The organism is Arthrobacter arnarulunnguaqae (assembly GCF_051262515.1).
GTDB lineage: Bacteria > Actinomycetota > Actinomycetes > Actinomycetales > Micrococcaceae > Arthrobacter_N.
The window spans coordinates 170,632-228,302 of record NZ_JBIMER010000003.1; the positions used below are offsets into that span (position 1 = coordinate 170,632).

The window sequence follows — 57,671 nt, forward strand, 5'->3', positions numbered from 1 at the left end:
CTTCATCGACGACCAGGACGCCGGCGCGCCGGAGTTCCTGGCTCTGCGCAAGAAGGGCGAAGATCACCCGATCGAGTCCACCGGCCGTGAACTGCGCAAGCTCTTCTCGTGGGTCAAGAGCAGCGACGACTACACCGACGGCGTCACGGCCCGCTAGGTCCGGAACACCAACAGGCGACGGCGCCCGCCCAGGCTTCAAGCCCGGGCGGGCGCCGTCATATATGTCGTGGGTCCAGCCCCGCCGAAGGCGTAACATCCGGCGGCCGATCCGGCCGCCCGCCCGGCCGGAAGATAATCTTGGGTTCGGGCCCGCAACCCGGTCCGCGCAATCCCGCCCCACAGCCCCCCCCTTCACAGCAAAGGTGCCACCTCCGTGTCAGTGAACAAACCCGTCGTCCTCATCGCCGAAGAACTCTCTCCAGCCACCGTCGAGGCACTGGGACCGGACTTCGAGATCCGGCAGGCGGACGGCTCCGACCGGACCCAACTGCTCTCGGCAATCGCCGACGTCGATGCGATCCTTGTCCGCTCGGCAACGAAGGTCGACGCCGAGGCCATCGCGGCCGCCCCGAAGCTGAAGGTCATCGCGCGCGCCGGCGTCGGGTTGGACAACGTCGACATCAAGGCCGCGACGCAGGCCGGCGTGATGGTCGTCAACGCGCCGACGTCGAACATCATCTCCGCCGCCGAGCTGACGGTCGGCCACATCGTCTCCCTGGCCCGCCGCATCCCCGCCGCGAACGCGTCGCTGAAGGGCGGGGCCTGGAAGCGCGCCGCCTACACCGGCGTCGAACTGTTCGAGAAGACCGCCGGCATCATCGGCCTGGGCCGCATCGGCGCACTCGTCGCGGCCCGCCTACAGGGCTTCGGCATGGACGTCGTCGCCTACGACCCCTACGTCACCAGCGCCCGCGCGCAGCAGATGGGCGTCCGCCTGCTGGACCTCGACGAGCTGCTGGCCACGTCCGACTTCATCACCATCCACATGCCCAAGACGCCGGAGACGGTCGGCATGCTCGGGACCGAGGCGTTCGCCAAGATGAAGGACAGCGCCTACGTCGTGAACGTGGCCCGCGGCGGCCTCGTCGACGAGGCCGCGCTGTACACGGCGCTCAAGGAGGGCACCATCGCCGGCGCCGGCATCGACGTGTTCGTCAGCGAGCCAAGCACCGATCTTCCGTTCTTCGAGTTCGAGAACGTCACGGTCACCCCGCACCTCGGGGCCTCCACCGACGAGGCGCAGGAGAAGGCCGGTGTCTCCGTCGCCAAGTCCGTCCGGCTCGCGCTGAACGGGGAACTGGTCCCGGACGCGGTCAACGTCGCCGGCGGTGTGATCGACGAGAGCGTCCGCCCCGGCATCCCCCTGATCGAGAAGCTCGGGCGCATCTTCACCGCCCTCACGGAGGACTCGCTCACGGCGCTGGACATCGAGGTCGCCGGGGAGATCGCCTCGCTGGACGTCAAGGCCCTGGAGCTCGCCGCGCTGAAGGGCGTCTTCACCGACGTCGTCTCGGAGCAGGTCTCCTACGTCAACGCGCCGGTGCTCGCCGAACAGCGCGGGGTGACCGCCCGCCTGATCACCACGGCGGATTCGCCGGAGTACCGGAACCTGCTGACCCTCAAGGGCGCGCTGTCGGACGGCACGCAGCTCTCCGTCGCGGGCACGCTCACCGGACCGAAACAGATCGAGAAGCTCGTGGGGATCAACGGCTACGAGCTGGAGATCCCGATCGCCGAGCACCTGATCGTCCTGGTCTACCCGGACCGCCCGGGCGTCATTGGCTCGCTCGGCACGGCGTTCGGCACCCACGGCATCAACATCGCGGCCATGCAGGTGGCCCGCAAGGAGGAGGGCGGCCCGGCTCTGGCCGTCCTCGCCGTCGACTCCGCGTTGCCCGCCGGCGTGCTGGACGAGGTGCGCGCCTCCATCGGCGCCACGGTCGCCCGCGAGGCCAACCTCGCCGACTGATAACGGCACCGCGCGGTACGACGGCGGCGGGCGGCTTCACATCGAGGCCGTCCGCCGTCGTCGTACGGTAGATTTCTCGGGTGACTTCGACCCAGGACCAAACCCCGTTTTACATCACCACCGCGATCTCCTACCCCAACGGCGTGCCGCACCTCGGCCACGCGTACGAGGTGGTCGCGACCGACGCCATGGCCCGGTTCAAGCGACTCGACGGCTACGACGTGTTCTTCATGACCGGCACCGACGAGCACGGCCAGAAGATGCTCCAGACCGCCGAACGCGAAGGCATCACGCCGCGCGAGCTGGCGCAGCGCAACTCGGACGCCTTCCAGTCGATGAACGACGAGCTGGGCATCAGCTACGACCGGTTCATCCGCACCACCGACGCCGACCACTACGAGGCCGCGCAGGCGATCTGGAAGCGCATGGAGGCCAACGGGGACATCTACCTGGACAAGTACTCCGGCTGGTATTCCGTCCGCGACGAGGCGTTCCACAACGAGGAGGACACCGAGGTCCGCGACGACGGCGTCCGCTACGCCAAGGACACGGACACCGAGGTCACCTGGACCGAGGAGGAGTCGTACTTCTTCCGCCTGTCCGCCTATCGGGACAAGCTGCTGGACCTGTACCGCGAGCGGCCCGAGTTCGGAGCGCCGCAGTCGCGGTTCAACGAGGTGATCCGTTTCGTGGAGCGCGGGCTGGACGACCTGTCCATCTCGCGGACCACGTTCGACTGGGGCGTGCCCGTTCCCGGGAACAAGGACCACGTCATGTACGTGTGGGTGGACGCGTTGACCAACTACCTCACCGGCGTCGGCTTCCCGGACACGTCCTCCGCCGCGTTTCGGAAGTACTGGCCCGCGGACGTCCACGTGATCGGCAAGGACATCTCCCGCTTCCACGCGATCTACTGGCCGGCATTCCTGCTGTCCGCCGGGGTCGAACTGCCCCGGCGCGTGATGATCCACGGGTTCCTGAACAACAACGGCGTCAAGATGTCGAAGTCCCTGGGCAACGTGGTCCGTCCGGGCGATTGGATCGAGACGTACGGCCTGGACCAGCTGCGCTTCTTCCTGCTTCGCGAGGTGCCCTTCGGGGCGGACGGCGCGTACAGCCACGAGGCCATCGTGGGGCGCATGAACTCGGACCTCGCGAACAACCTGGGGAACCTTGCCCAGCGTTCGCTGTCCATGGTGGGCAAGAACTGCGGGGCCGAGGTGCCCGTGCCCGGGGCGTTCACGGCCGAGGACGAGGCCGTGTTGGCCGCCGCCGACGCGCTGCTCGCGGCGTCGCGCGACGCTTACTCCCGCCAGGAGTTCAGCCGCTCGCTCGAAGCCATCTGGACCGTGCTGGGGGACACCAACGCGTACTTCGCCGAACAACAGCCGTGGGTTCTGCGCAAGACCGACGCCGAACGCATGGGCACGGTGCTCTACGTGACGCTCGAGGTGCTGCGGAAGGTGGCCCTCCTGGTGCAGCCCGTGATGCCGGTTTCCGCCGGCGCGGTGCTCGATGCGCTGGGACAGCCGGAGGGTTCCGCGCGCTCCTTCGCCGCGTTCGGCTCTCGGATCGAGTCCGGGACGGCGCTGCCGGCGCCCACCCCGGTGTTCCCGAAGTACGAGGACCCCGCCGCGTAGCCTCAGCCGGCGTTAAACGCCAGATGCGGCCGGGATCCCCTTGAAACCAAGGTGGAATCCCGGCCGCATCGTGCGTTCGGGCCCGGTGGAACCGGGCGGATTGGTTACCTGTCCTGCGCCGTGCCCGGAGAGTGCGTGCCGGCGTCGGACGTCGTCGGTGAATCGCTGTCCTCCGGCTGTACCGCGAACGGCGCCGTTGCGGGAACCGCGATGGACCCGCGGACCGGGCCGATCCGGCGCTGCCGCAACGGGTCGCGTCGCAGATCCACGTAGAGGGATACGCACAGCCCGACGATGATGAGCACGAAAGGCGTCGCCGCGAGGATCGTGAAGGTCTGCAGCGCCTGCAGCCCGCCCACGTAGAGCAGGACGGCGGCGACCGTGCCGGACAGGAGAGCCCAGAGGATCACCAGCGGCTTCCACGGTTCCTGCCGGCCGCGCGAGGAGAGAGTGGCCAGCACCAGTGCTCCGGAATCGGCGCTACTGATGAAGAAGATCGCCGTCAGGAGCATGACCAGTATCGCGGCACCGATGAAGAACGGGTACTGCTGCAGCACGGCGAAGAAGCCGGCGGCCTCGTTCCCCGTGCCCGCGATGTCGTTCCCGCCGAGTTGCTGCTGGATGCCGGCGCCGCCGAAGACGGTGAACCACACGACGCTGACGGCCGAGGGGACCAGCAGCACGCTGAGGACGAATTCCCGGATGGTTCGCCCCCGGGAGATCTTCGCGATGAAGGTGCCGACGAACGGCGTCCAGGAGATCCACCAGGCCCAATAGAAGATGGTCCAGCTGGCCAACCACTCTGATCCGCCGAAGACGCCCGAGTTGAAGCTCAGCGGAACGAGCTCCGAGAGGTAGTTGCCGATGGAGGACGGCAACAGATCCAGGATGAAGACGGTCGGGCCGACGATGAATACGAAGACCAGCAGGACGAACGCGAGCACCATGTTCGTGTTGCTGAGCCACTTGATGCCGCGCGAGACGCCGCTGGCGGCCGAGAGGACCACGCCCACGCTCAGCACGCAGATGATGATGATCGGTGCGGCGGTGCCTGGGTCGTCGGAGAACTCGCCCGTCCGCAGCAGGGCAAGACCCGCGGCGATCTGGAGTGCGCCGAGGCCCAGCGAGGTGGCCGAGCCGAATTTGGTGCAGATGATCGCCAGGATGTCGATGGGCTTGCCCCAGCCCCGGTCTTCGATGCGCTCCCGGCCGAAGATGGCCTGGAAGGGCGAGCTCATGAGGTTGCCGCGTCCCATGCGATAGGTGGAGTAGGCCAGGGCCAGTCCCACCACCGAATAGATCGCCCAGGGGTGTAGCGCCCAGTGGAACAGCGTGTAGGCCATCGCGGAGTCCGCCGCCGTGGCCGAGCCGGCGGCCGCGTCGACGAAGGGCGGGGGAGAGGCGAGGTGGGTGACGGGTTCGTAGACGCCGAAGAACATCAGGCCGATGCCCATGCCGGCGCTGAACATCATGGCGATCCAGGAGAGCGTGGAGAACTCGGCTGTCTCGTTGTCCTTGGACAGTGGGATGTTGGCGTAGCGTCCGAACGCGAGGACCAGCGCGAACACGACGAAGCCGGTGGCTCCGAGGATGAACAGCCAGCCGAAGTTGCCGGTCACCCAGCCCAGAGCCGCGCTCACGGCCTCGCCAATGCCCTCGGTGAAGAACACACCGAGAAGGCAGACCGCGACGATGATGCCGAACGAGACGCCAAAGACGGTCTTGTCCACGGTGGCCCATCCGCGTTCGGGCGGATCGGCCGACGGTATCTCCTCCGAGGGGAGGTAGTCGGGGGTTTTATCTTTCATGCGCTCCACGCTACCCCGACACCAGCGGCAGGCGTTCCGTATAGTGGCAGGAATGAGTGACAGCTTCGATCCCATGAGCGCAAACAATCCGGCAGACGAGCACCGCGGAGACACGGGGACCATCGTCCTCGGCGGCCACGGGGAGGTGGCCAAGTACGACGTTCGGGCGGTCGCCATTGCGGAGTGTGACGCGGCGAACGCGGCCATCGCGGTGGCGATGGCCGCCGGAGGCCTACCGGGAGAGATCGTGGCGATGCTCCTGAGCACTCAAAACGACCTTTTCGACGTCGATGCCGACCTCGCGGTCCCGGTGAACGTCCCCGAGGTAAGGCCGGTCCGTATCTCGGAGGACCACGTGGAGCGGCTGGACCGCGCGATCGAGCACTACAGGGAGCAGGCGCAGGACCTGGATGGTCTGGTGTTGCCCGGCGGCACGGTCGCCTCCGCGCTCCTGTTCCAGGCCCGTGCCACCGTTCGCCGGGCCGAGCGTGCCGTGTGGGCGGCCGTGGACCAGTACCCGGAGACTGTCAATGCGGAAACGGGCCGGTATCTCAACCACCTGTCCACTCTGCTCTTCACGATTGCCCGCGGCGCGAACGCGGAGCATGGCGACGTCGTGTGGGTTCCGGGATGGTCCGTGGCGCCGGCCACGGACGAGCAGTAGGCGCGCCGGTAGGGGGCGGACTGGACTATTATTGACTGCCATGACCATTCGCTCCAGGGACCTGCGCCGGTATGCGCAGGCCGGCCACCACAGGTTCGATTCCCTGGAGGCGTTCACCGCGGCACCCATCAAGCCCGGCGTTAGCTCGGTTCTGATCAATAACCGCTGGCTGGACCTGCGCTTCGAGGACCGCGGTTCGGACACAACGCTGGTTTACTTCCACGCCGCGCTGCCGGCAACATGGGGCACCTACCCCTTCTTCGGGGGCAGCGGACTATTCAAGGGGGTCAGCGCCAACTACCTGGCCTTAAGCGATCCGCTCATCGGCGCCCGTGAATCTTTGGCGACGGGCTGGTTTGCCGGTTCCCGGCGTCTCGGGTCTCAGGCGGTCCTGCCGAAAGTGATCGATCACGCCGCAGAGACCGGGGGAGGGCATCGACTGGTGTTCTTCGGCGCCTCGGCCGGGGGCTTCGCCGCCCTCTACTACAGTGCCAGGTTCGCCGGCTCGGTGGCCGTCGTCGTCAACCCGGTGACTGATATAAAGCAGCCGGAGCAAATCTTTCCGCTCTATTCCGCGGCCGCTTGGGAAGGGCTTGACGAAGCCGGAATACTGCGGCGCATCGAATCGAGTGTTGTGGATCTCTATGCCCGTGGCACTTCCAATACCGTAATTTATCTGCAAAACCTTCAGGACCCCACATACGTGTGGGGGCACCTGCGCCCTTTTCTGATCAGCAATCCGGGACGAAGCAACATTCATCTACGGCTGGGCACTTGGGACCGGGGTCACGTGGTGCCACCTAAAGAGGTCATGCGTGAGGCAGTTGACCTTTTGCTCGAAGCGGACTCCGACTGTGGCGGCGGGCTCGACCCGAAGCTATACCGGCGGAGTCCTACGGCCGAGTATCTTTTGGCTGAACTGAGTGGAGCACAGGCATGAGGAACATCCTGATCTACGGTGGCTGCGTGACCCGCGATTGCTATGCGTATCTCCAAGACGACTATAGGATTTTGAGGTACGTCGCACGCCAGTCGCTGATCAGCGCCGGACACGCCCCGGTGGATATAGCGCCCGAGCAGTCTCGGTTGGACTCGAAATTCCAGAACGACCAGTTGCGCGGAGACATCGAATCCAGTTTCTTACCTGTGTTGCGCTCCCAGGCGGAGTCGGCGGATGCGATCATTTTGGATCTCGTCGTGGAGCGTCTGGGAGTCAGGAAACACGGGGACGGATTCATCACTCAGTCCAACGAACTGTCCAAGAGCGGCGCGGCGGCGTTGATGAATTCAAATGACGAGGTGGTCCGGTTCGCCACGCCGCGCCACTTTCGACTGTGGCAGTATTCCGCACGGCGCCTCGTGCAGACGTTGCGCCGCCGGGACGCTTTGGTGCGCACGGTCCTTTTCGATACGCCGTGGGCCTCGGAGAGCAACAGCGGTGTGGTCGTGCCGGGATACCGGGACCGGTCCTCGACGGAGATGAATGCTCTATACAGTCCGTATTACGCCTATCTTGAAGAACTCGGCATGCGAGTGGAACGTTTTCCGGAGGACGTCGTGGTGGCCGATGACGCGCACCGGTGGGGTGTGGCCCCTTACCACTACGTTCCGGCTGCCTATGAGTGGATGGCAGACGTGATCCGCAGTATCCCGCCGCGTCGGGGTTGAATTCCGCGGTTGTGTTGCCTTAGAAGTCCTTGAAATGCAGAGCCGCTGAGGCGGCACGTCTCTCCATGGTGTGTGCGTCGCGTATGGCGCTCCGCGGCGTCTCGAACATCGGCTCCGTACGGGTGGTGGCAGCGGTCCCAAGCGGTCGCAGATCCTTGAGCCGAGCCAATGCGACCTCCGTGTCGATTGGCCAGAATTTGGAAGGGATCCCGATGTGGCCAGGACCGATTTCCCGTCGTATAACCGCAATCCGTCCCCCTAGCGCCCGGTTCCCCTGCGATTTACCGCCGAGTTCCTCGAGCATGGGCGTGAGGTGGCTACGCGTGTGCCGCACATCGCCTGTGTTGTGTACGTAGTGGATCAGATTTCCGCGGTTCCATGATGGTGAATTGTAGAGATCGACCACCCGGAACCGTTGGGAATAGCCGTCCATGACGTCGTCGTAAGACATGCCGGGCCAAGCCGTACGAAGGGTCTGACGTATGGGATCCAGCAGTCCGTACCGGAGGATATCGGTTTGCGGAATCCTGGGTACGGCTACGGCGTGGGAAAAGCGCGCCGCAAATCTCATGCTGGTGAAACCGCCACCCGAGGAACCTTCAGTCACGACATATTCGCTCCTGGTGGTAGCCAGAAGCGTGCGAACGATCGCTTCCATCCAGTCATCGGGATTCACTCCGGGTGTGCCCAGATACCAGGACAGGCGATTGGCGGGGTTGAGCGTCAGCGTTGGGTCGGAGAATAGGACATAGGGTGAACCGGACATCCGAGAGCTACGCACAGGGGAGAAATAGTAGCGGCTCGTGTTGGAAGCCCCCTTGGCAGCATGGAATCCGACCCGCAAATCCTGCTGTGCGCCCGGAATGGAATTGACGAGAAACGCAAGTTCCATCCCATCGCCGATGTGCAACAGATAAATCCGCTCCGGGTCCTCCGGCGCGGGGCGGAAATCCTCCAATCGGGCCAGCTGTACCACCGGAACACAGTAGATGGGGTCGGTGTCCAGTATCTGTTGCATGGTGTTCGTCTCCGTCGCTGGCCAACCGCCCCGTCAGTCGGGTCCCTCAGTAAAGTGGCGACTTAGCGGCCCACCGGGGATCAGTGCGGAGTCGTCCCCCAATCGTACTGTCTGGGTAGGGCCAGACTGGGGCTGCACTGGGCGAGAGGACATTCCCATCGATTGGACTCGAAAACCATGTGACCAATATGTGAGACGGATTGCCCGCCATCTGGACAACCGCTTAATGTAGACGGATGAGCGCAACCATCGACCTGGCCGTTATCCCCGGGGACGGAATCGGCCCCGAAGTCATCGCCGAGGCCGTGAAGGTTCTCCGGCGTGCGACCCGTGACGAAACCGTCACCCTGCTTATGACCAACTACAGCCTGGGCGCGACCCACTGGCTCGAGACGGGCGAGACCCTTACCGACGAAACGCTCGTCTCCCTCCGCCAGCACGATGCGATCCTCTTCGGTGCGGTCGGGGCGGCCCCGGGGGACACGCGCATCCCGTCTGGGTTGATCGAGCGCGAGATGCTGCTCAAGCTTCGGTTCTCGTTGGACCACTACGTTAACCTTCGCCCCTCGCGGATCTATCCGGGTGTGCCCAGCCCGCTCGCGCACGCCGGCGACGTTGACTTCGTCGTCGTCCGCGAGGGAACCGAGGGACCCTACGTCGGGAACGGCGGTGCACTGCGCGTCGGAACCCCCCACGAAATCGCCACCGAGGTATCCGTCAACACGGCTCACGGTGTGGAGCGAGTGGTGCGGGACGCGTTCACGCGGGCATCGGCACGTGAACGAAAGCACGTGACCCTGGTCCACAAGCACAACGTCCTCGTCCACGCCGGACACTTGTGGCGCCGCACGGTCGAGGCCGTTGCGGCCGAGTTCCCGGACGTCCGGCACGACTACATGCACGTGGACGCCGCCACCATCCACATGGTCACCGATCCCGCGCGCTTCGACGTGATTGTCACCGACAACCTCTTCGGCGACATCCTCACCGACCTGGCCGGTGCCATCACCGGCGGCATCGGACTGGCCGCATCCGGAAACCTGAACATGGATCGGACGGCGCCGTCCATGTTCGAACCCGTGCACGGCTCCGCGCCGGACATCGCTGGCCAGCAGAAGGCGGATCCGACCGCGGCGATCCTGTCGGTCGCGCTCTTGCTCGAACATGTCGGCTTTCCATCGGCGGCGCGGCGCGTCGAGGCCGCTGTGGAGGCGGACATCTCCTCGCGCGCCGAGCTCTCCGACATCCGGACGACCGCCGAGATCGGCGATGCAATAGCAGCGGCCTTGTCATAAGCTGGGGAGGCTCCCGCGGGGGCCCGCGGTGGAGTGCGAAGGGCACGCCACCGGCCGAATGTCGAAGAGGAAGTGCGCCAGCGCCATGGAATTCTCCCAGCAGCTCTCCACCAACCCGAAGAGCGCGGATCAGCGCGCCGAGATCCTGGCGAACCCCGGATTCGGCGACCATTTCACGGACCACACCGCCGTCGTCGATTGGACGTGGACGTCCGAAGACGGCGGACGGTGGCACGACGCGCGCATCGAGCCGTACGGACCCATCGCCATGGACCCAGCCGCCGCCGTTCTGCACTACGGTCAGGAGATTTTCGAGGGACTCAAGGCGTACCGCCACGCGGACGGCTCAGTGTGGACTTTCCGCCCCGAAGAGAACGCGGCCCGGTTCAACAAGTCCGCCGTGCGTCTGGCGCTGCCGGAGTTGCCGGAGGAGGCGTTCGTCGACTCCCTTCGCCAACTGGTGTCGACCGACCAGGCCTGGGTCCCCACCGGGGACGGCGAGGCACTCTACCTGCGTCCCTTCATGATCGCCACGGAGGCGTTCCTCGGTGTGCGGCCGGCCAGGGAGGTGTCTTACCGCGTGATCGCCTCCCCGGCGGGGAACTACTTCGGCGGGGAGTTGAAGCCCGTGTCCATCTGGCTATCCACGAACTACGCCCGCGCCGGCCGCGGTGGCACCGGCGAGGCGAAGTGCGGCGGCAACTATGCAGCGTCCCTCGCCGCCCAGATCGAGGCCGAGGCCCACGGCTGCAAGCAGGTCCTGTTCCTGGATCCCTTCAACGACAACGCGGTCGAGGAGCTCGGCGGCATGAACGTGTTCTTCGTCTTCAAGGACGGGACCCTGGTGACGCCGGCCCTCAACGGCACCATCCTCCGCGGAGTTACCCGCTCATCGGTGCTCCAGCTGGCTCGCGACCGCGGAATGCGAGTGGAGGAACGCAAGATCACCCTCGAGGAGTGGCGTCAAGCGGTCGACGACGGATCGCTGGCCGAGGTGTTCGCCTGCGGCACCGCCGCCGTCATTACTCCGATCGGCGAGTTGAAGACGGCCGAGAGTTCCATCGTCTCGCCCGCGGCCGGCCCTGACTCGGTCAGCATGCACATCCGCGCGCAACTGCTGGGCATCCAGACCGGTGCGGTGGAAGACACCCACGGCTGGCTGACCCGGCTGGCCTAGGCCCATGCGCATCCTGGTCACCGGCGGCGCCGGCTACATCGGGTCTCACACCGTTCTTCAGTTGCTCGAGGCGGGCCACGAGGTGCATGTCCTCGACAACCTCAGCAATTCTTCGCCGGAGGCGCTCCGGCGAGTAGCGGAGCTCGCCGGCCGTGCGGCGAGGCTACACCGCGTGGACCTGCTGGATGCGGAAGGCACACGAATGGCGCTGCGGACGGCCGACCCGGAGGCCGTGATCCACTTCGCCGGACTGAAGGCCGTGGGCGAGTCGTCGGAGAAACCGCTCTGGTACTACCGGAACAATGTCGTGGGCACGCTGAACCTGTTGGAGGCCATGGAGTCCCAGGGCGTACGCACGCTGGTCTTCAGCTCCTCGGCGACGGTGTATGGGGAGGCCGGTGGCGTGGTCCAGTACGACGAGGACCTGCCGCTGGCCGCCATGAACCCCTACGGGCGCACCAAGATGCACATCGAACAGATGCTGGACGATTTGGCGGCGTCGGACGCGCGGTGGGCTGTCGCGAAGCTTCGGTACTTCAACCCCGTCGGTGCCCACGAATCGGGACGCATCGGCGAGGACCCGCAGGGCGTTCCGAACAACCTGATGCCATATGTGGCACAGGTTGCCGTGGGCCGGCGCGAACGGCTCGACGTGTTCGGTGACGACTATCCCACCGCGGACGGCACCGGCGTGCGGGACTACATCCACGTCGTCGATCTGGCCACGGGCCACCTCACCGCGTTGGAATACCTCGTGGCCAACGGTGGTCTTCACGCGTGGAACCTGGGCAGCGGATCGGGATCCTCGGTACTCGAAGTGGTCCACGCCTTCGGGCGTGCCTCCGGGCGGGACATCCCGTACCGGATCGTTGAACGCCGCCCCGGCGACCTCCCGGCCTATTGGGCGGATCCGACGCTGGCCCGCGTGGAACTGGGATGGAAGTCCGAGCGCGGCCTGGAGGACATGGTGGTCGACGTCTGGCGGTGGCAGTCGGAAAACCCGGAGGGTTACCCGGCCGAACCCAATGATGAGGACGACGCCGCCTCCGACTAGGCTGGAGGGCATGCGTATTGCTCGATTTGTAGTTGACGGTGATCCCCTCTATGGCGTGGTTGAAGGCGACGAAGTGGCGGTGATTGCGGGGGATCCGTTCTTCCAGGGCGTGAAGCCCACCGGCGTGCGACACCCGCTGGACGACGTCCGCCTCCTGGCACCGATCATTCCGCGGTCCAAGGTCGTCGGGTTCGGCCGGACCTATGCGGACCACGCCCGCGAACTGGGCAACGAGGTGCCGGTCACCCCGCTGATGTTCCTCAAGCCGAACACCTCGGTGGCGGGTCCGGGCGATCCGATCACCCTCCCCGCCTTCTCGGAAGAGGTTTCCTATGAAGCCGAACTCGCAGTCGTGATCGGGCGCATCTGCAAGGACGTGCCCGCCGACAAGGTGGCTGACGTGGTCTTCGGCTACACCTGCGCCAACGATCTCACGGCCCGCGATGTCCAGAAGACGGACAACCAGTGGGCTCGAGCGAAGGGCTGGGACGGCTCCTGCCCGCTCGGACCGTGGATCGAGACCGATCTGGACGTCGACGACGTGCGGATCGTTGGTCGTCTCGATGGCGAGACCGTCCAAGACGGCAGCACCAGAAACATGGTCTGGAGCGTCGCCGACCTCGTTGCCTACGCGTCCCAGGCCTTCACGCTGCTCCCGGGCGACGTGATCCTCACCGGCACGCCGGCCGGCGTGGGACTGATCCGGGAGGGGCAGCGCTTCGAGGTGGAGATCGAGGGGATCGGTACGCTGTCCAACCCAGTGCGCAGCTAACGACGGTGTATGGACAGCGCAGCGTTGGCCGGGTGTTTTCCGGTGCCCTTCGGCAGGCGGCGAAAAACAGGGCGGCCCGTCCCACCTGGCAGAAGCGATTGGGTCACCTGTGGGCACTCGCACTGGTCCTCGGGGTCTCCGCGCGCGTCAGCCACCGACTCGGAGGGCCAGAATGGCTGACGGCAGTCCTGATTGTGACGGCCGTCGCATTGGCCGTCACTCTGCTGGTGCGACGCGTCGCTGCGGAAATGCGCGCATGGAGGCGCCGGTAGCCGCGTACTAGACTCGTGACCACCATGATTGACGTATCCCAGATCCCCACTGTCACCCCGGAAACGCCCGTCCGCGTGCGTTTCTGTCCGTCCCCGACCGGCACTCCGCACGTTGGACTGATCCGCACGGCCCTCTTCAACTGGGCCTACGCACGCCACACCGGCGGCAAGCTCATCTTCCGCATCGAGGACACGGACGCCCAGCGCGACAGCGAGGAGAGCTACGATCAGCTCTTGGAGGCACTGGACTGGCTCGGGATCGACTGGGACGAGGGCGTGAACGTCGGTGGTCCCCACGAGCCATACCGTCAGTCGCAACGCTCGGATCGCTACGACGAGGTGATCACCAAGCTGAAGGACGCCGGACACCTTTACGAGTCCTTCTCTAACCCGGACGAGGTCGAAGCGCGCCACAAGGCAGCCGGCCGCGACCCCAAACTGGGCTACGACAACCACGACCGCACGCTCACGCCGGATGAGGCCGCCGCGTTCCGCGCGGAGGGTCGGGAGCCGGTCCTCCGCGTCCGCATGCCGGACGAGGACACGACCTTCACCGACCTGGTGCGCGGCGAGATCACGTTCAAGGCCGGCTCTGTCCCGGACTTCGTGGTGGTCCGCGCCAATGGCAAGCCGCTTTACACGCTCGTGAATCCGGTCGACGATGCGCTCATGGGCATCACGCACGTGCTGCGAGGCGAGGACCTCCTCTCGTCCACGCCCCGGCAGATCGCCCTGTACCGGGCGCTGATCGATGTTGGCGTGGCTCAGTACATGCCGCTCTTCGGCCACCTTCCATACGTCATGGGCCAGGGCAACAAAAAGTTGTCCAAGCGCGACCCCGAGTCGAGCCTGTTCCTGCACCGCGACCGCGGCTTCATCCCCGAGGGGTTGCTCAACTACCTGTCGCTGCTCGGCTGGAGCATGTCGGCCGACGAGGACATCTTCACCCGAGACCAGCTGGTCGAGGCGTTCGACATCCACAGCGTCCTTTCCAACCCGGCCAAGTTCGACCTCAAGAAGGCCGAAGCCATCAACGGATCTCACGTGCGGCTTCTTGATCCGACCGACTTCCGCGATCGACTCGTTCCGTACCTGCGCCACGCGAAGCTCGTGGGGGAGGCCCTGACGGAGCGGCAGAATGAGATCCTGACGGAGGCGGCTCCTTTGGTTCAGGAACGCATCGCCCTCTTGGGCGAGGCACCGGACATGCTTGAGTTCCTGTTCCGTACGGACGACGACGTCGTCGTGGCCCAGGACGCGCTAAAGGGACTTCCCGGCAATACCGACGAGGTGCTCGACGCCGGCATTGCCGCCCTCGAGGAATTGGGTGACTGGACCGCCGAAAGCATCCAGTCGGCGCTCCGTGAGGCACTGATCGAAGGCATGGGCATCAAGCCGCGGCTGGCTTTCGGTCCCATCAGGACGGGAGTCTCGGGGAAGCGCATATCGCCGCCGCTGTTTGAGTCCATGGTGATCCTGGGCAAGGAGTCATCGCTCGTGCGTCTGCGGGCCTTCCGCCAGGACATCGACTCGCTCTGACACATCGAGGTGCGTCCCGCCAGCTGGCGGGGAGCACCCCTTGCCGACGGTACCTTCGATTTTGGAATTGGGACGAGGGTCGGGTAAAGTAATTACTCGTGCTGAGGCGCCGGGAACTGCTTGAACAAGGTAGCAAACCGGAGGCTGAAGTCCATTGGGATATGGTGTAATTGGCAACACATCGGTTTCTGGTACCGACATTCTAGGTTCGAGTCCTGGTATCCCAGCGCTACGGTTTCCGCGGTTCCCGCGGGAAACGGCCTGACCGAAGTAGTTGTTTTCGGTCAGCTACGGCCCCATCGTATAGCGGCCTAGTACGCTGCCCTCTCACGGCGGTAACGCGGGTTCGAATCCCGCTGGGGTCACGGTTCGCAAGAACTACAGGCGGCATCAGCCTTCAAGTGATGCAGGCTATGCGGCCCCATCGTATAGCGGCCTAGTACGCTGCCCTCTCACGGCGGTAACGCGGGTTCGAATCCCGCTGGGGTCACCGTTACAAACAATGTCCTCGGCTTCTGCCGGGGACATTGTCGTTTAATCCTCAGGACGAGGGAAGAATCGTTGTCACCCGGGGTTTGCAAGGCCCATCTAGAGCGGGACCTTTTCCCGCGCGGCGATGAACGCTGTTTCCGCCCATCTTCTCGGGCCCCGACCTCGATTGGTCCCTTCAGCGTGCCCATTCTGTAGCGCCGATCGCTTGCCGACGTGCGTGACCTCAACGACCCTGATGCGTTTGACGTGGTTGAACCGCATCCTGCGTAAGCTGTCGAAGGTGAGACACATGGTGGATCTAATGTGCCTGCCGACGGCGAGCGGATGGCAATACGACGGAGCCGTTTGATGCAGGACACGCCCAAGCTTCTCGCAGTTCGAAAGTTTTCCAGTCCGCGCCGCAGGTACCGCTAACGTGGTTCCTGCCCCAGAGCGAACCGACCGCAGGTGGTGCATAGTGTTTGCCTTCTCCGAAGAGACCGTACGGTCGGACCATCCAGCCCTGTCCGGCTGGACGTTCAACGACGTTCAATGGACGCGGTTCGGAGCCGACGCCGTACATATGAACGGCCAAAGTGCGGAACTCGCCGACTTCGTCTCGGCCAATGGCGAATTGCAGTTGTTGGATCGCGCCCTCAAAGCGACGTTCGTCGGGGGCCTCGGCAGCTACCAGATCCGCATCAAGTTTCCCCGTCCGGTTCATTCCGCCGATGGTGTGGGCGCAGTCTTTACCCTGCGCGGTTGGAAAGACATCCAATATGTCGCCGTCGGTTATACGGACTCCGAGCTGTTCCGCCACATCAAAGTCAAGAACCCACTCGATGGTGTAGCCACGGAAATCATGTGCGGATTCTCCGATCTTGTCTTCCGCATACAGAACGGGTGGTCGAACGTCTTCAGCGCTGACGTGGCCGACTTGAGGATCTATGTGAAAGGAGAACCCGACGGGGAAGGCGAGATCCTGGTGGATTGGGTGTCGGCCTGGGACGTCGACTCGAAGCCCGAACCCAGCTATGCGTCATCGCTGGACCCCGACGCGGCGGCCGTCACAAGCCTCATATGCGACCACCTTGCCCAGAAAAACCCCGATTACAGGCGTCGCGCCGCAGAGTTCGTCGAAACAGGCGACTTCCCTGTCATTGGCCGGACGCGTCTGCCGTGGAAATCTGCCGACCTCCAACCGGAGGACGTGGGATCGAATGGAACTTATCGCTACATTTGGCATTCGCTGTGCCCCGCAGGAGACCTGCTGGTCTACGGGCTGATCGACGGAGTCGATGCGGCAATCTATGCTGCCCGAGACATGATCAACTCGTGGTTGGATCATAATTTCTACAGCGAAACGGCAGACACGAAATATGCGTGGTACGACCACGGCGCCGCCGAGCGACTTATGGTGTTCCTGTTGATGGCCCAGGTTGGCGGTCAACGAGGCTTCGATGGACGGTTCATGCTGCGACTCAACCAAGCGATTGAGGAGCACGCAAATCTCCTGCTGTCGGAGGCGTTCTACGCTTTCAACCAACCAACCCGGCACCACAACCATGCGTGGTTCCAGGACATCGCCTTGCTCATGGCAGGCATCATCGGTCGGGACAGTCCTTCCAGCGATTACCGAATTTCAACCGGCTTAGCCCGGCTGCGTGACCAGTTCGACTCACTGATCACGAGAGACAGTGGCTTCGCGGTTTTCGTCGAGAATTCCACTGGCTATCAGGAGGTCATACAGCATCTGGTGGGCCTGACGGAGAAGTTGGCGGCCATCTCCGGAAGGGAAACCAAATCGGGCGAACTCGTTCGTGAATTGCGGAACTGGTCCGACGTCCTGAGGTACCCAGATGGCCGGGCACCGTCCCTAGGGGACACGTTCCGCACGGTCAACGGACCAGCAGCCGAAGCGGCGCATACAGCCAAACTGGAGGCCCCGGGCCTAATGGTCCTGCCGATTGCCGGATACGCCGTCGCCAAGGGCCTCCATCAGGGACTACCGCAAAACGTGATGGTTTACGCTTCCAATTTGTCTGCCACACATAAGCATGCCGACCACTTGTCGTTCACCCTGTTTTTCGACGGCGTCGAATGGTTGATAGACCCCGGCTTCTTCTCCTACGAGCCGGGTGATGCAGTGGCCCAGTACCTGCGGGGGCCATGGGCCCATAACGCAACCGTCATCGACGACGTTCCCTATTCCCTGGCACCGGGGAGGGCCACTCTTGGCGGGTTCCGCGAGGGGTCCGAATACGTCATTAGCGGGATGCACGAGGCGTTTCGCGGCCATCAGGTGTCCCGCCAACTCTCCGGCCGGCTCGATCGCCTGCAGTTGCGAGGGCACGACGAGGTTCTTGTGGCTGAGGGCGCGGACGACCACGAAGGTAACGACTTCACGGCTACGAGTGTCTTCCATCTTGGCGAAGGCGTGGTGGTGCAACCCAGCGGCCATGCCTCGTGGTTACTAACGCACGGCCGCTCTCGGTACGGCCTGGTCATTGGAGCGATGGTGTCCGGCGCAGTCGTCAGAGGTGTTGGGTCTTCGCCCAAAACGACGAGTGTCTCCGCCGGTGCCTACGGCGAGTTTCAGCCGACTAATTCCCTGATGCTCGAGCATCCCGTTGGGCAACCCCTCGAATGGACCCTTGACGCGGTCGATCGTAATCCGAGCACATAATCCCTAAGCGGTCCGCAAAACACCGTGCGAGTCCTCGGTACAGGAAAACCGCTGTGGGGCATGATGGAGTCCGTGAACACTGACCAGCGAGCGTCCGCAGGCCCGGACGGAGACGGAACAAGTGCGGTGCGGCTTCTGGAGGAAGCCAAATCGTCGTTGCTGGATGCGGCTTTGCCCTTAAACGTTCCCGGCGCCGGAGCTGCGCGTGAATTCGTTCGCGCCATTCTCGAACAGCTGGAAGACTACATCCTGCCGCGTTTCCGGAATCTCGACGCACCCCTCTTGGCAGTCGTTGGAGGTTCGACCGGAGCGGGCAAATCCACGCTCGTCAACGCACTCGTCGGCCACCCCGTCACCCGAGCCGGCGCCATTCGACCCACTACGAGGCAGCCCATTCTTCTGCACCATCCATCCGAGGCACGGTGGTTCAACGACCAGCGGATCCTCCCCGGGATGTCCCGGGTAGCCGGCCGTAGAACGAATCCCGACAAGCCTGAATCGGCCGATCGGGTCGGCCCCGCTCCGGACGCGGCGGTGGGCTCACTGGTGATGCTGGCGGACGAGGCGATTCCCGCTGGCATTGCATTGTTGGACGCCCCGGATATTGACTCCATCTCGGACGGGAACCGGCGCCTGGCCGGTCAACTTCTGGCGGCGGCGGACCTGTGGCTGTTCGTCACCACGGCCAACCGCTACGCGGACGCTGTGCCCTGGAAGCTCCTTCTGGAGGCCGCCGGACGGGACATCACCGTCGCCGTGATCCTGGACCGCGTCCCCCCCGGCGTAGAGGAAGAGGTTGCCACGGATCTCCGCGCCATGCTCGAACGGCAGGGACTGGGAACGGCGCAGCTGTTTGTCGTTGCGGAGACGAACCTCGACGACTTCGCGATGCTGCCCGCTGACGCGGTCGCGGAGTTGCGGGGCTGGCTGTCCGACCTCGCCGGGGACGTGGCCGGGCGCTCGGCCGTCGCGCGCAGGACGCTTGACGGCGTCCTCCGGCAACTGGTCGTAAGGATCGATGCCGTCGCCGACGCGGAGGATGCGCAGCGCGCCGCGGGCGCTCGGTTAGGCGCTGACGTCGCCGAGGCCTACGCGACTGCCGCGCAACGCATCGGCGAGGCCACCAGAGACGGCACCCTCCTGCGGGGCGAGGTCCTCGCGCGCTGGCAGGACTTCGTGGGAACCGGCGAGTTCTTCAGGTCCCTCGAGACCGGAATCGGACGATTCCGCGACCGCATCGGCGCCTTCCTCTCGGGCAAACCCCAGCCGGTCGAAACGGTGGAGGAGGCGATCGAATCCGGCCTGCTCGCCGTAGTGGTCGACCAGTGTGCCCGGGCCGCCGAGGACGCGGACGCGCGTTGGCGGGCCGATCCGGCAGGCCGGGAGTTGCTGGGGTCCGAGGATTTGGCCCAACCTGGGGCCGGCTTCGCGGATTCGGCAGCCGCCGAGATCCGGGCATGGCAGGGCGATCTGATGGAACTGATCCGCACCGAGGGGGAGGGCAAGCGTTTCACGGCGCGCATGGTCTCCTTCGGCGTCAACGGTGTGGCGGTCGCCCTCATGGTTGTCGTCTTCGCATCAACGGCTGGTTTGACTGGACTCGAGGTCGGCATCGCGGGCGGTTCCGCCATCGTCGGCCAGAAACTGCTGGAGGCGATCTTCGGAGAGGACGCCGTTCGGCGTCTCGCCAAACAAGCTCGCGAGTCTCTGGACAGCCGTTGCCGGTCGCTCTTGGCAGAAGACAGTGCACGGTTCCTCGAACGGCTCGCCATTCTGGGGCCCCAGGACAATGCTGACCTTCTCCGCGGCCACGCACGTAGGCTTGCCGCGCTTTCGGCGGGAGAATCGGCATGAGCCGGCGGCGGTCGGAGGGGGCAGGCTCGCCTCTCGTGGACCAGCTCGACGCGCTCAATGAAGCGAGGGAACTGGGCGAGGGACGAGTGCCCCAGGCCGCGGAGGCGGCCGTATTGGATGTTTTGGAACGGGCCTCCACTCGCCGTTCGCTCAGCGCTGACCACACCGTCGTCGGGTTCTTCGGCGCGACGGGAAGTGGGAAGTCCTCGCTCTTCAACGCGGTCACGGGTCAGGATTTGGCACGCGTCGCGGCCACCCGCCCCACCACGTCCGCCCCATTGGCCGCCGTATGGGGCGCGGCCGGAAGCGCGGAACTGCTCGACTGGTTGGGTGCCGACCAACGCCATGAACTCGCAGATCCTCTTGCCGATGGCCGGCGCACCGGTTGGCTTGGCGGGGGACGAGCGGAGCCCGGCGGGCTGGTGCTCCTGGATTTGCCGGACTTCGACTCGACGGCCCTGTCCCACCGCGAAACCGTGCAGCGACTGTCAGGTCAGGTTGACGTCCTCGTCTGGGTGCTTGATCCGCAAAAATACGCGGACGCGGCGGTTCACCAAGACTTCATCCGCCCGTTGTCAGCCTACGGGGCAGTCACCATGGTGGTGCTCAACCAAATCGATCGTCTGCCTCCGGGAACGTTGAACGCGGTTCTGGATTCCTTGCGCGGGATTCTCGCGGACGATGGGCTGGGGAAGGTTCCCGTCTATCCGGTCTCGGCGAGCACCGGGGACGGGGTCGACGAACTCCGTGCCGCCATCGCCGCGGTCTCCGCGGGCCGTGATGCCGCAACGCAGCGGCTCCGCTTGGATGCGGCAGGTGTGGCAAAGGCGCTGGGTGCGGAGGTGGACGGGGAACCGCTGGATGCGCCGGGAAAGCACGTCCAACGGCGGCTGGCAGGCCAATTATCCGAGGCTTCGGGCGTGGAAACGGTCGTGTCCGCCGTCGGCCGCTCCTACAGGATCAACGCGGGGGCAAAGACCGGCTGGCCCGTAACCCGGTGGCTGACTCGGCTGCGTCCGGATCCGCTGCGACGGCTCAATCTGAAGACCCGGGATGTGAACCCCACGGTCAACCGCACATCATTGCCCCCGCCGGGTTCGGCCCAGCGTGCGCAGGCGGACTCCGCGGTTCGTGCCTACGCTGACACCGCAAGCCACGGAGCGCCCGAGGCTTGGCGCGGTTCCATCCGCCGTGCCGCCCGGGCGAGCGCACCGACCCTGCCGGATGCGCTCGACCAGGCGATCGCACACACGGACATCGGGGCCGGCAAGGGGTCCTGGTGGTGGCCGGTTGTGGGTACCGTCCAATGGATCGCGCTGGCGAGCGCGCTGGCCGGCGCCGCGTGGTTAGGGGGGCTCTTCGCCATGGGATACCTGCAGTTGCCGGTGCCCGAAACGCCACAGGTCGAGGGGTTCCCGATACCCACGCTGATGATCGCAGGCGGTCTCTTTCTGGGCATCGCTCTGTCGATGGCCACGGGAATCATTTCCCGGATGGCTGCGAGGACTCGGGCTGCCGCGGCGCGGCGACGACTCCGCACGGCGGTCGCCACGGTTGCTCAAACGCATGTCGTTGAGCCGGTGGCCAATGAAATCGACCGCTACAACAGGTTTCGTAGCGCACTGAGGGCAGCCCGTGGCTGAACAAGATTCACCCGCTGTACTCGTCGGCGGCATGACGGAGCGGGGCCTGCTGGCACGCATCCTTCCGCGGTTGAGCGGTGCCAGGGTAGAGGTCGGACCCGGCGACGACGCAGCCTTGGTTGAGGCACCCGATGGGCGGTTTGTCTTCAGCATCGACACGGTGGTGCAGGACCAGGATTTCCGGCTTCTCTGGCCGAACGGCTCCGTGGGAAGCGGCTATGACGTCGGATGGAAGTCGGCGGCCCAGAACCTGTCCGATATCAACGCGATGGGGGCGGTGACGACGTCGGCCGTGATTAGTCTGACACTGCCGTCCGACACCCCAGTCGACTGGGTGGAGGGGTTTGCGGACGGCTTCAGTGCCGCCGTCGCGGCTCTTGGCGCGCACCGCTGCGCGATCGTTGGCGGGGATTTGGGCCGCGGGCGCGAGCTCTCAGCGACAGCCGCGGTGACCGGCGACCTCGGCGGCCACGCACCGGTTCTCCGCTCCGGAGCCCGCCCCGGGAATGTCCTGGCGGTCTGCGGACGGCTGGGCGCCGCGGCGGCCGGGCTTGCGCTGTTGGAATCGGCCCTGCCGCAGGCGGAACTCGAAGGACGGCATCGCCGGCTGATCGATCTCCAGCTACGGCCGCGACCGCCGCTGGAAGCGGGACCGCTGGCCGCCGCGGGCGGGGCGACCGCAATGATGGATTTGTCCGACGGTCTGGCGCGAGACGCCCCGCGGATGGCCCGAGCCAGCGGCGTCGACCTGCAACTCGACGTCGCGGCGCTTGCCCTACACGCGGAGGAGCTAGGGCCGACGGGGAGGCTTCTGCAGACGGATCCGTTCGGGTGGGTCGTCCACGGCGGAGAGGATTTCGCGTTGCTGGCCACCTTTCCGGCGGCTATCCACCTGCCGGTCGGCTTCAGCGCCATCGGGTCAACCGCAAGCGGCCATGGCGAGGTCCGGATTGGAGGCACGGTGATAGGGGAAGCGGGTTGGGACCACTTCACCGCGGCGCGTTCCGCCGGCGGTACAGGGGGCTAGGCGGATGGTTCGCGCTCCTGGCCTCCGCGGGCGCCCTCCACCTGTTCGAACGAAAAACCGGCGCGTGTGGCGTGGCAACGCGCGGCCCTCCGCGTTGCTAGAATCACCGACAGGGCGCGTGCACGACAGCCCACGGTGATTGCGGCGAATGATGGGGGAGCAAGGTGCACGAGGAATTGGTGGGCATCCGTGCTCGGAGCATCCGCACGGGCAGGTCATCAACTCCACTACCTCCAAACCCGGCAGCGGATAGTCCCCAGGATCTTCTTCGGGTGCCCGTGCGAACGACGGCCCATCAACCCATACCGCAAGTGGTGGCGACCATTGCCACGGACCAATCGCAATCCGAGGTCGCAAGGTATTACCCGACCCTTCCGCTCTACCCGGACACGGTTGTGGCGTCGGTGGACGCCCATAGGCCGCAATTTATCCTCATCGAGCGGGCGGCACTGAACGCCGGTCCTTGGTTCGGCACGGAACATGAGGCCGGTGGGGCGCTCATTGAATTGATCAACCGGCTTGAAAAATGGTCCCTGAAGGCGCAATGCGCGATGATCATGATCGACGGGCCGGGCGAAGACCGTTATTACACCAAACGGTTACGTGCAGCCGCGCGCCACTGCTTCCCGAACGAGAACTTTTGGTCGGAGCTTCCCGAACGCCCCCGGCGCCGCAAGATCTACCACTTGGCTCAGCAGTTCGCGGAGAAGGCGTTCGAGGAAGGTGGATCAACGAATGGTTCGTGACGACCGTGATGTAGTGGTTTGCGTCGAAGACTCCGGGCACGAAGGCCTGATCGACGAACTTACGGCCGAGATTTCGAGTAACGGAGCCACCCCGGTGGTTATCTCAGCCGGTGAGGGTTTGCCGCCGGATGGCGATGGGCCGGTTCGTCGGGTATTCATTAGTCCGGCTGCAGGCAGGACCCCACAGAGGATTGCATGGGCCGCCGTTGGCGAGGCGACGAGACGACGCGCCAACCTGGTCCTGGTCCGTGGGATGCGCACGGCGTGGAGCCTTGCCGGGAACGCCGCGATGAATGGACGCATTGTCTCTTGGCTTCCGGGCGAGCCCCTCTCCGAAGAACTGCGGCGATGGCCGCGTGGCGAGGGCGCCATCGAAGCCATCGGACGCGTGTCTCGGCTTATCCTCGTCGACGATGAACTATCGCGGATCGCCCTCATCCAAGCGATCCCCCAAGTGGCCGCGAAGATTTTCGTCTTCGTCAGCGCAGCCGAGCATTGCACAGGCACGCCGAACGTGCTCACCGCACGGACCATGATGAGACTCCTGAGGGCCCGCTACCGGGTCTTGGTTTTCGACGATTTGGCACACGACCGCGGAAATTTCGGGCAGCACAACCACGGCGTGCTTCCGTCCGGCGGAGGGGAAGTGGCGCCACCGCGGCTGGCCGAAAACCTGAGTTCCCCGGACGTACAGATCATTCGCTTGACTACGGCGGAGTGCATAGAGGGCGGCGGGGGGGACGTTGTGAGCATCCGACCGCGGCTTCCGGCACGGCACCTTCAGGAAGGGCGCTTGCTCCCCAGATACGCTGCCTGGCATCTGGCGATTGTCGCGGAGGTTCTCGACTGCGACGTTGTCCTACCGGCGGATGCGGAAACGGCGCTTGCAGGGAGGGGCAATGAAGTGCTCCTGGATCGGATGTGGCCGACACTTGCCGTAGCCTCCTGGGACGGGGTGGAGTCCCTCGGCACGGAACGCATTGGCGAGATTGTTGACTTGTGCCGGAAGGTGGTGGTGCCCTCGGAGGGGATCCGTTCAGTTGTGGAGTCGCGATTATCCGCGGCAGCCGGCAAATCGATCGTGCTTCCATGGACCCATACGTCGGATACGGGTGGGACGGTTTCGAGCGGCGAACTGGGCGAGCACTTCGCAGCCGTCCTCGAGAGGCAGACGGCCGATTATTCCGCAGTCGAACTCCAACCAGAACGGCTCAATGTTCTACTCGCGGGACACGACTTCAAGTTTGCGGGCGAGCTGGTCGATCAGCTCACCCTCCGGCGGGACCTCGACGTACGGATCGACAAGTGGGATGCACAGGATCTCCATGATCCGAACGCCAGTCGGGCGTGTTTGGAGTGGGCGGACGTCATTATCTGCGAGTTCGCATCGCACAACGCCGTGTGGTATTCGTGGGAAAAATTGCCGCACCAGAAGCTTCTGGTCCGCTTCCATGGCTACGAGGTCAATCTCGATTGCATCCGCGACCTGAATGTCGACAATATCGATTCGGTGGTATTCGTTTCGGAGTTCTTCCGCCGCCGTGTCGTCGAGGACTTGGGGTGGGAAGATGTGCCGACATCGGTCGTTCCCAACATGATTGACAGCTCCGACTTGGACCGTGGAAAACTCCCTGAAGCCCGCTTTCACCTTGGTATGGCGGGCATCGTGCCGATTCTCAAGCGGCCGGATCGCGCCCTGGACCTACTCGAAAACCTGCTGGAGCGGGACGCCCGGTACACGCTTCATCTGCGGGGAAGGAATCCTTGGGAATACAGCTGGATGTGGAAATCCGACGCCGTCCGAGACGCCTACGAAGCCCTGTACGAGAGGCTGCTCGTCGACCCGGCCCTCCGTGCCAGGGTGTCCTTCGATGACTTCGGCCCGGATATGGGGCGGTGGTTCCAAAAAATCGGTTGGGTGTTATCGCCTAGCACGCGGGAAACGTTCCATCTGGCCCCGGTGGAGGGGATGGCCTCCGGAGCTGTTCCCGTTGTTTGGGATCGCCCTGGGGCTTCCGAGATCTTCGGCGACGAATGGTTGCACGGAGATACGGCAGCAGCGGCTGATTACATCCACGCGGTCAACGAGTCCGAACGAGCGTATGAAGAAACGAGTGCTCGCGCACAGCTCCATGCCGTCCGCTACGACCTCAGGTCCTTGTCGCGGTCGTGGTTGATCCTCATAAGGACGGCGGGCAATAGGTTTCAGGACGTTCCGTCACGGCGCATTGAGGCAGGGAGAGTCGAGATTCTCTTCGGACAGCGCCAGGACGCCGACCGGTTGGGACGCCTGGTGCGCGTCCTCCAGCGAGACGGACATGCTGAACGTGTTGCGCAACTGATCGACGAATATCCCGCTCTTTTTGCGGAGCTTCCGTCCGCAGTCTCCGGGGAGGCTCTCATGAGACGGGGCCTAGCTAAGATTGCCGCGACTCCCGGAATTGTTCCCGCCCGCTCGTCCGGCGCCATCTATAAGACGCGGTCCGGCCAAACCATGTCCGTTAGGGCGGCGCCAGTGGAATCCGGCCGATCCTCGGTTGCCGCTTCGAGGGAAAACGCGGCATTCGAACTTCATCCGCCGACTATCTTTCGCCCGCCGCAGGCGGATGAGACGCCAGGGGAAGCGGCATCGCAGGCCGAGCTGACCATAGACAAATTCATTATCTACTCGGCTGACAGGCTGGTCCGTGAGGCCCGGGCAAGCAGGCCTGCCGCCCTAGTCAGCCACGGCGACTGCTGGGTGGCCGCAGCGGTCCTTATAGCCTCCCGGCGCTTGGGCGTCCCGTTCATCTTGGATCTCGGGACTTCCGCGGCCGATCGCTACCGGGAAACAGCCGAATGGCTCACTTCAGAGGCGGACGGGGTTGCCGCGGGCGCCATTGACGATCGACTCGTGTCAGCGGCCGCGGAAAACCACGCGTCGATGGCGCATGTCCATGAACAGAGGAGCCTGCGCCAGTTGCGTGTTGGACTCATCGCTGACCAGTTCACGACTCAGACAGTCTCGGGATCGTTCGATGCCGTTCCGCTTCGGCGTGCGGACGGATACCTGCAGGTGGCCGTCGAGTCCTTGGACGGCTTGTTCATTGAATCCGCTTGGGAAGGACCGAACGACGAGTGGCGGCGCGGGGTCGCACATTCGAAAGAAGGCATCGGCGACCTGCAAAAAATCATCGAGGTCGCGCGGCACAGGGGTATTCCCGTCCTGTTCTGGAACAAGGAGGACCCGGTGCATTTCGCCAATTTCGCGGGAACGGCGGCCTTGGCCGATCATGTGTTCACCACGGACGGCGACCGGGTACCCGCCTATCTCGGCCTTCCAGAAAGTTCGATTCAAACCGCGTCCGCATTGCCTTTCTACGCTCAACCGCAAATCCACCATCCATTGCCGACGGACAGAACATACGAGCACTCCGTCTCGTATGCAGGTACGTACTATGGCGATAGGTTCAGGGATCGGTCCATCGAACTCCACGCAATGCTTGAGGGGGCGGCACGGCACGGGCTGACCATTTACGACCGGCAGGTCAATGTTCCGAATTCGCCGTACCACTTTCCGCCCGAACTGGCGAAGTTCGTCAAGGCAGGCGTTGCCTATGAAGAGGTTCTCAAGGTGTATAAAACACACCCGGTCAATATCAACGTGAACTCGGCTCGGGACTCGCCGACGATGTTTTCCCGCCGCGTTGTCGAGATCGCGGCGTCTGGCGGAGTGGTGCTCAGCGGACTTGGCCGCGGCATCAGCGATCAGCTGCGGGGTATTCCAGCGACGGGTGATGCTGCTTTTTGGGACGACAGGCTCGCGGTTTGGATGGAAGACGAGGGTGCCCGACTCGACGAGGCATGGAAGCAGCTGCGCTGTATCGCGCGCTCTCACCTGGCGGATCAAGCACTGACACTGATGTTCCGAACCGCTGGACTTCTGATCAGTCTTGAGGGGCTGCCGCCTTACGCCTTGCGGTTCGAATCCGTGGGCGATCTGGAACTGGATGTCCTACTCGCCCAAACGCACCGGCCTTCGGCCGTCGCCATCGCCGCATCGGAACTGCCACGCGTCCATAGGGACCGCCTGCAGGAAGCCGGCATTGGCGTCGTCGAGGCCGTCGAAGAACTCGACGAGTCAATCCAGTGGATAGCTGACGGACTCGTCCAGGGACGCCCCACCTATTTCGAGGACTTGCTCCATGCGGTGCGGTTTGGCGAGTGGTCCAGCATTGGTGCCCAGACTTGGCGCCCCGAAATGGGCCGTGGTCGAACGCTGGCCACTGAGGGCGATGCGAATACGCTCATCGCATTACGGCATCGGAATCGATCAAACGCTGGGGCCGGACGCCCAATGACGTGGCTACTCGCGCCCGATTCGTGATTCGGAACAAGGCGCAATAGCGCTTCTTCGATTCGTCATTTAGTTGGTTTTGGCCGTGATCAATACCGTTTTCATGGCCCTTTCCAAAACGTGCAATTTCGCATCGCCGGAACCCACGGGCATGACGCAGAAAGCGTCTCGTTCGGTATAGACGTTTGTGACCGAGATTCCGCGTGGGTCTTGGCTGGCCAGGCGGATGCCGGCCTCGAAGCAGTTCTGATCGATCCACCATTGCTTGCTGCCCGACACGGCCGTTTTCGCGGCCGCTGCAGCGATGAAACCCGCCGCCTGCCCAGCTGCCGCTGTCGGGTTGAACACAGCAAAACCGCCCGTGTATTTTTCCCAGGGGGCTACGCCCTGTCCCAGGATTCGCGAGCAGATGTCGGCGGCGGCGTGCTTTTCAATGAGGGGGGACAAACCGGTCGTAATGACCGTGTCCAAATCAAGAACCACCACCGGGCGCACGAATTTGCGCAGCAGCGGATATACGAAGGAGAACCGGATCAGCGATGCTATCGGTCCTAGGTTGTCCCCGGCATCGAGGCTCACGACGGAGAGAACGACGCCCTGGGGATCCCAGGCCGCGAGAGCCTCCCTCACCGCAGTAGGGTTGTCCGATATCACCGCCAAGTGAAGAACGGCTTCCTCTGAGCACGTCAGGCTGAAAGACTGCACGAGGAACCGTGCGTATTTATGGAAGTAGCCTTCGTCGCACGAGGCGCTGACAATGTACTTGGCTCCTTCCGGGGCCGCCCAGTCAACGCTCAAGTCGGCGTCCAGAATCGACGTCGAATCGGAGTCGAGAGTGAGTTCCGCCGCAGATGCGGTGACTACCGTCGACACCGGAATGGCAATATACGGTTCGAAGCCATCCGCCCGATGCGACTGAAACTGACCGATCAGATCCGCGTACTCATCGAATTCACCGGCCTCGTAGGCGCATACCGAGAGGAAGATGCGTCCCACGTTTGCGGTCTGCGTGTCGTTCGTTTCCCCGATGAGTTCCTCAATGCGACGGCCCGCGACGTCCGACCCGAAATTGCTGAGGTAGCCGCGGCAACAGTAGATGAACGACTCCAGGGACTGTCCGCGGGCGAAAGCGTTCTCGGCCGCTGCCAGTACTTCGTTGTCGAAGGTGTTCTTCCACAGCTTGATGAGACTACAGAGGCGCCGATAGGGCCAATCGTGTGCGGGATTCAACTCCGCTGCCCGGTAGAGCAGCTCCTTGGCGCGGAGGTATTTCGCTGTATCCGCCTCGTCGCGGATGTAACGGATGGAAGCGATAACACCAGTTGCCTCGTCCAGAACCTCCCGAAAGGTCTGCGTCCCGCTGGCACTGGAGGTCGTGGAGCTGGAGGCGGGCTTCGCTGCGGGGACGTCGTTAATCTCTAGGAGCGATCCCAAGACCGATCGGATGACCAAGGTCGCTTTAGTTCGCGGCAATGGCTTGTGACCAATGGCGTTCGAAGTCGTTTGGATCTCGTAATCCCCGATCGACGTGGCGAAGTCGGTTGCCCTCTTGAGGCTGGACTGCAGGTCGATCAATTCGTCGTGGCCAGCATCCAGCCGGTTCGTCACGATCTTGAATCGTGGAACGACTCCGCGTGCCTTCATCCTTTCGACAACGCTGATTCGTTCAGGCGCCGTCTTGAACAATTCGTCGATCGTCTGGCTGAGAAGTCGATCCTCAATGACGCGCAAGGCGCGCTGGATCGAATACTTTCGCAGATCAAGTTGAGGCACTTCGGCGACCGCAACCGGGTCCCTTAGTTCAGTTGCCAGCATCAGGGCCCCGTAGCCGCCCATGGAGGAGCCGTAGGTGACGACGTTGGCGAGGGGTACACCCAGCGACTTGGCCACCTTGGCGACCACGAAAGCCATGTGTGCCACGAAGTCGTCGTCTTGGTCAATGAACCAACCGGCATGGACGTTGTCGGAAACGTACAGGGCCGGGTCGCTCAGCACGACAACGTGGGCGTCCAGGAAGCTTTCTTCCCATGTCCACCTGTGGAAGACGGGATTCGCTTGCGGAGACGCCACGGGTTGCGCGGAAGGAAGGAAGCAGACGATCGCCTCTGCGCTCGACCGTGCGGTTACGAGGGCGTCAACGTAAACATCAAGACGGATTTCGTGGCGAACGTGATGTTTTCCAGGTGGAACGGTTCCCGTCGCTCCCAGATCATCCAGCTTCGTCGGAATGCCGCATGGTTCCGTCATCAAGGTTCCTTATGGGTATCGATGGTGATGCGCAAGAGGGGCCGGACACGCCCATCTGCGGGCGCGGACTAGAGTCTATGCGACGGCCGTCCGATGGACTCCAGTCGGCGACCGGCGATGTGCCATCTCTCGTCTTTTGGATTTCGCGGATACCCGGGACCAGCTGGGAGGCCGTCAGTCGCTGCCTTTTCGCAGCGCGGCGCTGAGTTGGGAGGCTGCGGATACGACAACTTCAGAGTGCACGCGTCCGGGCTGGCGGGTAAGGCGCTCGATCGGACCGGAGATGGACACGGCGGCGATGACGCGTCCGGAGGGGCCGCGTACGGGGGCGGACACTGAAGCGACGCCCGGCTCGCGTTCTCCAAGGCTCTGCGCCCAGCCGCGGCGGCGAACACCGGCGAGGATGGTGGGTGTGAAGCGCGCGTTGTTGAGCCCCTCGAGCAGCCGCTCATGGTCTTCCCACGCCATAAGCACCTGTGCCGCCGACCCGGCTTTCATCGACAGTTGCGTTCCCACCGGGATGGTGTCCCGAAGGCCGATGGGACGTTCGGCGGAGGCAACGCAGACTCGCGAGTCGCCTTGTCGGCGGAAGACCTGACTGCTCTCACCGGTCGCGTCCCGGAGCTGAACGAGGATGGGGCCGGCCGCGGCGATCATGCGGTCTTCGCCGGCGGCCGATGCCAGCTCGACCAAGCGGCTCCCTAGCACGAACCGGCCGTGGATGTCCTTGCCCACGAGTCGGTGATGGACGAGGGCCTGGGCCAATCGGTGCACGGTGGGTCTGGACAAGCCGGTGGCGGAAACCAGTTGTGCCAGGGTCGTGGGGCCGGCTTCGAGGGAGTCGAGCACCATGGCTGCCTTATCGATAACGCCAACGCCGCTAGAAGTGTCCATAGAATGATATTGCCGTCTCACATTATGAGATGCAAGTCGAAATTCTGGCCCTCGCAACGAGCGGGTGATTAAGTTGAGACCAAGAGGTTTTTTGACGAAGGGAACCCGAGATGTCCGGTGGCACACCAGCGCAGACGCTGGCGGAGAAGGTCTGGGCCGCGCACGTCGTGCGCGAGGGCGAAGGTGTTGGGGCGGCGCAGCAGCCCGACCTCATCTATATCGATCTGCACCTTGTGCATGAGGTCACGTCCCCACAGGCTTTCGAGGGCCTTCGGCTGGCCGGACGCCCGCTGCGCAGGCCCGACCTGACGATTGCCACGGAGGACCACAACACCCCGACCCTGGACATCGACAAGCCGATCGCGGACCTCACCAGCCGCACCCAGATCGAAACACTGCGCGCCAACTGCCGCGAATTCGGGGTGCGACTCCATTCCCTGGGCGACAAGGAACAGGGCATCGTCCACGTGGTCGGCCCGCAACTCGGTCTGACGCAGCCCGGTATGACCGTGGTGTGCGGCGATTCGCACACCTCCACCCATGGCGCCTTTGGCGCGCTGGCGTTCGGCATCGGCACCTCCGAGGTGGAGCACGTGATGGCGACGCAGACGCTGTCGTTGAAGCCGTTCAAGACGATGGCCATCAACGTCGACGGCACGCTCAAGCCCGGTGTCACTGCGAAGGACATCATCCTTGCGGTGATCGCCAAGATCGGAACCGGCGGGGGACAGGGGTATGTACTCGAATACCGGGGTTCCGCCATCCGCGCGTTGTCCATGGAAGCGCGCATGACGATCTGCAACATGTCGATCGAAGCCGGAGCGCGCGCCGGCATGGTCGCGCCCGACCAGACCACGTTCGACTACCTGCGTGACAAGCCGCACGCACCGCAGGGCGCCGACTGGGACGCCGCCGTCGACTACTGGCGGTCCCTGAGCTCGGACGAGACGGCCTCCTTTGATGCCGAGGTCTTCCTCGACGCAGATCGACTCGAGCCTTTCGTGACCTGGGGAACCAACCCGGGGCAGGGCGTCTCGCTCTCCGACGCGGTCCCGTCGCCCGAGGACTTCGAGGACGAGAACGCCCGCGCCGCCTGCGAGCGCGCGCTGGACTACATGGCGCTCGACGCGGGCACGCCCATGAAGGACATCCGCGTGGACACCGTGTTCCTCGGTTCGTGCACCAACAGTCGGATGGAGGATCTGCGGACCGCCGCGGCCATCATCCAGGGACAGACCAAGGACCCCGACATCCGCATGATCGTGGTGCCCGGCTCGGCGCGTGTCCGGCTCGAGGCGGAGGCCGAGGGACTGGACCGGATCTTCAAGGACTTCGGTGCAGAATGGCGCTTCGCCGGGTGTTCGATGTGCCTCGGCATGAACCCGGACCAGCTCGCCGAGGGCGAACGCTGCGCCTCGACGTCGAACCGGAACTTCGAAGGCCGGCAAGGCAAGGGCGGCCGGACACACCTGGTCTCGCCGGTGGTCGCCGCGGCTACCGCCATCCGCGGCACGCTCAGCTCGCCCTCGGACCTCCCGCCCGCGACCCGCGCCGCCACATCGACCACCGCAGCCTAAGGAGCGCATCCATGGAGAAATTGACCACCCACACGGGTGTCGGCGTGCCGCTGCGCCAGAGCAATGTGGACACGGACCAGATCATTCCGGCCGTCTACCTCAAGCGCATCACCCGAACCGGTTTCGAGGACGCCCTCTTCGCCGGCTGGCGCAAGGACCCCGAGTTCATCCTCAACCGCGAGCCCTACTCGGTCGGCTCCGTGCTCGTGGCCGGACCGGATTTCGGCACCGGTTCCTCGCGGGAACACGCCGTCTGGGCGTTGAAGGACTACGGCTTCAAGGCGGTCGTCTGCTCCCGGTTCGCCGACATCTTCCGGGGAAACTCGGGGAAACAGGGACTGGTGGCCGCCCAGGTAGCGCAGGCCGAGGTCGAGCTCATCTGGAAGGAACTCGAGAACCACCCGGGCAGTAAGGTCACAGTCGACCTGGTGTCCCGCACCGTCACCTGCGGTGCCCTGGTTGCTCCCTTTGAGATCGACGAATACACCCGCTGGCGCCTCCTGGAGGGCCTTGATGACATTGGTCTCACGCTGCAGCACGAGGCCGACGTCTCCTCGTTCGAAGCCGCGCGTCCCGCATGGCTTCCGGCCACGCTCCCCGCCAAATCCTGACTACCGGATACCGCCCCGCGGGCCCCGCCACAGCCGCCGCCGCATGCTCGGGCTGTATGCTTACGGGGAACCTCGGGCGATCCTGAGGCCACTCCAACGATAGGTATTTCTTTCATGGGCAAAGTCCTGACTATCCACGGCGGCGTTCCGCTGATTGGAAGAGTAAAAGTCAGGGGCGCCAAGAATCTGGTGCCGAAAGCCATGGTCGCGGCGCTCCTGGCCGATACCCCTTCCGTCCTGCGCAACGTTCCGGAGATCCGGGACGTGGAGATCGTGACTAGCCTGCTCACCATCCACGGCGTCACGGTGGACAAAGACCCGGCCACAGGCGACCTGACGCTCGATCCGCAGGGCGCGACCTCGGCTCCGTCCAAGGAGATCGACGCGCACGCCGGCGACTCGCGGATCCCGATTCTGTTTTGCGGACCGCTGATCCACAGCATCGGCGAGGCGTTCATCCCCGATCTCGGCGGCTGCCGCATCGGGGATCGTCCGATCGACTACCACCTCAACGTACTCCGCCAGTTCGGCGCCGTCGTTGATAAGCGTCCCGGCGGAATCGCCATCTCGGCCCCGCACGGACTCAAGGGGGCGAAGCTCGAACTCCCTTATCCGAGCGTCGGCGCCACAGAACAGGTGTTGCTCACCGCGGTCAAGGCCGATGGCATCACCGAACTCAAGAACGCCGCCGTCGAACCCGAGATCATGGACCTCATCGCGCTCCTGCAGAAGATGGGCGCCATCATCTCCGTCCAGACGGACCGGGTGATCCGGATTGAGGGCGTGGCCCATCTGAGCGGCTACAGGCATCGTGCCCTCCCGGACCGCAACGAGGGCGCTTCCTGGGCCTCCGCGGCGCTGGTCACCCGCGGCGACATCTATGTCGAGGGCGCCAACCAGGAGGACCTCACCGCGTTCCTCAACACCTACCGGAAGATCGGGGGCGCCTTCGAGGTGGAGGACGACGGCATCCGCTTCTACCACCCCGGCGGCGAGCTGAAGCCGCTGGTGCTCGAAACCGACGTCCACCCTGGATTCATGACCGACTGGCAGCAGCCGCTGGTGGTTGCGCTGACCCAAGCCGCCGGCGTATCGATCGTCCACGAGACGGTGTACGAGAACCGCTTCGGGTTCACCGATGCCCTGGTCCGCATGGGGGCCACCATCCAGTTGCACCGGGAATGCCTTGGCGCGGTGCCCTGCCGATTCGGACAGCGGAACTTCAAGCACTCGGCCGTGATCACCGGCCCGGCTCAGCTACACGGAGCGGACATCGACATCCCTGACCTGCGCGGGGGGTTCTCCCACCTGATAGCGGCCCTCGCGGCCGAGGGCACCAGCCGGGTGACCGGCATCGAGCTCATCAACCGCGGCTACGAGAAGTTCCTGGAGAAGTTGCAGGGTCTCGGTGCGCGCGTCGAACTCGACTCCACCGACTAGGGCGGCCATGAGGGAAACGACCGGAGCGAAGGCCGTGTTCGCCGTCTTGGCGGGCATCATTCGTCCTACCATGACCGCACTGATGGGACGGAAGTGGGAACGGTTCGAGCGACTGCCCGAGGGTGGTTTCATCGCCTGTCCCAACCACGTGACCGAGATCGATCCGCTGGTGGTCGGCCAGGCGCTCTACGCGCACGGACGCCTCCCTCGCTATCTGGCCAAGGAATCGCTGTTCAAGCTGCCCGTGGTCGGATCTGTGCTGCGTGCCAGCCGCCAGGTTCCGGTCGCCCGCTCGAGCGTCGGAGCCAGCCGCTCGTTGGAGATCGCCCGCGACCTCATCGACTCGGGAGGCGTGGTGATCGTGTATCCGGAGGGGACGCTGACCCGGGATCCTGACGAGTGGCCCATGCGCGGCCGCACAGGCGCGGCACGCCTGGCGCTGCAAACCGGAGCGCCCGTCATACCCATTGCGCACTGGGGTGCGCAAGAGGTCTTCCCGCGTTACGGGAAGGGCCTCCGGCCCTTCCCACGCAAGACGGTCCGCGTGCGGCTCGGCGATCCCGTGGACCTCAGCGACCTCGCGGACAAGCCCTTGACCCGATCGGTCCTGGAAGAGGCGACCGCACGAATCATGGCCGCGCTGACGGCCGGAGTAGCTGAGTTGCGCGGCGGCGTTCCGCCCGAGACTCCTTGGGATCCGGCGGCGCACGGCCAGACGATGTCCGGTCGGGATTTCCAGACCGGACCGGGAGCGAACGAGTGAGGCCTGCCCCCAACAAGATCGCCGTTCTGGGAGCCGGCAGTTGGGGCACCACTTTCGCCAAGGTCGTGGCCGACTGCGGAGCCGCCTCCAACACGGACGTGCAACTGTGGGCCCGCCGCGCCGAAGTGGCCAACGAGATCAACAACCACCACCGCAACACTCGCTACCTGGGCGAGATCGTCCTTCCGGGCAACGTCACAGCCAGCGACGATCCGGCGAAGGTCCTGGCCGGTGCGGATCTGGTGGTTCTGGCGGTGCCCGCCCAGACGCTGCGTTCCCAACTGCGAATGGTTCGGGATTCGATTCCGGCCGGTGCCGTCGTCTTGTCCCTCATGAAGGGGCTGGAGCGTGGCACGGATGCGCGCATGAGTCAGGTCGTTCGCGACGAATTGGACTGGCCAATGGACGCCATCGCCGTCGTTTCCGGCCCGAACCTGGCCATGGAGATCGCCCGCGAGGAGCCCACCGCCTCCGTCGTCGCGTGTACGGACGCGGAGACTGCGGCCTGGATCGCGGCGGCATGTACTCCGGAGTACTTCCGGCCCTACACCAACACGGACCTCGTCGGCGTGGAGGTCGGCGGAATCGTCAAGAACGTCATTGCACTGGCGGTCGGGATCTGCGACGGACGCGGCATGGGCGACAACACGAAGGCCTCCGTGATCACCCGGGGCCTGGCAGAGACCACGCGGCTGGCTCTCGCCCTCGGTGGACAGTTGGAGACCATGTCCGGACTCGCGGGCCTCGGCGACCTCGTCGCGACCTGCTCCTCGCCGTTGTCGCGCAACCGCACCGCCGGAAGGCTACTGGGGGAGGGCCTGACCCTAGTCGAGGTCAACGCCGCCATGACCCAGACGGCCGAGGGCATCAAATCCGGGCCGGCGGTCCTGGACTTGGCGCGCGGCCTCGGCGTCGAGATGCCCATCACCGAGGCAGTCGTGCACGTGCTGGACGGCGAATTGACCGTTGACGCCATGGCGTCCCGGCTATTGGGCCGCGAACTTAAATCCGAAGGGGAAAAGGCATGAATGCCGAGAACAACACCAAAACGCGCGTGGCGTTGCTGTTCGGCGGGCGTTCCTCCGAACACGCCGTCAGCTGCGTCACCGCGGCCGGCGTGATGCATTCCATCGACCGCGAAAAATACGACGTCGTGCCGGTCGGAATCACGCGCGACGGACGCTGGTCGCTGGTCGACGCCGACCCGGAGACCTGGTCGCTGGCATCCGGGGAGGCTCCCGAGGTTTTGGCGGGACCGGAAACCCTTCGGCTGGACATCGTCCCCGAGGGCCGGGAACTCGTGGCCCACACCAATGGGGGGAAGACCCGCAGCCTCGGCGGTGTCGACATCGTCTTCCCGTTGCTGCATGGGCCCTTCGGCGAAGACGGTACGCTGCAGGGCCTGCTGGAACTGGCCGACGTCCCGTACGTCGGCTCGGGTGTGTCGGCCAGTGCCATCGGCATGGACAAGCACTACATGAAAGTGGTTTTCGAAGCCGCCGGATTCCGCGTCGGGCCCTATGTGGTGATTACGGACAAGGCATGGCGCCGCGATCCCGAGGGCGCGCTGGCCGCCGCGGGTTCCCTGACCTATCCGCTGTTCGTGAAGCCGGCGCGGGCTGGTTCGTCCGTCGGCATCAGCCGCGTGGATTCCCCGTCACAGCTCCGCGAAGCCGTCGAGGCGGCCCGGATACACGACCCCAAGGTGGTCATCGAACAGGGAATCGACGGTCGCGAGATCGAATGCGGCGTCCTGGAGGGCCGCGGCCACGAGGTGCCCCGCACCTCGCTTCCCGGCGAGGTGGCGATGGAGGCCGGCGACCACGAGTTCTACGACTTCGAGGCGAAGTACGTTGACGGCGCCGCAGCCAAGCTGAGCTGCCCGGCCGAGCTTCCCGAAGGGGCCGTGGACGAGGTCCGCCGGCTGGCCGCCGCGGCCTTCGACGCTGTCGGAGCGGAGGGTCTTTCCCGGGTGGACTTCTTCTACACGGACGCGGGCGACTGGGTCATCAACGAGATCAACACCATGCCCGGGTTCACTCCGATCAGCATGTATCCGCAGATGTGGGACAAAACGGGGATGGCCTACCCGGACCTGATCGACGAGCTCATCTGGCTTGCCCTGAACCGTCGGACCGGATTGCGCTAGGCTTTCGCGGCTCGGGCCGTCAAGGAAGGTCGACGCTCTGGTCGAGCGTGGTGCACGCGCCGTCGGCCGGGATGCGGCCGGCGGCCGCGGAGATTTCCGCCAGCACCGTGCTGGAGGCCACCACGTCCGGATCGAAGAGGATCTCGGTGGCGGGTTCCCTTCCATAGGTGGTCAGCGTCCATGCCGGCTCGCCTTCACGGGCCAGCCAGTCGATGCCGTTGACACTGATGCAGGGGTCCGTTGTCGGGCTGGGGGGCGTTACCCCGCATCTGAGGATGATCTGGGCCGGCTCGCCCCATACGGCGGTCGCCTGGCTATTGGTGGCGCGAAGTCCGGCGCCGGCCAGCTCGTCGGGCAGGGCAACCATCATCTCCGCACAGACCGGGTGGGAAGCGGCGTCCGCCGCCTCGACATCTACGGGAGGTGCGCACGACGAAAGGCCGAAGACCGAGACGGCGAGGCCCAAGGAGGTCATGGCTTTTCGGGCGTGGGATGGATGGCGGTTCACCAGTTCATTCTAGTGAAGGGGCGGAGCATGAGTGGCCTTGTTTATCAATCCTTGGAAGGCAATGAGATACTCGTATGAGCATTGTGACTGACTCAGGGGGATAAGTGACCGTGACGAATGACGGATTTGGCGGAACCGGCGGTGGTCGCCGCACGAAACGACGGCGACCGGTCCTCATCACCATGGTTTCCCTGGGTCTCGTCGTGGTCCTCGCTGCCGTCGTCGCCTTCGGTTATCTAGCAAGTCTTGCCGGAAGTTTCGATTCCAAGTCCCAAGCCATCGAATCTGCTTTTCCCGACGATGACGTCCGGCCGGAGCGCGCAGCGGAAGCGTCGGATGCCCGCAACTTCCTGGTGATCGGAAGCGACGCCCGCGGCGGCAGTGGTGAGACGGAGGACCTGCCATCGGTTCCCAATGGCGGACGCTCGGACACGCTGATGCTCGTGAACATCCCGGGCGACCGCCAAAGCATCAACGTCATGTCGGTTATGCGCGACACATGGGTAGCCATTCCCGGGCATGGCGAGCACAAGATCAATGCCGCACTCGCCCTCGGTGGCATTCCTTTGCTGGTGCAGACGCTCGAGGGTTTGGTTGATACACGGATCGACCACGTGGCCATTATCGACTTCGAAGGTTTTCGTGCGTTGACCACAGCGCTCGGCGGCGTCGAGGTGAACAACCCGCGGGAGTTCAGGTCCTCCGGCGTCGAGGGCGAGACTTTCGCAGCCGGTAAGATCACTCTCGAGGGGGAGTCGGCCTTGAAGTTCGTGCGTGAACGCAAACGGTTCTCGGATGGCGACTACACAAGGGTCGCCAACCAGCAGCTGTTTTTGAAAGGCGTCATGTCCAGGTTCCTGACTGCGGAAACGCTGACGGATCCGGGCAAGATTTCAGCGATCGTTGACGACTTCGCGCCCTTCGTTTCCGTCGATGACGATTTGACGGGCCTTGCCGCCGGCCAACTTGCGGTCAGCTTGCGGAAAGCCCGGTCCACGGACGTACACACTTTTACGCTCCCGAACCTCGGCACCGGACGTTCGACTGACGGACAATCGATCGTGGTCCACGATCCGGAGGCCGTCTCTGAAATCGCTGCCGCGCTTTCCGAGGACCGTCTCACCGCCTACGTCACCGACAACCGGTTGGAAACCTAACCGCATGTCGAGAAACCGTGCCACAGTCCTCCGAGTCGTGGCGGTTGCCGCTGGCCGCTGGAGGCTGCCCGTCGTCGTCATCGCGCTGGGCGATAGGAGATGCGGGCTGCCACGGGATGCTGACGACAGGAAAGACAGGTACCGGACCCCCCTGGCGGTAGGCCGAAGCGGCTTGAACGGGACGGCTCATCCATGAGGCGGTTGCTGGCCCTGCGGCATACGTTGAGGCGTCACTGGCGGGAGGACGCCGTGGCGTTCACGTCGCGGTTGTGGGTCAGGAAGGCGACGCCGCGTTGGGAGAAGTGGCTACATGGCATCGACGCTTTGATGGCTATCGCTCCGGGTACACCAATCGCGGCGATGACAGCCCTACTCGTGGGCAACGTGGAGATCCTCGAACACCGGCTAACCCTCGCCTTGGCCAAGGGGCCGCGGGGAAAGCGTGCCAAGCAGTTGGCCGACATCGCTCTCGCCGGGGACCATCCCCAATTCGCCGCCACCTTTGCTTCCCGCATGGAGACGGGTGCCCAAGGCGTGGACATTACCTGGGCCAAATTGCACTGGTACAACGGACAGTCCACCGAAGCCATTCAGCGTTTGGATGCGAACAACCCGCGGACACTCCGGATCCGGGAGCGCTTCGTTGCGGAGCAGGCCGTATACGGGGACTGGCGGCCTACCGTGGATCGGGTTGACCGCTACGTTCCCAGGGACAATGTTGTGCTTCACCTCCTCACCAATTCGTTGCCCCACACGCGAACCGGTTACACGCAACGCTCGCATTCACTCCTTAGGGCTCAGTGTGAAGTTGGCTGGGAAGTCCATGCGGTGACCCGACTGGGCTATCCCGAGACTCTCGGTATCATCCGTCCGGACAGGCTCCAGACCCTGGACGGCGTTCGTTACCACCGCTTGTACCCAAACCACGGAATCAACAACCTTCGGGACAGATTGCAAGAGGAAACCGAACACTTGTTGCGGTTGGTACTCGAAGTGCGACCCTCGGTGCTGCACACGACCACACACTTCGTCAACGGCTTGGTGGTTCGCGCAGTTGCCGAAGCCACCGGTCTGCCATGGATCTACGAAGTGCGTGGCCAGCTTTCGGACACTTGGGTTTCGAAACGCAGCCCCGCCGCTGCCGGAACGGAACGCTACCGCCAGTTCAACAAACGCGAGACGGAAGTTATGTCGGCTGCCGATCTCGTGCTGACACTCGGTCACACAATGCGCAATCGGATCATAGATTTCGGCATCGATCCCGGGCGCGTCCTCTTGTCTCCCAACGCCGTAGGGGAGGAATTTCTCGACACTCCGTCTCCGTCTCGGGTGGCACGCGTGGAACTGGGGCTGGACCCCAACCTCCTTCACATTGGGACCGTCTCCAGCCTGGTCGCCTACGAAGGCATCGACGATCTGGTCTCCGCCTTTGCCATTTTGCGCCGGGAACGCAACGACGTCCGCCTCATGGTGATCGGTGACGGTGCGGCCTTACCCGCTCTGCGGTTGCAGGCTTCTGCACTGGGTTTGGATCCGGACGACATCTTTCCCGGCCGCGTAGATGCCTCCGAAGCGCCCAGATACCACCGCGCGCTGGACGTATTCGTCGTCCCCCGCAAGGACTTTGCGGTCACCCGCTCGGTGACGCCTCTGAAGCCCGTGGAAGCAATGGCTTCATGCCGTCCAGTGGTGGCGTCGGACCTTCCCGCCCTCAGGGAAATGGTGGTGCCGGGCATCAACGGACTTTGCGTACCTCCCGGGGACCCCGCCGCTCTCGCCGCGGCGATTGGCCAGCTACTGGATGACGGGGAACTCCGTGCGAACATGGGGTTCGCCGGAAGGGCCATGGTGCTGAAGTCCAGAACATGGCAGCGGAACGCCGAACAGTGCATCGAGCACTATGGAGTGCTACGTCGCGGAAAGGCCCCGTCACGATGACCACCCCAGCTTCCCAACAACCAGGTGCGCCGTCGGACGAGACGCCGGCGATGGTCTTTGTCGATGTGTCGGAAATGCAACGCCAAGGTGCCCGCGACTCGATCTCCGACTACCTGGTGCGGATCTGGGATGTTCGAAGTTACATGGTGCACGAAGCCAAGGCCCACGTCCAAGGCTCGTCCCGCAACCAGCGGCTTGGCAGCCTCTGGTTGATTATCAACCCCATTCTCGACGGTGCGATGTACTACCTCGTCTTCGGGATTATCCTGCAAACCAGCCGGGGCATCGATAACTTCATCGGCTTCTTGATGATTGGAGTCTTTCTCTTCCAAATGACGACCAAGTGCATCACCGGGTCCTCGCAGTCGCTGCTCAAGCTGAAGGCTTCCACGGCGGGTGCACCGCTGCCGGCGGCGACCGCTCCGATCACGGTCAACATCCGCACATGGATGAGCGGCATGCCCAGCTACTTGGTGTTGCTCTTGATCATCATTGTCGCGCCTCCAGTGGAGAGCTTCTCCCTGATTGCAGTGTTGCTGCTGCCTATTATTCTGGCTCAGATGGCGTTGGCACTGGGACTTTCGCTTATTGCGGCTCACTTCGTCGCCTTGTTGCCCGACCTGCAGAACTTGTTGAGTATTGCCGTCCGGGCATGGATGTATGGGTCCGGGGTCATGTTCGCCGCAGATCGCTTCGCCGACCTGGGCCCGGCAGTGGCGGCGGCGATCCACTGGAATCCCATGTATTGGATCCTTGAGCACGCCCGGTCGGTGCTGCTCTATAACACCGCGCCTGACTCGGAGGGATGGCTCATCATCCTACTTTGGGCAGCGAGCTCGCTGGTGGTCGGGATTGCGTTGGTTTGGCGGCGCGGCGGGAGGTATGGCGATGGGACACATTAGTGCTGTCCGTCCGAAGCTTTTTTTCCACAACGTGAGCCTCGAACGCAAGAGTAAACGGCGCACCGCCACGGACGTGAGAATCAAAGACTTCTCATTTTTGCTTCACGGGAATGAGGCCATCGGTGTTCTAGGTACGCGGTCCGACGGGGCCGGGCTGGTGGCCGAGCTCGCTTGTGGAACCGTTGCTTCCGATGAGGGATCTGTCTACGTGGCGGCAGAACCAGCCGGTATCACCAGCGGCACCGCTTTCTTGCTGGACGATAGTTTGCGGTACAACATGGAACGTGTTGGCATGTCCCACAACGTCAATGGCGGTGCCTTGCGTGCTTTGGTGTCGCTCGTGGCCGACGAAGCCGGAGCGGCAGACGAGCTTTCCAAGCTGGTCAGGGACTGCGACGCGCTGCTGGTGGAACACGTCAGGCTGTGCCTGGCGATTGCGAGCGGATCGCCGCTGCTCGTCATCGATGAACCCGAAGTCCGAGGACAGGCACTGACGGAGCAGGAGGGGCAGCGACGCCTGCGCACGTACAAGGCCCATGGGGGTGCAGTTCTAGTGGTCAGTCAGAACGCACGCCTGCTGGCCAAGACGTGCCGAAGAACAGTCTGGTTGCACGAGGGCAAGATCCTCATGGACGACGCGTCCGAAGTCGTGGCACGGCGGCACCGTCAGCACGCGGACGCAGTCAAAGACGGTGACAGGGCTCTCGCCGGACAGCTGGTGCGCAGATTTCGACGCCAGGTGAAAAGTCCACAATTCATCATCCAGGAAGCGGGAAGACGCCGCGCATGATAGGAAAGCACACAATTTCCACGATAAAGAAGGCCATCCCCTTGCCGCCGATTGAAGGGTATTCCGACCAAAGCCCGTTGAACCGGGCCGTCTTGCACCGCTCGTTGCAGGACGTCGACGGTTTAGCGGACGACTACCTGCGCTTGCGCCGCACAGAAGCGGAATATCGATCCAAGATACGCGCCTTGGAAAATGAGGTAGCCCAGCACCGAGCCGCGACCCGCACCGCAAGAGACCAACTAGCCAAGGTCACCAAGCGCCGGGACCGTCTTCAGGTACTGCTGGATCGGCAAACGGCCCGGGTGGACAAATACAAGTCGGCCTACGAGGAGCTTCGGTCCATTCCTCATTTGTCGGCCGCTACCGCCTTATTGCAGCCCCAGAAAACTGCCCGCAGGTTGCTGGCGAAAATTCGCGACACGGACGTGCCGGCGAAACGCGTCACCAGTTCCGACCATTCACCCAGCACACCGGATACGGAGTCCGCCGCGCGTCCGCAGGTCGCGTCTGGCGATCCGCTTCCGGCAGAGCAAGCGCCAACACTTGCCGATGCGCTCCTAAAGGCAAAAGCCAGCCATTTCGTCGACGGGGAGATTCAGGGCCCCGCATCGGACATGCGCCAAGCACTCGCTTGCGCGTTTGAGGGAGAACTGGCCAAATTGTCCCCGCGCGATCGCAGCTTCGTCGAACAACTTGAAAGTTTGGACGGATTATTCAGTCGGAAGCCTGATCTGGCCCCGGCACAGTCCACGCCGGCCTTCCTGCCCGTGCGCGGACGTGTGATGTACTGTGCGCACAGCACAGGCCGGTACAACAGCAATGGCTATTCCACACGCACGGCCGGTCTGGTTCAGGCACTCGCCGAAACTGGCAGTGACGTTTTCGTAGCGGCCCGGCCCGGCTATCCTTGGGACGCCAAAACGAGCGCCAAGGCGCCCGGGGCCCAGCGGTTTGAGCGGGACATCGACGGCGTACGGCACGTCTTCAACCCGGGACCCAACTGGTCCCGTGGGGCATTGGATCTGTTCATCGAAGAAGCCACGGACGTCTACGTACGGGAAGCCCTCATCAACCGTCCGTCCGTCATCCACAGCGCATCGAACCACGTGACAGCGTTGCCGGCGCTGCGGGCGGCCCGGCGTCTGGGTCTGCCCTTCGTCTACGAAGTCCGTGGCCTGTGGGAGATCACGGAAGCCGCCGGGAAAGGGCCCGAGTGGTTGTCAAGCGAACGTTTTGAACTGGCCCGGGATATGGAGACCATGGTGGCGGCGTCCGCAGACTCCGTTCTGGCGATCACGGAGGAAGTCCAAGCGGAGCTGGTCCGTCGCGGCGTCTCCGCCGACAACATACGCATCGTTCCCAACGCCGCAGACATCGCGCAGTTTGTCCCGGTCGCCCCCGATAAGGAGTTGTCCAGATCGCTGAACTTGCGCCCGGGGCAGTTGGTGGTTGGCTATGCCGGCAGCGTGCTGGCCTATGAGGGGCTGGAGACACTTGTTGCCGCTCACGGGCGGCTGGTGGAGGCCGTCCCCGACGCCCGGCTGGTTATTGTGGGCGACGGCCCCGTGTTGAACGACATCCGTCGGCAAGCATCTGAACTCGGGCTCGACGAATGCGTCACCTTCACCGGCCGCGTCGCTTCCTCCATGATCCCGCGTTACCTCAGCTTGTTCGACATCGTACCCTGCCCGCGGATCAGCAACCTGGTGACCGAAATGGTCTCGCCGCTCAAGCCATTGGAGTCTATGGCCGCGGGCCGAGTCGTCGTCGCCGCCGACGTGGCTCCGTTACGGCACGTGGTGGGCGAGCGGCAGGAACGCGGGCTACTTTTCGAAGCCGGTTCGGCGACGGCTCTGGCAGACGCCATGATCGCGCTGGCACGTGATGGGGAGCGTCGGGCCGATTTGGGACGGACGGCCCGCGCATGGGTTGCCGCCCACCGCTCTTGGCCCGCGATCGCCCGCGCGGTGCAGGAGGAGCATGTGGCCATCACCATCGGCGCCCACTCTGCGAAGGGCCGATTGCTAGCAGGATTGTCCGTGGGCATCATCGCCGACGAATTCACGACCCAGTCCCTCATGCCCGAATGCCATCTCGTGCCCATCGAAGCGCCGGGGCAGTGGCAGGACCAGCTCCCGGATGCCAACCTCGATGCATTGATCGTGGAATCGGCGTGGTCGGGCAATGGGGGTGCGTGGCACCGAGGCGTGGGCTACTACAACGACGACGAATTCGCCGAGTTGCGCCTGTTGCTGGATGCGTGCCGGGAACGCGGCATCCCAACGATCTTCTGGAACAAGGAAGATCCGGTGCACATTGATCGCTTCCTGCCCACGGCGGCCCACTTCGACCATGTGTTCACCACGGACGCTGATTGCATCGCGCGCTATGTGAATCACGCCGGCGCACGAACCAAGACCGTTGCCTCCTTGCCTTTCTTCGCGCAGCCGGCGCTGCATAATCCACTGCGGACGGATCGTCGCCCACAGCACACGATCGCCTATGGTGGTTCCTACTACGGAGACCGGTATGCCAAACGCAGCAGGGAACTCGCCTCGATCCTGAACTCCGTCAGCCCCTATGGCCTGACCATCTACGACCGGCAGGTGAACCACCCCGGCAGCCCATACCAATTCCCCGAACAACTGGGCAGCTACGTGCGGGGCGGACTCGAATATGCGGAGATGGTGAAGGCCTACACGTCCCATCCGTTGCACATCAACGTCAACTCCGTGGACGCTTCGCCGACCATGTTCTCCCGGAGGGTGATGGAGCTGGCGGCTTCCGGAACCCCGGTGATCAGCGGGGCAGGCAGGGGAGTCACCACATTCTTCGGCGCCCAGATTCCAGTGGTTACAACCGGGGACGAGGCCTCCGTGCTAGCCGAATACTGGATGACGAACGAAGCCGCGCGCAATGCCGATGCGTGGCAGTTGCACCGGATCGCGTACCGGGCGCACTTGGCGGCGCACCGGCTCACGCTGATGTTGCGCACCGCTGGACTTCGGGTCGATGCGCCGCTGCTGCCCGCATATACGTTGGAAATCGACGACTTGAGCGTTGCCGCCGCGCGGCAAATCCTCGCGCAGACGCACAGGCCTGCTGCGGTGGAGCACGCGACGGAGGCGGTGCCCGCTTCGCAGTCGATGCTGCAGGTGGCCGGAATCTCTGTTGGTCATGCGTCCGGGGCAATTGCATCGGAGGGCGGAATCCGTGCGTGGTTCGGCGATGCGCTCGGAGACGCGTCGCTGGGGGAGGACCTGGCACGCTCCCACCAAATAGCCGGGACGACAACGGAGGTGCAGGACGACGACCTCGACCAACACGGGCACACGCTGCTGGAAATGCGGCCAGCCAACGCACGGATGCCATGGTTCGGCCAGCGCCCGGTCGCCGGGCGGGAGGTCTGTGCCGTGCGGCGACAACTGCGGCGTCCGACGGAGACGAGCCGCGCGGCGGAGGGAACCCCCGTGGGTTCATCGGCACCGCAAACCATTCTCGTGGCCGGCCACGATCTCAAGTTCGCCGGAGGCATCATGCGGCGGCTCAAGGAGTCCGGACACACGGTGCTCGTTGATCCGTGGGAAGGCCACTCGGCGCACGATCCGGAACAAAGCCAGCGGCTCTTGGACGCCGCGGACGCAATCTTCTGCGAATGGTCGCTCGGCAACGCCGCGTGGTACGCGCAGAACAAGCGTCCCGGCCAGCGGTTGACAGTTCGGTTCCACTCCCAGGAACTGTTCACCCCCTACCCGTCCCGGACTCAGCTGCAGCGCATTGACGAAACCGTCTTCGTGGGGGAGTTGGTGAGATCCATGGCGGGACGGCGGTTCGGATACGACCGTTCACGCACGGAAGTTGTGCCCAATGGCGTCGACGCGCGGTACTTCGGGATTTCCAAAGCGCCGGAGACCCGTTTCAACCTCGGGATAGTGGGGATCGTACCTGCCCAGAAGCACTTAGACCGCGCCTTGGACGTCCTGGCGTCGATGCGTGCCGGTGATGATCGCTACCAGCTGTTCGTCAAGGGCAAGACGCCAGAGGACTACCCTTGGATGCTCAAGCGTCCGGAGGAAATGGCGTACTACGACGAGCTGCACCGCAGGATTGCGGAGGAACCGCTATTGCGTGGTGCAGTGCATTTCGATGGCCACGGCAACGACATGGAGCAGTGGTACGAGAAGATTGGAGTGGTGCTCTCGGTCAGCGACTTCGAATCCTTCCACCTGACCCTCGCCGACGGCGCGGCCGCCGGTGCGCTTCCCGTCAGCCTCGCATGGCCGGGATCCGAGGCAATCTACCCCAGCCACTGGCTGCACCTCGACGTCCGTTCCATGGCAGGGACCCTGCTGCGAGCGTGCGCGGACGAGGACACGTGGCGGTCGGAGACTGCGGCTGCCCGCGAATTCGTCCGGCGAAACTTCCATGAGGACATCGTCTTGGATCGGCTCGAGGCCGTCATTACCGGCAGCGGCCAGGCGGACGCCCGAGGGGCCCTCCGGTGAGGCTCCGTGCGCCCGTGGCGGTGGCCGGGCCTGTGCCCAGCGGCTCCGGAGCGGAAAAGGTCGCGGACCGTTTGCACCTCTTCGGCGCGGACTCGTTCGTGTGGCGGGAGGGGCGCGGATACGCGCTCGACGGCGTCGGTATCGTCGGTGACAAGGCGATCACCACGGCCTCGGACGCCGCGGCGACACTTCCCGGTCCGGCGACGACGTTGACCTCGCTCGCCGACCGCTGGGGGGCCACAGCGAAGAACCCCTGTTGCTTGCTGGTGGCCGACCGCGAAGTGGGCAGAGTGCTGTTGCTGCCGGATCCGCTGGGTGGCTCTCTAGCTTGGCGTCTGGATGCTCCTCCGTACGATTTGGTCTCCAGCGACATCGTCTCCCTCGTTTCCGTGGCCAGGACCCTCGGAGTGGCACCGGGGAAGTCCGTCGATTTCCAACTGGAGCGCATGGTGCTCGGCAACGGCGGCCTGACGCCCTCCAGCTACGATGGCGTCGAGCGGCTGGGCCTCTTTGGCTATTGGACCGTGGGCGCCAAGGGCGCCGAGGCGCGGGAGTACGCGGCGGGCGCGAATGCCCGCGATTCGGACCTGTCCTACGGGGACGCCTTGGCAGCCGTGCGGAAGGACATCACGGAATCCGTCGCTGCACTGGCCGGGCTGTCCGCCGAGCACCGCGTGGCCCACCTGACCGGTGGATTCGACTCCAGACTTGTGCTCGGTGCGATCCTGGAGACGGGTACCCGGCACGCTTTCAGCTTTTTCTGTTCCGGACCGGAGGGAACCCACGACCGTGCCGTGGCCGACGGATTGACGGGCGCATTCGGTCTGCGACGCACCAGCGGCGCGGGCCTGTCTCCGACGCCTCTCACCGCCATTCACGAACAACTGACGGCTCCCATGTACTACTCCGGGGGACTGACCTCCAGCGGCCCCGTGGGCGGGGAACTACCGCAGCGAGTCGTCGCACTCGGCGGCGGGTACGGGGAAGTGCTCCGGAGTTGGTACTCGGTCAGATGGCCAGACGCACCACGCATCTCCACGGAGCCGCTGTTGCTGTTGTCCAAGTTGACCGGACAGCAGCCGACGGCCGACGGTCTGCTGAACCAGGCCGCCTACATGGGGGTGGGGAGCCGGCTGCAAGACGAATGGAACACGCTTGGCGCCGAGGGCTATCCCGAGGATTTCATCGGGGATGCGATGTATTCGCAGGTGCGCAACAGGTACCACATCGGGCAAAACGCTGTTCTGTGGAGCCGGATCGGCGCGCGCTTCGATCCCCTGTATTCGGTGGCGGGGTTTGCTGCGGCAAGGTCGTTGCCCTTGGAATCGCGGTCGGCCAACGTCCTGGGCATGGACCTCATGCGGGGTTTCGAAGGGGGACTCGCGGGGTATCCCTTCGACAAAAACCGTTTCAGCACCGCCTATTTGCGACAGCGCAGGTCACCTGCGCCCCGGCAGTTCCCCGACCCTTCGCGCATCGGCAAGGTCTCCGCCTACCGGCCACCGCATGGCCCTGTCGACGGCCTGCCGACCCGGCTCGCGGAGCTCGCCGTAGAGGCACCGGAACTCACTCCGGCCGCGCGTCAGGATCTGGTGGGGCGTGCCAATTCGCTTGGCGTCAACTTCTGGCAGCTGTCTTGCCTTCCGGGTGCCCAGTCCGCCCTGCGCACTGCCGCCTCGACTGTGGACCTGGAACCACTTGCCAGCGTTCTGGATCTGGCGTACCTGCGGCACCTAGGCGCATACAAGGCTCGGACACGCCAGGAGGTGCGTGGCGTTTATTCCGCCCTCACCCTGCTGACTTGGCTGGGCATCGACTGAGACGGCGCCGCCGGCGGTTAGCGGTTGACGAAGAACAGCGCTGCCACCAGTAATGGAATGGCGGTGACCAGACCGGTGAGCACCAGTCTCGCCACCATCCGCTTGCGCCGCAGCCGCTCGGGGCCCGGGGCAAGCGACACGAGCCGGGTGGTCCCTGTACCGGTTCGCGTCCACCTGTCCGTGTCACCCGCGGTTTCGACGGACGTTTTGGGATCCGTGGGGGGTGACTGGGTGAACCCTGTTTCCGCATCCGTGGTCCAGCCGCTTTTTCCCCGCAGATGTCGGGCGCCCGGAATCTCTGCGTACTTCAAGGGAATACCGCCTTCTGGGGTTGTTGCCGATACAGTACGATCCTACGCCGAGGCTGGACGACCCGCCGTTATGCCGAGGACCGAAGGCGCCATGGGATAGGCTATTGGGAGATTTTCCGCACCGGTGTTCCGCCCGATGCGTTGCGTAGCAGCCGGCAATCGATGGGACGGATGTGCAACAGCGATACTCGACCGGAGTCCAGTGTGCGCGGAATTGGCTGAAGACAGCCGAGACGGCGATAGCCAACCACAGTGACCGGCTCAATGCCATCAACGTCTTCCCCGTCCCGGACGGTGACACTGGGACGAACCTGTACGCCACGCTGAAGGTCGCCTCGGATACGGCAGCCCGCAACTCTGCGGAAGACTGGGGCTCGGTATTGGCGGAGGCCGCCAACGCCGCGTTGGACGATGCGCGGGGGAATTCCGGGACGCTGTTCGCGGTCTTTCTCAGCGGATTCGCCGAGCCGCTGCAGGACCGGGGCAGGCTGACCGCGGAACTGCTGTCCGAAGCGCTGGACCGCGGCCAATTGCGCAGCTGGTCCGCGCTGACGGACCCCGTTGCGGGGACCATGCTGTCAGCCATGTCATCCGCGAGCCGGGCCGTTCGCGACGCCAGCGCGGCCACCGTGGACGAGTCCAACGCGTCGCTGGCGTCCGCCGTCGCGGCTGCCATGAGTGGCGCGCGGGAAGCGGTGCTCCGCTCGGAGTCCGAGCTGGGGGCGCTGACGCAAGCGCGCGTCGTCGATGCCGGCGCCGTGGGGTTCCTTTTGCTCCTGTCGAGTCTGTACGCAGCCATCAGCAACCAGCCACTGGAGGACGCGTCCCTGGACACCCTGCACGGCTACCGGATCGACGACCCGCACATCCATGTGGGGCTAACCGGTGACCCCGGGGTGGAGCTGATGTGTTCCATGGTGTTGACCCCGTTCAACGCCGCGACACTGCGCGCCCAACTGGATGAACTCGGCGAATCCGTCATCATGAGCCCGGTGCGCATCGAGGACGACGAACTACACCGGTGGCGCATCCACGTCCATGTTCCGGACGCGGATCTCGCCCTTGAGACCATCCGCCACTACGGGCGCCCGGAGAACCTTACGCTGACGGACCTCTCCGGCGAAGCGCACACGCTTCAGGACTAGCCCGTGGCCCCCACTGAAATCCCTTCCGGTGCCTCCACCCCACTATTGCGGGTGCTTGGACCGAAGACGTCCGCCAGCATCGCACGGGAGCTCCAGATCGAAACCGTCGGCGCGCTGCTGGACCACTTCCCCCGCAGGTATGTCGAACGCGGCGAGCTCACCCGAATCGCGGAACTGCCCTCGGAAGAGCACGTGACGTTGGTCGCGCGCGTGGAACGGGCATCCACCCGCAAGATGCAAAGGCGGAAGGGTTTCCTGACGGAGGTGGTGGTGACGGACGATTCGCAGGAAAGCGGGGGAACGTTGGCCGTCTCCTTTTTCAATTCCCGGAAGGCGGCCGCGGACTTGGTTCCCGGCTGCCGCGTCATGCTGGCCGGACGGGTGACCAGCTACCGGGACGAGAAGACCCTGAGCCATCCGGACTTCGAGATCTTTCCGGCCGAGCGGAGCATCGATCCCGTGGACCTGCGACCCATACCCATCTATCCGGCGACGAAAAGCCTCCCGAGCTGGCGCATCCGCAGGGCCGTGGATGCGCTGCTGGAGCTTCCCGACCTCCGGCAAATGGAGGACCCGCTGCCCGTCGCCGTGCGCGTGGCCGAAAAGTTGGAGCCCCTGGATTCGGCCTACCGGGACATCCACCAGCCCGTTGACCTGCCGTCCGCCCACCGCGCCCGGCACCGATTCCGCTATCAGGAGGCGTTCCTCCTGCAGACGGCGCTGGCCGTCCGTCGGGCCGCACGGCTGGCGCAACCCTCGCGCGCCCGGCCGGCGTCGGCCAACGGCGTACTGGAAGCGTTCGACGCCAGGCTGCCCTTCAGTCTGACAGCCGGCCAAGAAGAGGTCGGGGCGGAGATCTCTGCCGAGCTCGGACGAGAACAGCCGATGAACCGCCTCCTCCAGGGGGAAGTCGGCACGGGCAAGACGGTCGTTGCCCTTCGGGCCATGCTTCAGGTGGTCGACGCCGGCGGGCAGGTCGCTTTCCTCGCACCGACGGAGGTCTTGGCGGAACAACACCTGCGGTCCCTCCGTGATCTGCTCGGCGCACTGGGCGAAGCAGGCACGCTCGGAGCCGCGGACCGTGCCTGCGGCATCGCACTACTCACCGGCTCGATGCGGCAGCAGGCCAAGAAGAAGGTCCTGTTGGACATCGCATCCGGCGGCGCGGACATCGTCGTTGGCACGCACGCGCTGCTCTCGGACACGGTGCGCTTCGCGGAGTTGGGCCTCCTCGTGGTGGACGAACAACACCGTTTCGGCGTGGAGCAGCGGGACGCCTTGCGGACCCGTTCCGAGGTCGTGCCGCATGTGTTGGTGATGACGGCGACGCCCATCCCGCGCACGCTCGCGATGACCGTCTTCGGTGATCTGGAAACGTCCCTGCTGACCGAACTTCCCCAAGGGCGACAGCCGCTGGCAACGCATCTGGTCGCGCTGGCGGAACACCCCGACTGGGAGGACCGGCTCTGGCGGCGTAGCCGCGAGGAGGTCGACGCCGGCCGGCAAGTGTTCGTCGTGTGCCCGCGGATCGGCGACGAGGACGGGGCCCGCGCCGACGATTCGACGGCGTCGGTGACCGCGGTGCTGCAGCAATTACGGGAGCATCCCGCCTTGCGGAGCCGGCGCATTGAGGCGCTGCACGGCGGGATGGACCCGGAATCCAAGGAAGCCGTCATGTTCGGCTTCGGAGCCGGGACGGTCGATCTCGTTGTCGCAACCACCGTGGTCGAGGTGGGCGTCAACGTCCCCAACGCAACGCTGATGGTGGTGCTGGATGCCGACCGGTTCGGCGTCGCACAGCTCCACCAGCTCCGCGGTCGGGTCGGCCGTGGTGCGCACGCCGGAACGTGCCTACTGGTCACCCGGCTTCCGCCGGGGCACGCCAGCCGCGAGCGCCTCGACGTCGTCGCGTGCACGACCGACGGGACGCGCTTGGCCGAATACGACGTCGAGCAGCGCAAGGAGGGCGACATCCTCGGCGCCTCCCAGGCCGGACACGGCAGCACGCTCCGCCTGTTGCGCGTGGTGCGGGATGGACCGTTGATTGAAAAGGCCCGAGGGGCGGCCCGGGAACTGGTTCGGGACGACCCCGGACTGGTGCGCCATCCGGCGCTGGCCGGCGTACTGGAACGCCTCGATGAGGAACGGAAGGACTACCTTGAGCGAAGTTGACGGGCACTATACGCGCCGGGCGGAAAGCGTGGGTCGATGAGCCGGATTATCGCCGGAGCGGCCGGCGGAATCGTCCTGGCCGGGGTCGCGGGCCAAGGCACGCGGCCCACCACGGACCGTGTGAAGGAATCGCTCTTCGCCAAACTCGAGCACTGGGATGCGATGGCCGGCTGCCGGGTGCTGGACCTCTATGCGGGCAGCGGGGCGCTGGGCGCGGAGGCGGCCAGCCGGGGAGCCCGCCGGGTCACACTGGTGGATGTCTCCGCCGCCGCACTGAAGGCGGCCAAGACCAACGCCGCCAAGGTGAACAAGGCTCTGGGCGAGTCCCGGGTGACGGTCGTGAAGGGACGTGCGCCCGGGATCGTGCGCACCCTGGGGGGCAGTTGGGACCTGGTGTTCCTGGACCCGCCCTACCCGCTGGAGGAGGATGAGCTGCGCCGTTGCCTGGACTCGCTCGCGCCGCACGTCGCCGCGGGGGGCGTGGTCGTCGTCGAGCGCTCCTCCCGGTCGCCGGAACCCGGCTGGCCGGCCGGATTGGAACGAATCGACGAGAAACGCTACGGCGAGACCGTCCTATGGTTTGCCGAAGCCGTCGAGGTCGGCGCCGCGTAGTGTGCGGGCGGGGTGCGGACCTGCGGCCGTCACGGCGGCGGCCGTTGCGTCGCTGAACGCGGCGGTGCCGCCGGCCGCAACGATGTTTCCGGGGAAGCGGCCGCTGAACAAGCGCTCTTCGCCAGTGGCCAGTACGTCGGCGAAAGCCAGCTGCAGGTGCCGTATCTGGCCGCGCGCGAAAGCCATGCCCGCGTCGTCCCCCAGATTGACGACCACCATGCCGCCGGTCGTGCACCTCCGTGCGAGCAGGTCGTAAAAGCTCGGGTCGGCGAGATGCGCGGGCGAGTCGGGGCCGGAAAAGATATCCAGGAAGACGACGTCGAAGCAAACACCGGGCTCGAGGTCCTCCACGTAGCCGCGTGCGTCGGCGGTGACGCAATCAATCACGGACTCGGGCGGAAGCGGGGCAACCGAGCGCACGAAGTCGATCAGCTCACGCTCTATTTCTACCACCACTTGGCGCGAGGTAGGCCGCGTGGCCGCGACATAGCGCGGCAGCGTGAGGGCCCCGGCCCCGAGGTGCAGCACCTCCAGCGGCCGCGACGGGGGGAACACCGCGTCGATGAGGCAGGCCACGCGTTGGAGATACTCGTAGAAGATCCGCCCGGGTTCGCCGGGATAGAGGTGAGACTGTTCGGCGTTGCCGACCAGCAACACCAGCGCCTCTGGCTGCAGCGGATCCACGACGATTTCGGCGGTCAGCCCGGACGAGAGCCTGACGCTCCGGCTCGCGTTACTACGCTTCACGCCGTGACCCCCAGTCCTTCAGTGCGGAGGCGGCCGCGGACAGGACCTCGCGCCGCTTGCAGAAGGCGAAGCGTAGCATGCTACCGTATGGCGCCACGTGCCCGGGCAGTACGAACGCGCCGACCGGGATGGCCGCGACACCGCATTGCTGCGGGAGCGCCCGAGCCAGAGGCACCGCATCTCCGACACCCAGCGGCGACGCGTCCGCGATCAGGAAATATCCGGCTTCCGGCGTGTTTACGCGGTATCCCGCCTCGGTCAAGGCATCGGCGAGCAAACGCTTCTTCGCGCCCAGCTCCGCGGCTACGCCGTCGAAATAGGAACGCTCGTAGCCCAGCCCGTGCGCTATGGCGGCTTGGAAGGGCCCGCCAGAGCTGTAACTGAGGAATTGCTTGACCGTTCGGACCGCTGCCACGAGTTCGCGGGGACCGGTGATCCAGCCTACCTTCCACCCGGTCAACGAGAATGTCTTTCCTGCGGATCCTATGGTGAGCGTCCGGCCACGGGCACCGGGGATCGAGGCGACCGGGACGTGTGTTGCCCCGAAGGCCAAGTGCTCGTAAACCTCGTCGCTGACGATGACCGCACCAACCCGCTCGGCCGCCTCCACGATGAGGCGGAGCGCATCCGCGCCCAGCACGGTGCCGGTGGGATTGTGCGGCGTGTTCAGGAACACCATCCGGGTGTCCGGGCCGATCGCGGCCGCGATGTCCTCGGGACGAGGCTGGAAGTCCGGCCACAGCAGCGGAATGGTGCGGTGGATTGCGCCCGCCATGCCGAGCAGCGCGCCGTAGGAGTCGTAGAAGGGCTCGAGCGTGACCACCACGTCACCGGGCCCGACCAGCCCCAGAATGCAGGCGGCTATGCCCTCGGTGGCGCCCGTGGTCACCAGCACCTCGGTGTCCGGATCCACGTCCAGACCGTAGAACCGGTCCTGATGGGCGGCGATGGCTTCGCGCAGAACCGGTAATCCCCGCCCCGGCGCATACTGGTTCAGCCCGGAGGCGATGCCGCGCTGGGCGATCTCCAGGAGTTCCGCCGGGCCGTCACTGTCCGGAAAGCCCTGTCCGAGGTTGATCGCCCCGTGCCGCTGAGCCAGTTCGGTGAGTTCCTCGAAGATGGTGGCGCGCGGCCGGCCGTCCCCGCCCATCAGGTTCGCGCCGATAGCGGCGCGCTCCCACGGTGAGGTTCTTCCCATGGTGATCTCCCTTTCAAGCGTCTGGACCGGTGTCCTGTTGGGTGCCGGAAGCTGGCGTGAGAAGCTGGAGGCAGCCATGAGCACACGTCCAGAAGAGCCTTACCGGGTGCGCCGGCGCACCCTATTGTCCGTCTCATTCTCCACCATCGCGGCCCTGGGCCTTGCGGGATACGCCGCTACCCGGTTTGGTCCGGCTGACGCGCCGGGTGGCGGCGGGGGGCCCGGAACGCCTGAGGGGATCCCGGTGCCGAACACGCCGGGGGAGCACCTGCTGGGCACTCCGATGGAGTCCGTCCTGGTTCCCAGGGCGGCATTCACCAGCAGACGGGAGGGTACCGTCCTGGCCGTTATGGTTGCCTCCGGCGGCCCGGGACGCATCAGTGTCATAGACGTGCGCACGGGCCGTCGCGTCGCCACTCGAGACATCCCGGGGGATGGGGATGGCTCCGTGACGGTGTGGGCGATGGGGGTCGATCCGGCAACCGGGCTGGTGGCATTGGGGACCACCGGCGGGCGGGCCTTCCTGCTGGATCCCGAGACCTCCGAACTCTCCGAACTGCCACGGCCCCCGGCCGAAGAGCCTCCGTTCTTCGAGCGAAGCGTGCCTGTCGGCGACGGCGGCTTCCTCTTCACGAGCTATCCGGAGGGCCGGCTCTACCGCTACCATCCGGAGGGACGGCGGTGGACCGACTATGGGCGTTTCGGCGATGAGAACAGCTACTCGATCGGGTTGGACGTGCGCGGGGACTACGCCTACGTGGGGACCGGAACGGCGGATCCCGCCGTCTTCCGCGTCGGCCTGACCGATGGCGCGGTCGCCAGGATCGACCTGCCCGCGGAGGTCCCCGGCGCCCCCGAGCGGGATTTTGTGTACGACGTCGTCGCCACGGTCAGCCACCTCTTCGCCCGGGTCCAATCGGAGGACGCGGTCTACGTCCGCGACCTGCGCAGCGGACGCTGGGTGGACCGCATCGCGGGCGCGGAACCCGGTCTGGTCGCGACGGAACCGAATGACGGCGTCTACTGGGCCGACTCGGACCAGCGAGTGCGTCGATACGTGGCCGAGCTCCGCGAATCCACCGCCTTGCCGGAGGAATATGCGGTGAGCCAGTTCCGCGGCGGGGCGACATTTGGGCGCGACGGCGGGACAAACGAAGCCCTTCTGGTCACGGTGAACGCTTCGGGCAGAATCCTCGGCTGGGACGCAGGAATCCGTCGCGCGTACTCCCAGTCGGCCGACGTCGCTCCCGGCGCTCTGAGGATCAGGGCGCTCGCTGTTGATCCGGGCGGGCAGATCCTCGTCTCCGCACTCGCGACGATGGACCACGTACGCCACTACGATCCGCGGGCGGGGACCTTCGGCAGGCTCGCCTCCATGGGACAGATCGAGTCCTTCGGCGTCGTCGACGGGCGCGTACTCGGCGGCGGGTATCCGGGCGCCAGCCTCCAGATCCTCGAACCTCGAGACTCCGAAGGCAAGGGCCGCGCGAGCCGGGAAGAGGCGCTACGGATCCCGCAGGGGCAGGATCGCCCGGTCTCCATCGTCGCTGTGGGGCCGGGGATCGCCGCGGTCGCCTCGACTCCGGCGTACGGACAACAGGACGGTGCGCTGTCCATAGTGGATCTGGCGTCCGGGGCCGTCTCGACGTACCGCGGGCTGGTTCCGGGACAATCCCCGCTCTGTCTGGCGGCATCCGGATCGGATCACTTGTACGTCGGGACCGGCGCCGCGGCGGGCCTCGGTGCGGATCCGTCGGAGGAGGACGGCCGCGTCCTCCGAGTGGATGCCGCGGACGGCCGGATCCTGGCATCAACCGTTCCCGCCAAGGGGGACCGGAACATTGCCGCGCTGCTGTTGGACGCCGCAGGCTGGCTGTGGGGCCTCTCTTCCAACTCGGTATTCCGGCTCGATCCCGAAACCCTCGACGTGCTCGCCATCCAGCGGTACTCCGATTTCCGCGACGCCGGTTCCTACGTCACCGGGCGCACGCTCGCGGACGACGGCGGAGCGATCTACGCCTGCGCGTGGGGCGATATCCACCAAATCGACAAGCGCACCCTGGCCCGAACGAAAATCGCCGAGGGGACCCATCTGGTCCGGACCGCTGACGGCGACCTCTACTACAGCCGAGGGGCCAGACTCTACCGGCGCATTCTCGCGTAATGTCCCGCAACGGCGTGCCCGCTCCGGTAGATTTCGCTCCATGAGACGCGCCGTATGCCCCGGTTCCTACGATCCCATCCACAAGGGCCACATCGAGATCATCGCCCGCGCCAGCAACCTGTTCGACGAAGTCATCGTGGCGGTGTCGACGAACCACTCCAAGAAGTACAGGTTCGCGGAGGAGGAGCGGTTGGCCATGGTGCGGGAGACCGTCACGGGCTTGCGTGGCATCAGCGTGGAGCCCATGGGCGCGGGACTGCTCGCGGATTTCTGCCGGGACACCGGCGCAGACGCCATCATCAAGGGCCTCAGGTCGATGACGGATTACCAGTACGAGGTCCCGATGGCGGCCATGAACCGCCATTTGGCCGGCGTGGAAACC

42 protein-coding genes and 3 tRNA genes (2 of these 45 only partly in view) are annotated in these 57,671 nt (G+C 64.9%); 37 read left to right on the forward strand and 8 right to left on the reverse strand.

The features are described 5' to 3' along the window. The 3 genes from ilvC to metG form a co-directional block, all read left to right on the forward strand. Positions 1-157, forward strand: the end of a protein-coding gene (gene ilvC, locus ACHAAJ_RS04580; RefSeq protein ID WP_435726740.1) for a ketol-acid reductoisomerase. The gene continues 869 nt to the left of window position 1, outside the view; only the last 157 of its 1,026 coding nucleotides appear in the window; its start codon lies beyond the left edge, outside the window; its stop codon occupies positions 155-157. Positions 158-379: 222 nt separating this feature from the next. Further along, entirely contained in the window at positions 380-1,969 is a 1,590-nt protein-coding gene (gene serA / locus ACHAAJ_RS04585) for a phosphoglycerate dehydrogenase (RefSeq protein WP_435726954.1), read from the forward strand. An 80-nt stretch (positions 1,970-2,049) separates the two neighbouring features. Then, positions 2,050-3,609: a methionine--tRNA ligase gene (metG, locus tag ACHAAJ_RS04590; protein ID WP_435726741.1), complete on the forward strand. Its 1,560-nt coding sequence runs from the start codon at positions 2,050-2,052 to the stop codon at positions 3,607-3,609. A gap of 104 nt (positions 3,610-3,713) precedes the next feature. Here the strand turns inward: metG and ACHAAJ_RS04595 are convergent, their stop codons facing one another. Next, on the reverse strand, positions 3,714-5,417 hold the full coding sequence (locus ACHAAJ_RS04595) for a BCCT family transporter (RefSeq protein WP_435726742.1): 1,704 nt from the start codon (positions 5,415-5,417) through the stop codon (positions 3,714-3,716). Positions 5,418-5,469: 52 nt separating this feature from the next. Here ACHAAJ_RS04595 and ACHAAJ_RS04600 point away from each other — a divergent pair, with 52 nt between their 5' ends. From ACHAAJ_RS04600 to ACHAAJ_RS04610, 3 genes are read left to right on the forward strand one after another with little or no spacing between them, the layout of a single operon-like run. After that, positions 5,470-6,081 carry a cob(I)yrinic acid a,c-diamide adenosyltransferase gene (locus ACHAAJ_RS04600; RefSeq protein WP_435726743.1) on the forward strand — a complete coding sequence of 204 codons (612 nt, stop codon included), beginning with the start codon at positions 5,470-5,472 and terminating at the stop codon, positions 6,079-6,081. 40 nt (positions 6,082-6,121) lie between these two features. Beyond that, the gene (locus tag ACHAAJ_RS04605; RefSeq protein WP_435726744.1) at positions 6,122-7,021 is read left to right on the forward strand and encodes a hypothetical protein; all 900 of its coding nucleotides are present in this window, start codon (positions 6,122-6,124) and stop codon (positions 7,019-7,021) included. After that, positions 7,018-7,749, forward strand: coding sequence for a DUF6270 domain-containing protein (locus tag ACHAAJ_RS04610; protein ID WP_435726745.1), 732 nt, complete (start codon positions 7,018-7,020; stop codon positions 7,747-7,749). The genes ACHAAJ_RS04605 and ACHAAJ_RS04610 overlap by 4 nt, the downstream gene beginning before the upstream one ends. A gap of 19 nt (positions 7,750-7,768) precedes the next feature. Here the strand turns inward: ACHAAJ_RS04610 and ACHAAJ_RS04615 are convergent, their stop codons facing one another. After that, positions 7,769-8,767, reverse strand: a complete 999-nt coding sequence (locus ACHAAJ_RS04615) for a hypothetical protein (RefSeq protein WP_435726746.1) — start codon at positions 8,765-8,767, stop codon at positions 7,769-7,771. Positions 8,768-9,003: 236 nt separating this feature from the next. Here ACHAAJ_RS04615 and ACHAAJ_RS04620 point away from each other — a divergent pair, with 236 nt between their 5' ends. From ACHAAJ_RS04620 to ACHAAJ_RS04685, 14 genes are all read left to right on the forward strand, one after another. Then, complete coding sequence (locus tag ACHAAJ_RS04620; protein WP_435726747.1) at positions 9,004-10,062, forward strand: 3-isopropylmalate dehydrogenase; 1,059 nt, start codon at positions 9,004-9,006, stop codon at positions 10,060-10,062. Between the two features lie 85 nt (positions 10,063-10,147). After that, positions 10,148-11,239 (forward strand): branched-chain amino acid aminotransferase, encoded by a 1,092-nt coding sequence (locus tag ACHAAJ_RS04625; protein ID WP_435726748.1) that lies wholly within the window; start codon positions 10,148-10,150, stop codon positions 11,237-11,239. A 4-nt stretch (positions 11,240-11,243) separates the two neighbouring features. Continuing rightward, on the forward strand, positions 11,244-12,293 hold the full coding sequence (galE, locus tag ACHAAJ_RS04630) for a UDP-glucose 4-epimerase GalE (RefSeq protein WP_435726749.1): 1,050 nt from the start codon (positions 11,244-11,246) through the stop codon (positions 12,291-12,293). A gap of 10 nt (positions 12,294-12,303) precedes the next feature. Then, positions 12,304-13,065, forward strand: a complete 762-nt coding sequence (locus ACHAAJ_RS04635) for a fumarylacetoacetate hydrolase family protein (protein ID WP_435726750.1) — start codon at positions 12,304-12,306, stop codon at positions 13,063-13,065. 296 nt (positions 13,066-13,361) lie between these two features. Next, complete coding sequence (gltX, locus tag ACHAAJ_RS04640) at positions 13,362-14,876, forward strand: glutamate--tRNA ligase (protein WP_435726751.1); 1,515 nt, start codon at positions 13,362-13,364, stop codon at positions 14,874-14,876. A 155-nt stretch (positions 14,877-15,031) separates the two neighbouring features. Continuing rightward, a tRNA-Gln gene (locus tag ACHAAJ_RS04645) sits at positions 15,032-15,103 on the forward strand. A 65-nt stretch (positions 15,104-15,168) separates the two neighbouring features. Further along, positions 15,169-15,241, forward strand: a tRNA-Glu gene (locus tag ACHAAJ_RS04650). A 52-nt stretch (positions 15,242-15,293) separates the two neighbouring features. Beyond that, positions 15,294-15,366: transfer RNA gene (locus ACHAAJ_RS04655), tRNA-Glu, on the forward strand. Between the two features lie 459 nt (positions 15,367-15,825). After that, positions 15,826-18,033: a heparinase II/III domain-containing protein gene (locus ACHAAJ_RS04660; protein WP_435726752.1), complete on the forward strand. Its 2,208-nt coding sequence runs from the start codon at positions 15,826-15,828 to the stop codon at positions 18,031-18,033. 63 nt (positions 18,034-18,096) lie between these two features. Continuing rightward, entirely contained in the window at positions 18,097-19,887 is a 1,791-nt protein-coding gene (locus ACHAAJ_RS04665) for a dynamin family protein (protein WP_435726955.1), read from the forward strand. Between the two features lie 35 nt (positions 19,888-19,922). Continuing rightward, positions 19,923-21,530: a GTPase gene (locus tag ACHAAJ_RS04670; RefSeq protein ID WP_435726753.1), complete on the forward strand. Its 1,608-nt coding sequence runs from the start codon at positions 19,923-19,925 to the stop codon at positions 21,528-21,530. A gap of 31 nt (positions 21,531-21,561) precedes the next feature. Continuing rightward, complete coding sequence (thiL, locus tag ACHAAJ_RS04675; RefSeq protein WP_435726956.1) at positions 21,562-22,557, forward strand: thiamine-phosphate kinase; 996 nt, start codon at positions 21,562-21,564, stop codon at positions 22,555-22,557. A 314-nt stretch (positions 22,558-22,871) separates the two neighbouring features. Next, complete coding sequence (locus ACHAAJ_RS04680) at positions 22,872-23,303, forward strand: hypothetical protein (protein ID WP_435726754.1); 432 nt, start codon at positions 22,872-22,874, stop codon at positions 23,301-23,303. Beyond that, entirely contained in the window at positions 23,293-27,669 is a 4,377-nt protein-coding gene (locus ACHAAJ_RS04685; protein WP_435726755.1) for a hypothetical protein, read from the forward strand. Before ACHAAJ_RS04680 ends, ACHAAJ_RS04685 begins: the two co-directional genes overlap by 11 nt. 39 nt (positions 27,670-27,708) lie before the next feature. On the opposite strand, the gene ACHAAJ_RS04690 is transcribed toward ACHAAJ_RS04685, so the two are convergent. Then, a complete protein-coding gene (locus tag ACHAAJ_RS04690; RefSeq protein WP_435726756.1) occupies positions 27,709-29,886 on the reverse strand; it encodes a hypothetical protein in 2,178 nt (725 codons plus the stop codon). A gap of 174 nt (positions 29,887-30,060) precedes the next feature. Beyond that, the gene (locus ACHAAJ_RS04695; protein ID WP_435726757.1) at positions 30,061-30,780 is read right to left on the reverse strand and encodes an IclR family transcriptional regulator; all 720 of its coding nucleotides are present in this window, start codon (positions 30,778-30,780) and stop codon (positions 30,061-30,063) included. A gap of 110 nt (positions 30,781-30,890) precedes the next feature. Between ACHAAJ_RS04695 and leuC the strand changes: the two genes are divergently transcribed. The 6 genes from leuC to ACHAAJ_RS04725 all read left to right on the forward strand — a co-directional run bounded on the left by leuC (position 30,891) and on the right by ACHAAJ_RS04725 (position 37,320). Further along, positions 30,891-32,357 carry a 3-isopropylmalate dehydratase large subunit gene (gene leuC / locus ACHAAJ_RS04700; protein WP_435726758.1) on the forward strand — a complete coding sequence of 489 codons (1,467 nt, stop codon included), beginning with the start codon at positions 30,891-30,893 and terminating at the stop codon, positions 32,355-32,357. Positions 32,358-32,368: 11 nt separating this feature from the next. Further along, on the forward strand, positions 32,369-32,968 hold the full coding sequence (leuD, locus tag ACHAAJ_RS04705; RefSeq protein ID WP_435726759.1) for a 3-isopropylmalate dehydratase small subunit: 600 nt from the start codon (positions 32,369-32,371) through the stop codon (positions 32,966-32,968). Positions 32,969-33,082: 114 nt separating this feature from the next. Further along, the gene (gene murA / locus ACHAAJ_RS04710) at positions 33,083-34,408 is read left to right on the forward strand and encodes a UDP-N-acetylglucosamine 1-carboxyvinyltransferase (protein WP_435726760.1); all 1,326 of its coding nucleotides are present in this window, start codon (positions 33,083-33,085) and stop codon (positions 34,406-34,408) included. A gap of 7 nt (positions 34,409-34,415) precedes the next feature. After that, on the forward strand, positions 34,416-35,171 hold the full coding sequence (locus ACHAAJ_RS04715) for a lysophospholipid acyltransferase family protein (RefSeq protein WP_435726761.1): 756 nt from the start codon (positions 34,416-34,418) through the stop codon (positions 35,169-35,171). After that, positions 35,168-36,199 carry an NAD(P)H-dependent glycerol-3-phosphate dehydrogenase gene (locus ACHAAJ_RS04720; RefSeq protein WP_435726762.1) on the forward strand — a complete coding sequence of 344 codons (1,032 nt, stop codon included), beginning with the start codon at positions 35,168-35,170 and terminating at the stop codon, positions 36,197-36,199. The genes ACHAAJ_RS04715 and ACHAAJ_RS04720 overlap by 4 nt, the downstream gene beginning before the upstream one ends. After that, on the forward strand, positions 36,196-37,320 hold the full coding sequence (locus ACHAAJ_RS04725; protein ID WP_435726763.1) for a D-alanine--D-alanine ligase family protein: 1,125 nt from the start codon (positions 36,196-36,198) through the stop codon (positions 37,318-37,320). The genes ACHAAJ_RS04720 and ACHAAJ_RS04725 overlap by 4 nt, the downstream gene beginning before the upstream one ends. Before the next feature lie 19 nt (positions 37,321-37,339). On the opposite strand, the gene ACHAAJ_RS04730 is transcribed toward ACHAAJ_RS04725, so the two are convergent. Beyond that, positions 37,340-37,795, reverse strand: a complete 456-nt coding sequence (locus ACHAAJ_RS04730) for a DUF3515 family protein (protein ID WP_435726957.1) — start codon at positions 37,793-37,795, stop codon at positions 37,340-37,342. Positions 37,796-37,932: 137 nt separating this feature from the next. On the opposite strand from ACHAAJ_RS04730, the gene ACHAAJ_RS04735 reads away from it, so the two are divergent. The 6 genes from ACHAAJ_RS04735 (at position 37,933) to ACHAAJ_RS04760 (ending at position 48,940) form a co-directional block, all read left to right on the forward strand. Further along, the gene (locus ACHAAJ_RS04735) at positions 37,933-38,985 is read left to right on the forward strand and encodes an LCP family protein (protein ID WP_435726764.1); all 1,053 of its coding nucleotides are present in this window, start codon (positions 37,933-37,935) and stop codon (positions 38,983-38,985) included. A gap of 249 nt (positions 38,986-39,234) precedes the next feature. Next, positions 39,235-40,923 carry a glycosyltransferase family 4 protein gene (locus ACHAAJ_RS04740; protein WP_435726765.1) on the forward strand — a complete coding sequence of 563 codons (1,689 nt, stop codon included), beginning with the start codon at positions 39,235-39,237 and terminating at the stop codon, positions 40,921-40,923. Then, entirely contained in the window at positions 40,920-41,825 is a 906-nt protein-coding gene (locus ACHAAJ_RS04745; RefSeq protein WP_435726766.1) for an ABC transporter permease, read from the forward strand. The genes ACHAAJ_RS04740 and ACHAAJ_RS04745 overlap by 4 nt, the downstream gene beginning before the upstream one ends. After that, complete coding sequence (locus tag ACHAAJ_RS04750) at positions 41,812-42,615, forward strand: P-loop NTPase family protein (protein WP_435726767.1); 804 nt, start codon at positions 41,812-41,814, stop codon at positions 42,613-42,615. Before ACHAAJ_RS04745 ends, ACHAAJ_RS04750 begins: the two co-directional genes overlap by 14 nt. Continuing rightward, on the forward strand, positions 42,612-47,120 hold the full coding sequence (locus ACHAAJ_RS04755) for a glycosyltransferase (RefSeq protein WP_435726768.1): 4,509 nt from the start codon (positions 42,612-42,614) through the stop codon (positions 47,118-47,120). Before ACHAAJ_RS04750 ends, ACHAAJ_RS04755 begins: the two co-directional genes overlap by 4 nt. Next, complete coding sequence (locus ACHAAJ_RS04760; RefSeq protein ID WP_435726769.1) at positions 47,117-48,940, forward strand: hypothetical protein; 1,824 nt, start codon at positions 47,117-47,119, stop codon at positions 48,938-48,940. The genes ACHAAJ_RS04755 and ACHAAJ_RS04760 overlap by 4 nt, the downstream gene beginning before the upstream one ends. 17 nt (positions 48,941-48,957) lie before the next feature. Here the strand turns inward: ACHAAJ_RS04760 and ACHAAJ_RS04765 are convergent, their stop codons facing one another. Then, a complete protein-coding gene (locus tag ACHAAJ_RS04765) occupies positions 48,958-49,080 on the reverse strand; it encodes a hypothetical protein (protein WP_435726770.1) in 123 nt (40 codons plus the stop codon). A 344-nt stretch (positions 49,081-49,424) separates the two neighbouring features. Here ACHAAJ_RS04765 and ACHAAJ_RS04770 point away from each other — a divergent pair, with 344 nt between their 5' ends. From ACHAAJ_RS04770 to rsmD, 3 genes are read left to right on the forward strand one after another with little or no spacing between them, the layout of a single operon-like run. Further along, positions 49,425-50,396: a DAK2 domain-containing protein gene (locus ACHAAJ_RS04770; protein ID WP_435726771.1), complete on the forward strand. Its 972-nt coding sequence runs from the start codon at positions 49,425-49,427 to the stop codon at positions 50,394-50,396. A gap of 3 nt (positions 50,397-50,399) precedes the next feature. Then, entirely contained in the window at positions 50,400-52,568 is a 2,169-nt protein-coding gene (locus ACHAAJ_RS04775; protein ID WP_435726772.1) for an ATP-dependent DNA helicase RecG, read from the forward strand. A gap of 36 nt (positions 52,569-52,604) precedes the next feature. After that, positions 52,605-53,180 carry a 16S rRNA (guanine(966)-N(2))-methyltransferase RsmD gene (gene rsmD, locus ACHAAJ_RS04780; protein WP_435726773.1) on the forward strand — a complete coding sequence of 192 codons (576 nt, stop codon included), beginning with the start codon at positions 52,605-52,607 and terminating at the stop codon, positions 53,178-53,180. On the opposite strand, the gene ACHAAJ_RS04785 is transcribed toward rsmD, so the two are convergent. Together ACHAAJ_RS04785 and ACHAAJ_RS04790 are read right to left on the reverse strand one after the other, a co-directional pair. Beyond that, complete coding sequence (locus ACHAAJ_RS04785; RefSeq protein WP_435726774.1) at positions 53,142-53,927, reverse strand: spermidine synthase; 786 nt, start codon at positions 53,925-53,927, stop codon at positions 53,142-53,144. The two genes, rsmD and ACHAAJ_RS04785, sit on opposite strands and share 39 nt — an antisense overlap. Next, positions 53,917-55,125, reverse strand: a complete 1,209-nt coding sequence (locus tag ACHAAJ_RS04790) for an aminotransferase class I/II-fold pyridoxal phosphate-dependent enzyme (RefSeq protein ID WP_435726775.1) — start codon at positions 55,123-55,125, stop codon at positions 53,917-53,919. The genes ACHAAJ_RS04785 and ACHAAJ_RS04790 overlap by 11 nt, the downstream gene beginning before the upstream one ends. Before the next feature lie 244 nt (positions 55,126-55,369). Between ACHAAJ_RS04790 and ACHAAJ_RS04795 the strand changes: the two genes are divergently transcribed. Together ACHAAJ_RS04795 and coaD are read left to right on the forward strand one after the other, a co-directional pair. Next, entirely contained in the window at positions 55,370-57,289 is a 1,920-nt protein-coding gene (locus ACHAAJ_RS04795; RefSeq protein ID WP_435726776.1) for an NHL repeat-containing protein, read from the forward strand. A 40-nt stretch (positions 57,290-57,329) separates the two neighbouring features. Beyond that, positions 57,330-57,671 carry the 5' portion of a pantetheine-phosphate adenylyltransferase gene (gene coaD / locus ACHAAJ_RS04800; protein WP_435726777.1) on the forward strand. 132 nt of this gene lie beyond the right edge of the window, so 342 of the gene's 474 nt are visible here — the first part of the coding sequence; its start codon is at positions 57,330-57,332; the stop codon falls past the right edge of the window.

Excerpts from the sequence above, each read along its gene's own strand:
- ACHAAJ_RS04625 (WP_435726748.1), top strand. The coding sequence starts at position 10,148 with ATGGAATTCTCCCAGCAGCTCTCCACCAACCCGAAGAGCGCGGATCAG.
- ACHAAJ_RS04745 (WP_435726766.1), top strand. The coding sequence starts at position 40,920 with ATGACCACCCCAGCTTCCCAACAACCAGGTGCGCCGTCGGACGAGACG.
- murA (WP_435726760.1), top strand. The coding sequence starts at position 33,083 with ATGGGCAAAGTCCTGACTATCCACGGCGGCGTTCCGCTGATTGGAAGA.
- thiL (WP_435726956.1), top strand. The coding sequence starts at position 21,562 with ATGACGGAGCGGGGCCTGCTGGCACGCATCCTTCCGCGGTTGAGCGGT.
- galE (WP_435726749.1), top strand. The coding sequence starts at position 11,244 with ATGCGCATCCTGGTCACCGGCGGCGCCGGCTACATCGGGTCTCACACC.
- ACHAAJ_RS04665 (WP_435726955.1), top strand. The coding sequence starts at position 18,097 with ATGGAGTCCGTGAACACTGACCAGCGAGCGTCCGCAGGCCCGGACGGA.
- ACHAAJ_RS04620 (WP_435726747.1), top strand. The coding sequence starts at position 9,004 with ATGAGCGCAACCATCGACCTGGCCGTTATCCCCGGGGACGGAATCGGC.
- ACHAAJ_RS04715 (WP_435726761.1), top strand. The coding sequence starts at position 34,416 with ATGAGGGAAACGACCGGAGCGAAGGCCGTGTTCGCCGTCTTGGCGGGC.
- ACHAAJ_RS04730 (WP_435726957.1), bottom strand. The coding sequence starts at position 37,795 with ATGACCTCCTTGGGCCTCGCCGTCTCGGTCTTCGGCCTTTCGTCGTGC.
- ACHAAJ_RS04725 (WP_435726763.1), top strand. The coding sequence starts at position 36,196 with ATGAATGCCGAGAACAACACCAAAACGCGCGTGGCGTTGCTGTTCGGC.
- ACHAAJ_RS04755 (WP_435726768.1), top strand. The coding sequence starts at position 42,612 with ATGATAGGAAAGCACACAATTTCCACGATAAAGAAGGCCATCCCCTTG.
- ACHAAJ_RS04635 (WP_435726750.1), top strand. The coding sequence starts at position 12,304 with ATGCGTATTGCTCGATTTGTAGTTGACGGTGATCCCCTCTATGGCGTG.
- ACHAAJ_RS04610 (WP_435726745.1), top strand. The coding sequence starts at position 7,018 with ATGAGGAACATCCTGATCTACGGTGGCTGCGTGACCCGCGATTGCTAT.
- leuC (WP_435726758.1), top strand. The coding sequence starts at position 30,891 with ATGTCCGGTGGCACACCAGCGCAGACGCTGGCGGAGAAGGTCTGGGCC.
- ACHAAJ_RS04615 (WP_435726746.1), bottom strand. The coding sequence starts at position 8,767 with ATGCAACAGATACTGGACACCGACCCCATCTACTGTGTTCCGGTGGTA.
- ACHAAJ_RS04685 (WP_435726755.1), top strand. The coding sequence starts at position 23,293 with ATGGTTCGTGACGACCGTGATGTAGTGGTTTGCGTCGAAGACTCCGGG.
- ACHAAJ_RS04750 (WP_435726767.1), top strand. The coding sequence starts at position 41,812 with ATGGGACACATTAGTGCTGTCCGTCCGAAGCTTTTTTTCCACAACGTG.
- rsmD (WP_435726773.1), top strand. The coding sequence starts at position 52,605 with ATGAGCCGGATTATCGCCGGAGCGGCCGGCGGAATCGTCCTGGCCGGG.
- ACHAAJ_RS04695 (WP_435726757.1), bottom strand. The coding sequence starts at position 30,780 with ATGGACACTTCTAGCGGCGTTGGCGTTATCGATAAGGCAGCCATGGTG.
- ACHAAJ_RS04595 (WP_435726742.1), bottom strand. The coding sequence starts at position 5,417 with ATGAAAGATAAAACCCCCGACTACCTCCCCTCGGAGGAGATACCGTCG.
- gltX (WP_435726751.1), top strand. The coding sequence starts at position 13,362 with ATGATTGACGTATCCCAGATCCCCACTGTCACCCCGGAAACGCCCGTC.
- ACHAAJ_RS04790 (WP_435726775.1), bottom strand. The coding sequence starts at position 55,125 with ATGGGAAGAACCTCACCGTGGGAGCGCGCCGCTATCGGCGCGAACCTG.
- ACHAAJ_RS04605 (WP_435726744.1), top strand. The coding sequence starts at position 6,122 with ATGACCATTCGCTCCAGGGACCTGCGCCGGTATGCGCAGGCCGGCCAC.
- ACHAAJ_RS04600 (WP_435726743.1), top strand. The coding sequence starts at position 5,470 with ATGAGTGACAGCTTCGATCCCATGAGCGCAAACAATCCGGCAGACGAG.
- leuD (WP_435726759.1), top strand. The coding sequence starts at position 32,369 with ATGGAGAAATTGACCACCCACACGGGTGTCGGCGTGCCGCTGCGCCAG.
- ACHAAJ_RS04690 (WP_435726756.1), bottom strand. The coding sequence starts at position 29,886 with ATGACGGAACCATGCGGCATTCCGACGAAGCTGGATGATCTGGGAGCG.